Here is a 54664-nt window from a genome sequence, read left to right on the forward strand (position 1 = left end):
TAGGGCACATCGAACACATCGTGCAGCAGGAACGCCGCCCGCTCGGCCGGCGCCAACCGCTCGAGCGCCAGCATCAGCGCCATCGACAAGTCCAGCGCGTACGGCCCGGCGCCCATGCCGGCATACTGCTCGGCATCGGGCAGCGGCTCGGGCAGCCACTGGCCCACATACTGCTCGCGCCGCACGCGCGCCGATTTCAGGTGGTCCAGGCACAGGCGTGTGACCACCCGCGACAAGAAGGCGCGCGGCTCGCGCACCTGGCCGCGATCGGCCTCGCGCCAGCGCAGCCAGGCGTCCTGCACGATGTCCTCCGCTTCCGACCACGAGCCCAGCATGCGATAAGCCAGGCCCAGCAGGTGGCGGCGATGCGGCGCGAAATCGTCCGGGGCGACGGGCGCGGGGCCGGCGGCGGGCGGCTGGGTCTGCATGGCGGCGCGTCAGTCCCGCGGATGCTGCGAACGGAAGCCGACCGCAATGCGGTTCCAGGTATTGATGGTGCAGATCGCCACCGTCAGGCGGGTCTGCTCGGCCGGCGAAAAATGCGCGTTCAGCAAGGCGTAGTCGGCGTCGGGCGCCTGCGTGTCGGGCAGCCGCGTCAGGGCCTCCGTCCAGGCCAGCGCCGCGCGTTCACGCTCGCTGTACAGCGACGATTCGCGCCAGGCCGCCAGCAGGTGCAGGCGCACTTCGGTTTCGCCGTGCTTGCGCGCGTCGGCGGTGTGCATGTGCAGGCAATAGGCGCAGCCGTTGATCTGCGAGGCGCGGATCTTCACCAGTTCGATCAGGCTGTGCTCCAGGCCGCAGTCGTCGACGTAGGCCTGCAGCGCCAACACGGCGCGCATGGCCTGCGGATCGGCCTGGTGGGGATTGAGGCGGGGGGTCATGCGGAACTCTCCTTGGACAGACGGCGCCCGACGGGCGCCCTTGCATACATGACGAGCCAGCATGATGCGTTGTGACAACGCGTCCCGCCGATTATGTAACAACACGCGGCAAAGGAACGCGGCTCCCGGTACGCCCGGTAACAACCATGGCGCGGCAGGCGGGCTATCTTCGGATAGCCGCCATGTTGCAAAGGATTCCGCATGAAAGCCACTGCGCCGCTCTTACTCCTGGTTGCCGCCACGCTGGCGGCCTGCACCGGCCCGCAGGACGCCGCGCCGCCCCAGCCCGGGCAGGGCCCCGCCCTGGGCGCCGGCCAGGCCGACGGCCACAACGCGCGCAACGCGCTGGACTGGGCCGGCGCGTACGAAGGCACGCTGCCCTGCGCCGACTGCCCCGGCATCCAGACCCGCCTGGTGCTGATGGACCATGGCGCCTACGAGCTGCAGACCCGCTACCTGGACCGCCAGCCCCACCCCACCGTGGTCCGCGGCACCTTCACCTGGCAGCCCGACGGCAGCACCATCCAGCTCGACAGGGCCGGCGACGGGCAGCGCTATTTCGTGGCCGAGGGACGCCTGATCCAGCTGTACCAGGACGGCACCCGCCCGAGCGGCCCGCTGGCGCCGCATTACGTGCTGACGCAGCAGCGCTAGGGCCACCGCACGCCCAAAGGCCCGGCGCGAGCCGGCCCTAGGCCTGCACGCCATGGCGCGCCCGCCAGGCGCGCAATTGCTCGCGGTACTGTTCCATGGCGTCGTCGTACAGGTCGTAGACACAGGGGATGCAGCCGCTCTGGCAGCAGTCGCCCGGCTCCGGCGGGGTGGGCGGCACGGGCGGCGGGTCCTCCGTGGGGGCCGGCGCGCCGCTGGCAGGCTGGTTCTCGGTCATCCCCTTATTATCGCGCGCGGCCGCCGGTGGTAATCTGGCCGGCGTTGCCGTCGTTGCGAGCATCATGTCCGATACCCAGTTCTGGCGCGACCCGCGCCTGCCCTATGTCGAGAGCCGGCGCGCCGTCCACAGCCGCGCCTGCTACGCCGCCCATACCCACGACACCGTCTCGATCGGCGCGGTCGACAGCGGCGGCAGCGTCTTCACCAGCGGCGCCCTGCGGCGGCGCCTGCGGCCCGGCAGCCTGGTCATGGTGCCGGCCCATTGCGCCCACGCCTGCAACCCGGACGCCGATGCCGCCTGGAGCTACCAGATGCTGCACCTGGATGCCGGCTGGGTCGCGGCCCTGTTGCGCGAGACCGCGCCCGAGGCGCCGCTGCCCGCGCAGCCCTGCGTCAGCGATGCGCGCACCGCCTACCAGCGCTTCTGCGAGCTGAACGCGCTGCTGTTTTCCGCCGCGGCGCCGGCCGACAAGGAAGCCGCCCTGGTGCTGTACGTGGGCGGCCGCTCATGGCTGGGGCGGCCGCCGCGCCAGGCCGCCCCGAGGCTGGCGCCGGCCGGCCTGCGGCGGGTCGAGGCCCTGCTGCGCGAGGCGCGCGGCCAGGCGCTGCCGCTGGTCGAGCTGGCCGCGCTGGCCGGCATGAACCGCTACCGCTTCATCCGCGCCTTCCGGGCCGCCACCGGCATGACGCCGCATGCCTACCAGCTCGACCTGCGCATCGTGCAGGCGCGCCGCCTGTTGCGCGACGGCCAGAGCCTGAGCCGCATCGCGCAGGACCTGGGCTTCGCCGACCAGAGCCATTTCCAGCGGGCGTTCAAGCAGCGCGTGGCCGCCACGCCGGGCGCGTATCGCCGGGCCGGCGCCTGACGCTGCGGCGGCGCCGCGCATTTTTCTTCAATACACGCGCCGCGTCCGCGGCGAGAATCGCCTCCCATCACCGAGGGGCGACATGGCATTTTCGTGGCAACAGTTCATCGTGGTGGCGGGCGCGCATTTCCTGGCGCTGCTCAGCCCCGGACCCGACTTTTTCCTGATCGTGCGCGGCGCGCTGCTGCATGGCTGGCGCAAGACGGCCGCCACCTGCCTGGGCATCGCGGCGGCCAACGGGGTGTTCATCGCGCTGGCCATCGGCGGCTTCGCCGCGCTGCGCCCGCACAGCCCGCTGTTCCATGCGCTGCAGGCCGCCGGCTGCCTGTACCTGGGCTACCTGGGCATCCTGTTCATCCGGCACGCCCGCGCCGCCGATGCCGCGCTGCGGGCCGCCGGCGCCGGCGGCGGCGGGGCCCCGCCCTCCTGGGCGCGGCGCTTCGCCGCCGGCTTCGGCTCGGGCATCCTGAACCCCAAGAACGCCCTGTTCTATGCCAGCCTGTTCGCCCTGCTGGCGGGCGAACGCACCTCTGCCGGCGTGCAACTCGCCTACGGCGTGTGGATGTTCGCCGCGGTGCTGGGCTGGGACCTGCTGGTGGCCGTCGGCATCGGCCATCCGGCCGTCATGGCGCGCTGCGCCCGCTACAGCGTGGCCGTCGAGCGCGGCACCGGCGCTGTGCTGCTGGCGATAGCGGCGGGCGGACTGTGGCTGCTGGCCGGATCCGCCATGCCGGCGTGGCTGGCGCCGGCGGCCCAGTAGCCGCTGACCAGCGCGGCGGGGCGCGCGCTGGCGCTGACGCGCGCCGAGACGTCCCAGGCGTCCATGCGCACCCGCAGGCCGGCATACACCCCATGGCCGGGGCCGGCCAGGATGCGGCCGCCCGCCTCGATGCCCTCGCCCACGCGGATCGCGCCATCGGCGATCACATCGCCGCCGGCCTTGATGCCCCATTCGGCCTGCAGGTGGTCGCCGCACACCACCGAGCCGGCGGCCAGGATGCCGCGGCCCGCCTGCACTTCCTGCTGGACGCGCACATCGCCGTCGGTCTTGATGCCCTGCGCGCAATACAGCGCCGCGCCGATGTCCAGGCCCTGCGCCGCCAGCACCGGGCCGCCGGCGCGCAGCTCCTGCCCGGTGCGGACGTCCCAGGCCGCGCGCAGCCCGCCGCCGCAATGCAGGCGCGTGCCGGCGCTCACGCCCCAGCCGGCATGGATGTCGCCGCCCGCCCGGATCTCGCCGTCGCAGACGATGCTGCCGCGCGCGTCGATGTCCTCGCCGGCCACGATGGCCGCGCCGGCGCGCACGCCCCCGCCGGTCACGATGCGCCGTCCGGCCCGCACCACCGTGTCGACGCTGATGCCCTGGCGCGCCACCACGGTGCCGGCGAACACGATGGCGGCCGCATCGATGGCCTCGACCTGCAGCACGCCGTCGGTGGGGCCGAACTGGTCGAGCAGCCAGCAGGCGTCATCGACGCGGCCGTCGGCCACCAGGGCGTCCAGGACGGCCTGGTAGTCGCCCTGGCCGTGGTGATCGCGCAGGAACCATTTGTAGCCGCTGGCGCAGGGGTTCTTGGCTTTGACGAAGTTCTTGGTAAGTTGCATGACGCTACACGCTCTGAATGAGTTGCCGGCCCCCGTCCGGTCGCCGCGTGGCAGTGGCAGCGGCCCCGGGCCCGCGCGCGGCATGGCGTGCGGGCCCCGGGGACAACCGGAATGCGGGGAAAAGAGGGGAACGGCCCGCGCGGGCCGCGCCGATTAGCCGGGCTTGGCGCGCGCGTAGGCCGAGCGCACTGCCACGTCGTGCGAACCGATCAGGGTCGGACGATGCGTGGCCAGGTGGGCGCGCAGGGCGAAATAGGCGGAAGACGCTGGATGGGTCATGACGGCGGCATGCTACCACTCCCAGCCGGTCCGTCAAGCGCGGCCGCCGGACGCGCCGGCCCCGCTACGCGCGCAGCCAGCGGAACGCGCGCCGCAGCTCGGCCGCGCCGTCGCGCGGGTACCAGCGGCCGTGCGCCAGGATCACGCGCTCGGGCTCCCAGGCGATCATCTGGTCCACGGCGGCGCGCAGCGCGGCGCGCCGCCGCGCGAAGGTCAACCGCATGTCGCGCGGCATCTGGCCGTCCGGGTCCTGCACGCCGCCCAGGCGCGTCAGCCAGCGGGCCAGCGGCGAGCCCAGCTTGCCGGGCTCGAAATTCTCGATCAGGTCGGTGAGGATCAGCGTGCGGCTGGCATGGTGGAAGAACTCCACTTCGGTCAGGTAGCTGCCGGCGATCGGCAGCGTGGCGAGCTCGGCGTCCCACGGATAGCCCGCCGGCCCGGCCAGCGGCCGCGCGGGGAAATCGATGCGGCGGCCGGCTTGTTCGCGCACGCGCGGCGCCAGGTATACGGCCGCATCGGGAAAGGCCGCGTGCCACTGCGGCACCCACCAGTAATGAATGCGGCTGGGCGCGACGATCCAGCGCGGCCGGCCCAGGTCCTGGACCGCGTCCCGCAGGGCGGGCGCGAGCTCGGTGGGCGAATGGATGAACAGGTCGCCACGGCCCAGCCGCAGCACCGTCATGCGCGTGGGAAAGCGCATGCGGGGCCACGGCAGGCCGTAGCGGATCGCCGGGCCGTCGACGATCCAGACCGAATCGGCCACCGGCTTGAGCGTGTTGATGGGCGCATACAGCAGGCGCCCATCGTCGCGCGGGTCGCCGCTCATGGCGGCTGGCGCGGCGGCGCGTTACACCACCGTCAGCGTCACGTCGATGTTGTTGCGCGTGGCGTTGGAGTACGGGCACACGATGTGGGCCCGCTGCACCAGGTCTTCGGCCTGGTCGCGCGCCATGCCGGGCAGCGAGATCTTCAGTTCGACCTCGATGCCGAAACCGTTGGGGATGGGGCCGATGCCGACCGCGCCCTCGACCGAGACATCGGACGGGATGGCGATCTTGTCGCGGTTGGCCACGAATTTCATGGCGCCCAGGAAGCAGGCCGAGTAGCCGGCGGCGAACAGCTGTTCGGGGTTGGTGCCGTCGCCGCCGGCGCCGCCCATTTCGCGCGGCGTGGTCAGTTTCACGTCCAGCACCTTGTCGGACGACACGGCGCGGCCGTCGCGGCCGCCGGTAGCCTTGGCATGGGCACGGTATACGACTTTTTCGAGAGACATGGCAGTTTCCTTTCAGAGGGGTTCAGGGACAACGGCGATTCCACCAAAGTACGGCTCGCCGGGGCCGGATACAAGTTGCTCACAATTAAATAGCGCACTACTTTTTTGGCAAGCGGATGACCTCACACTGTTCAGGCATTGGCTCCCAGGCGGTCGCGCAGGTGCTCGAGCTGGACCTTGAGGGCGGCCAGGTCGGCCGGCGCGCATTCCGTGGCGCACAGCACCCCCACCGGCACCTGAGCCGCCTTCTGCCGCAATTCGCGCCCGGTGCGGGTCAGGCCGACGATGACCTGGCGCTCGTCCTGCTCGGCGCGCAAGCGCGTGACCAGCCCGGCCGCTTCCATGCGCTTGAGCAGCGGCGTCAGCGTGGCCGAATCCAGGTACAAGCGGCGGCCGATGTCGGACAGCGTGAGCTGGTCCTGTTCCCACAGCACCATCATCACCAGGTACTGCGGGTAGGTCAGCCCGAGCGGGCGCAGCAGCTTGCGATACACCTTGTTCATGGCCAGCACCGTGGAGTGCAGGGCGAAGCAGAGCTGTTCGTCGAGCAACAGCGACGGGGCGGCGGGGGCAGGAGCGCGGCGGCGGGTCATGATGAGCCCATAATACATAGCGCGCTATTTAATCGCAAGTTATTTTTCTGTGGCGCGCGGACGCGCTTGCGGACCCTCGCTGCGCTCAGCCCGGCGCGGCGTCGAATGCCGTGTGGTATTGCACCGTGCCGCGCGCCCCGGCACGCCAGGCCAGCGCCATGAAATACTCGGGCGGCACATCGGGCAGCACCAGGGCCGGATCGGCGCGAAAGCCGAAGCGCCGGTAGAAATGCGGCTCGCCCAGCACCACGCAGCCGGCCGCGCCGCGCCCCTGCAGGCGCGCCAGGCCTTCCTGCACCAGCATCGAGCCGATGCCCCGGCCCTGCCAGGCCGGCGCCACGCTCACCGGCCCCAGGCCATACCAGCCCACGGCCTGCCCGGCCGGCCCCGCGATGCTGACCGGCGAGAACGCGGCGTGGCCCACCACCCGGCCGTCGTGCTCGGCCACCAGCGACAGCGCCAGCGCGCCCGCGGCGCGCAGCGCATCCACGATGGGGCCCTCGGTATGCTCGCTGAACGGCTGGTCGCGGAAAGCGTCCTGCGTGGCGGCGAAGATGGCGGCGATGTCGGCGTCGGTCTCGGAACGGATCAGCATGGCAACAGGTGGAAACTGCGCGGTAGGCGGCAGTACGTAGAATAGGTGGATACCGACCCGATATTACAGGCCCTCCATGGAAACCGAACTCGACGGCCGCCTGCTCGCGCTGCGGCAGACAGTGGCGCTGGCCCTGGCGCTGTCCACCCGCAGCAATCCCCAGGCGACCGAGCTGGCGCTCGACATTCTGCAAGACCTGAAAGCCAGCGTGGACCGCGCGCCGGCCGACACCCCGTTTACCGCACCGCCCTGGGCGGGCGGCGCGCAAGACGAGCTGGACAACATCGCGCGCCTGGTGCGCGCCTTCACCGAGCAGCCCGGATCCGACGCCGACACCTGAGCGCGAGGTTGCCGGTCTGTTTGCCGCGAGGTGTTGCGGTGAGGTGTCAGACGTCCTGCGCGGTGAGGTGTCAGACACCCCGCGAGAAAGCGCGACAAATCTCGGGCCATCTCCCCGGGGTGTCTGACACCTGGGTAGCGCGATGCTTGCCATGAGGTGTCTGACACCTGGGTAACGACTGTCCTTCAGGCGCCAGGTATTCCCGTAACTTGCAGGCGCTCTTCCCGGATGCCCGGCGCCTAGGTCAGCGCTTCGCGCGCTGCGCGCCGCAGCGCTTGTGGCGGCTGCCCGTAGCGGCGGACGAAGGCGCGGCGCATGCGTTCGGCATCGGCGAAGCCGGTCAGGCGGGCCACCGCGTCGATGGTCATGCTGCCCGCCTCGACCCGCGCGCGCGCCGCCTCGGCGCGGATGCGCTCGACCGCCTTGGCCGGCGTCTGCCCGGTTTCGGCCTTGAACAGGCGGATGAACTGGCGCGGGCTCAGGCATGCGGCCGCCGCCAGTTCCTCGATGGTCAGCGGCGCGGTCAGGTGCTGGCCGATGTAGCCCAGCACGCGCCGGATGCGCTCGCTTTGCGGCGCCAGGTCCTGTAGCGCGGAAAACTGCGACTGGCCGCCGGCGCGCCGGTGGTACACCACCATGTCGCGCGCGGCCTGGCGCGCCACTTCGGCGCCCAGGTCGTCTTCCACCATGGCCAGCGCCAGGTCGATGCCGGCGGTAATGCCGGCCGATGTCCAGACCGTCCCGTCGCGCAGGTAGATCTTGTCGCTGTCGACCTTGATGGCCGGGTAGCGGCGCTGCAGCTCGGCGGCGTGGCGCCAGTGCGTGGTGGCGCGGCGGCCGTCCAGCAGGCCGGCGTGCGCCAGCACGAACGCGCCCGTGCACACGCTGGCCAGCCGCGCGCCCTGCGCCTGCGCGTCCAGCAGGAAGGCCCGCGGCCCCGGCGCGGCGCCGGCCAGCCGCGGGCCTTCGCCGCCCGGCACCAGCACGATGTCCGGCCGCGCATCGCGCCATGGTCGCGTGATCACCTCCACCCCGGACGAACTGGCGACCCGTCCGCCGCGCGCCGACACCAGTTGCGGCGCGTAGGCGGGGCCGCGGCGCCCGCCGGCGAGTTCGCCGGCGGTCTGGAACACCGACAACGGGCCGGCCATGTCCAGCAGCTGGAAGCCGGGAATCATCAGGAAAGCGACCGAGATGCTCATGGCAATTTTCAAGGGAAATATGTCATTCGTGACATAGCATCGATCGCTACAGTGAGGGCTGTCAACCCCCTTCGCCACTCGCTGCCCATGTCTCCGTCTTCCCGCTTGCACGCCGGGCGCCGCAACGCCCGCATCCTGGCCGTCTGCCAGGGCCTGTACATCGCCGCCATTTCCATTGACCTGACCCTGACCGCGCTGACCGGCCACATGCTGGCGCCCGACAAGGCGCTCGCCACCCTGCCCTTCGCGCTGATCACCGTGGCCGGCGCTGTCGTGACCTGGTTCGCCTCGCTGCTGATGCAGCGCATCGGCCGGCGCGCCGGGTTCGCGCTGGGCGCCCTGGCCGGCACGCTGGGCGGGCTGATATCCGTCTGGGCGGTATTCCGCGCCGATTTCTGGCTGTTCTGCGCCGGCACCGCGCTGGTCGGCGTGTTCCAGGCCTTTGCCCAGTACTACCGCCTGGCGGCGGCCGACGCGGTCGATGCCGACGCCAAGGCGCGCGCCATCGCCGTGGTGATGGCGGGCGGCGTGATCGCCGCCCTGGCCGGCCCGGCCCTGGCGGCCTGGAGCCGCGACCTGTTCCCGCTGGCCACCTTTGCCGGCGCGTACCTGATGGTGGCGCTGCTGGGAGCGGCCAGCGTGGCGCTGCTGCTGGCCGGCTACCGCGACCTGGACGATGTCCCGGCCGGGGCCGGCCCGCGCGAACCGGCCGCGCCGCCGCGGCCCTTGCGCGTGGTGGCGCGCCAGCCCATCTTCGTGGCGGCGCTGGCCAACAACGTGGTCGGCTCGGTCTCCATGATGTTCGTGATGACCGCCGCGCCCCTGGCCGCCGTGGCCTGCCACCACACCATCGACGACGGCGCCAACATCATGCAATGGCACCTGGTCGGCATGTACGGTCCGTCCTTCTTCGCCGGCGCGCTGATCAAGCGTTGGGGCCTGCCGGCCATGCTGGGCCTGGGCATGGGCATCAACCTGGTCTCGGCCGCCGTCGCGATCGCCTCCACCAGCCTGCCGGCGTTCTACGTGGCGCTGTTCTGCCTGGGCGTGGGCTGGAATTTCATGTTCGTGGGCGGCACCACCCTGCTGGCGCAATCGTATCGGCCCGCCGAACGCGGCCGCGCGCAAGGCGCCGCCGAGGTGCTGCGCTACGCCGCCACCGCGCTGGCGACGCTGGCCGCCGGCCCGGCGCTGGACCGCTACGGCTGGCAGGCGGTCAACGCCGCCATGCTGCCGGTGGTGGGCCTGGCGGCCGTGATGACCGCCTGGTGGGTGATCGACACGCGGCGCCGCCCGCAGGCCGGCATCGCGCGCGCCTAGCGCGGGTCCCGGCAGCGCGCCGGGACACGGCGCTGGCGCCTCGCGCGGGAGCGTTCGACTGCAATCTGTAGTTTAGAATTGCAACATGATGCGCCTTTCCGCCCGCGCCCTCGTCACGAACCGACACCGCGCCGTCATCTGGCTGGCGCTGTGCCTGTTCGCGCTGAAGGCGCTGGTGCCGCAGGGCTTCATGCCCAGCAGCCAGCCCGGCGCCACGCTGATCCAGCTGTGCTCGGCGGCCGGCCCGGTATGGGTGGAAGGCCCCCACAAGGCCGACCATCACCAGGACGCGCAGCACGCCGAGCAATCGGCGGTCTGCCCGGTCGGCGCGGCGCTGGCGGCCTTGCCCCTGGCCGCCACGCCGGCCGCGCTGGCGCCGCCGCCCTCCGTGGTGGCGCTGCGCATCGCCGCGCGCGCGCCGCCGCCGGCCGCCGCACTCGCTCCGCCAGGCGCCCCGCTCGGGGCGCGCGCCCCGCCTTCCATTCTCGGTTAGTGCTGCCCGAACCGTCGCCAACGCGACGGCCTCGTCCTTTTTACTACCGAGAGATCCCATGCCTGTTCCCTCCGCCAGGACATCCGTCCTGCCGCGGCGCACGGCCGTTTCCGCCGCGCTCGCGCTCGTGCTGGCGCAGCCGCCGGCGCGCGCGCAGGACGCCGACGCCGCGTCGGTGGCCACCCTGCCCGCCATTTCCGTATCCGGCGATACGCCGCTGCCCACGCTGCGCGAAAGCGCCGCCACCGGCTCGTTCCTGCAGCTCACGCCGTTCGAGACGCCGGCCAGCATCGACATCATCACCAATGAACAACTGCGCCAGCGCGGCGACGTGACGGTGATGGACGCGGTCACCCAGGCCGCCGGCATCAGCGCGTTCCGCCATCCCGGTAACGGCGGCTCGTCGCTGTCCTCGCGCGGCTTCACCGACTCGAACTCGGTGGCCATCCTGTATGACGGCCTGCGGCAGTACGGCGGCCTGGGCCAGACCTTTGTCTACGACCCCTGGTCGGTCGACCGCATCGAAGTACTGCGCGGCCCCGCCTCGGTGCTGTACGGCGAAGGCGCCATCGGCGGGGTGGTCAACGTGATCCCCAAGAAGCCCACCCGCGGCCCGATCGAGAACGAGATCCAGGCCGCCGTGGGCACGCACGACACGCAACGCCTGGCGTTCGGCAGCGGCGGCGCGCTCGACGAGCGCTGGTCGTACCGGCTGGACATCAGCGGCAACCGCAGCGACGCCGACATGAGTCTGGGCGAATCGAAGAACGCCGCCGTCACCGCCGCGCTGCGGCTGGACGTCTCGCCCGAGCTCAACTTCACCCTGACGCAGGCCTATGCGTGGCAGGAACCGACCCGCTATTTCGGCACGCCGCTGATCGACGGCGAGATCGATTATTCGCTGCGCCACAAGAACTACAACGTGGCCGACAGCAAGATCATCTACCGCGACAGCCGCACCGAACTGCAGGCCGAATGGATGCCGAACGCCGCCACCACGGTGCGCGGCCGCGTCTACTACCTGGGCAGCAACCGCGACTACCGCGACGCCGAGAACTACACCTGGGTGCCGGCCAGCGGCCTGATCGAGCGCAGCGCCTATACCGACATCCGCCACGACCAGTCGCAGGTGGGCGCGCGCGCCGACGTCGCCTTCGACGGCCACCTGTTCGGCCTGCGCAACCAGGTCTCGGTGGGCGCCGAGCTGAACCGCAGCAAGCTCAAGCACACCAACAATTCGCCCTACGGCGGCACCTCGCTGGTGGACCCGTACGACTTCGAGCACGGCGACTTCATCAACGAGGCCGGCACCACGCCACGCTACCGCAACACCGCCACGCAGTACGCGCTGTTCGCCGAAGACCGCCTGATGCTGACGGACCGCTGGTCGGTGCTGGGCGGCGTGCGCTACGACCACATCGACCTGGAGCGCGAAGACCTGGTCGCCGGCACCACCGCCTACCGCACCACCTTCACCAACGTGGGCTGGCGCATCGGCACGGTATACGACTTGCTGCCGGACCTGGCGGTCTACGGGCAGTACTCAGAAGCCGCCGACCCGGTCGGCGGGCTGCTGCTGCTGTCCCCCGCCAACAAGGACTTCGACCTGGCGCAAGGCCGCCAGGTCGAGATCGGGCTGAAGCAGACATTCTGGGACAACAAGGGAGAATGGACCCTGGCCGCCTATCACATCCGCAAGAAGGACCTGGTCACGCGCGACCCCGACGACCCGTCGCTACGCGTGCAGGTGGGCAGCCAGTCCAGCCGCGGCCTGGAGCTGACCGTGGGCGTGGAGCTGGCGCGCGACTGGCGCATCGATTTCAACGGCGCCATCCTGGACGCCCGCTACGACGACTTCACCGACACCTCGGGCGGCGCGGCGGTGTCGCGGCGCGGCAATGTGCCGCCCGACGTGCCCGAGCGCCTGGCCAACTTGTGGGTCAGCTGGAAGTTCATGCCGCGCTGGACCGCCAGCGCGGGCCTGCGCTACGTCGGCAAGCGCTACGCCGACAGCGCCAATGAGCTGGAAATGGCCGCCTACACCACCACCAACCTGGCGCTGCAATGGGAGCCGCGCAGCGACCTGAGCCTGGCGCTGCGCGCCTACAACGTCTTCGACAAGCAATACGCCGAGACCGCCTACTACAACCAGACCCAATGGCTGCTGGGCGCCGGCCGGCGCGTGGAGCTGTCGGCCAACTACCGGTTCTGAACGACATGACGACAACCACCCCGAACACTCCCGCCCAGGACAGCGCGCGCCGCGCCGACGTCTACCGCGCGGTATGGCGCTGGCATTTCTACGCCGGCCTGCTGGTGCTGCCCTTTCTCATCCTGCTGGCGGCCACCGGCGCGCTGTACCTGTTCCACAACGAGATCGAGGACGCCTGGTACCACGACCTGCGGCACGTCGAGGCGCGCGACGCGCCGGCCCTGCCGCCCTCGGCGCTGGCGCGGGCCGCCCTGCGCGCCCACCCCGGCACCCTGGTCAAGTACCTGCCGCCCGCCGCGCCGGACGCCGCCGCCCAGGTGGTGGTCAAGCCGGCCGGCGGCGCCAGCCTCGGCGTGTACGTCGACCCCTACGACGGCCGGGTGCTGGGCGCGCTGGGCGAACGCGACACCCTGATGTGGACCGTCCGGCGCTTGCACAGCCTGGACTACTTCGGCCCCATCGCCAACGGCGCGATCGAGATCGCCGCCGGCTGGTCGATCCTGCTGGTGCTGACCGGCGCCTACCTGTGGTGGCCGCGCGGGCGCCGGCAGGGCGTGGTGAGCGTGCGCGGCGGCCCGCGCCAGCGCGTGTTCTGGCGCGACCTGCATGCGGTCACGGGCGCGGCGGTGGCGCTGTTCATCCTGTTCCTGGCGCTGACCGGCATGCCGTGGTCGCTGGTGTGGGGCGGCAAGGTCAACCAATGGGCCAATGGCAACAACTTCGGCTATCCGGCCGGCGTGCGCGTGGCCGTGCCGATGTCCGACGAGCACCTGGCGCACATGGGCCACACCACCTGGTCGCTGGAGCAGGCGCGCGTGCCGGAGTCGGCCGCGCCGCACCACGCCGGCCAGCCGATCGGCCTGGACGCCGCGGTGCGCGCCGTCGAACGCCTGGGCCTGGCGCCAGGCTACGCCATCAATGTGCCGCAATCCGCCACCGGGGTCTACACCGCGTCGGTGTATCCCGACGACCTGGCGCGCCAGCGGGTGGTGCACCTGGACCAATACACCGGCCAGCCGCTGCTGGACATGAGCTACCGCGACTACGGCCCGCTGGGCAAGGCGCTGGAATGGGGCATCAACGTGCACATGGGGCAGGAGTTCGGGCTGGCCAACCAGTTGATCCTGCTGGCCGCCTGCCTGGGCATCGTGTTGCTGTGCGTGGCCGGCGCGGTCATGTGGTGGAAGCGCCGCCCGGCCGGCGGCCTGGGCATTCCGCCGCTGCCGGCCTCGCGCGGCGCGCTGCGCGGCGTCCTGGCCCTGCTGGTGGCCGGCGGGATCGTGTTCCCGCTGGTGGGCGCCTCGCTGCTGGTCATGCTGGCGCTCGACCTGGCGGTGCAGCGCCGCGCCCGCGTTGACACCCGCTCGTACGGCGTGTAGCTTAAGCACCTATCATGAACCGACGCGCGCCCCATACTCACCTGCATCCCGCACCGGCCCTTGCCGACGCGGCGCGCGCGTCGCGTCTTTTCCTCGTCGTAGCCCCCGTCGCCCCGCCGCCGCCCGCCGCCGTCCTGGGCTGATCCCAGCCCGCCTGGCCGCTCCCGCAGCTTCCCCTTGAATTCGCCGTCCGGCGCTTACGCCGGCCGCGTGCGGGAGCCCGTTCGTTTCCTTGACGGGACACTACGATGATCGATGCAAAAACGGCCTGCAAGGCCTATGGCGCCACCACCCTGTTCGTGCTGCTGTGGGGCAGCGGCGCCATCTTCTCGAAATGGGGCCTGGCGCACGCCACGCCCTTTGCCTTCCTGGCGCTGCGCTTCGCGCTGGCGCTGGCGGCCCTGCTGGCGCTGGGCGGCCTGGCCCGCCAGCCCTGGCTGCCCCCGGCCGGGACGCGCGGCCGCGTGGCCGCCACCGGCCTGACCATGATCGGCGGCTATTCCATCTGCTACTTCCTGGCCCTGGACCACGGCATCACGCCGGGCGTGCTGGCCACCACCCTGGGCGCGCAGCCGCTGCTGACGCTGGCGCTGCTGGAGCGCCGCTTCCCGCTGCCGCGCCTGCTCGGGCTGGCGCTGGCCATGGCCGGGCTGGCGCTGGTAGTATGGGACAGCATCGGGCTGGCCCGCTACTCGGCCGCCGGCATGCTGTACGCGCTGGGCGCGCTGCTGTGCATGACGGGCGGCGCGATGCTGCAGAAAAGCCTGCGCCAGCCGCCCCTGCGCGTCCTGCCGCTGCAATATGCGGCCGGCCTGCTGCTGTGCCTGGCGTTCGTGCCGTTCCAGCCCTGGCGGGTGGACGGCGGCCCGCAGTTGCTGGTGCCGCTGCTATGGCTGGGGCTGGTGATTTCGGTGGGCGCCACGCTGCTGCTGTACCGCTTGATCCAGGCCGGCAACCTGGTCAACGTCACCAGCCTGTTCTACCTGGTGCCAGGCGTCACGGCCCTGCTGGACTACCTGCTGCTGGGCAACCGCCTGTCGTTGCCGAGCCTGGCCGGCATGGCCGCCATCCTGGGCGGCCTGGCGCTGGTGCTGCGCACGGCGCCCGGGCCGGCGGCCGGCAAGCAGCCGGCGTGAGGCCGCCGGGCCGGCCATGGGCGCGGGGATCAGGCCGCCGGCCCCCGCGCGCCGGCGGCCGCCCCGCGCAGCAGGCCCAGGAAGATCTCCGCCAGTTGCGCCGCCAGCGCCCGGCCATCGTGCTCGCCGCGCGCGATCGCGTCGTCCACCGCGCCGTGCATGGCGTGGAACAGCACGATGGCGGTCAGGCGCGGCGCGGCCAGCGTCCAGTTGCCGGCGCGCTGGCCGTCCGCCAGGATCCGCTCCAGCTGGTCCAGCACATCGTGCTTCTCGCGCGTGCCGCGGTCGCCGTGGCGCGCGTCGTGGAACACCACGTCGTGCAGCCGGTAGTCGGCCAAGTAAGCGGCCACGCCGGCGTGGGTCCAGGCCCGCACCCGCGCCGCGCCGTCTTCGGGCGCGCAGGCCCGCACCGCCTCGTCCACGCGCGCCAGGAAACCCTGCGAGAACTTGGCCCGCAGCGCCAGCAGAATGTCGTGCTTGGAGGCGAAATAATGATAGAAGGTGCCCTTGGCGACCCCCGCGGCTTCGACGATGTCGTTCACCGTGGCCGCCTCGACCCCCTTGGCGATGAACAATTGCTCGGCCGCCGCCATCAGCTCGTCCAGCCGCACCTCCGGCGGCTTGGTGCGGGGCGGCCGGGCGGGGCCGGTAGGCGGCGGGGCGGATGGACGACGAGCCGGGCGCATGGGCAGGGGGTGGATGAGCTGGCAAAACCCCGAGTGTAGAAGATGCGCCGCGCGGCCAGCGTGGTCCATATGGGAATGATTCTTTTTTCAATTGACCGACGGTCGGTCGATAAATAAAATGAACCCTCCCCGAATCAACCATGCGCCCCCCATGCTGCCCGCCCGCCAACTCGCCCTGGTCGCCGCCGTATGCCTCGGCACTTTCATCACGGTGCTGGACATCAGCATCGTCAACGTCGCCCTGCCCACCTTGCAAGCCGCGCTGGACACCGACATCGCCGGGCTGCAATGGGTGGTGGACGCCTACGCGCTGTGCCTGTCGGCCTTCATGCTGTCGGCCGGCCCGCTGGGCGACCGCTACGGCCGGCGGCGCGCCTGGCTGGGCGGCGTGGCGCTGTTCATGCTGGGGTCGGCGCTGTGCGCCGCCGCCACCGGCCTGCCCTTGCTGCTGGCCGGCCGCGCCGTGCAGGGCGTGGCCGGCGCGCTGCTGATCCCGGGCGCGCTGTCGATCCTGACCCAGGCCTTCACCGAACCGGCCCGGCGCGCCCACGTGATCGGCGCATGGTCCTCGTTTACCGCCATTTCGCTGATTGTCGGCCCCATGCTGGGCGGCGTGCTGGTCGATCATGCCGGCTGGCAGAGCATCTTCCTGATCAACCTGCCGGTGGGCGCGCTGGCGGTCGGCCTGGGCCTGTGGGCCATTCCCGAAAGCGCCCACCCCGACCATGCCGCCTTCGACCCGGCCGGCCAGGCGCTCAGCATCGGCTGGCTGGGCGCGCTGACCTACGGGCTGATCGCCGCCGGCGAACACGGCTGGCGCCACGCCGGCACCCAATGGGCGCTGGCCCTGGCGGCCGTCGGCCTGGCCGCGTTCATCGCGGTGGAACGGCGCGCCGCCCGGCCGGTGCTGCCGCTGGCCCTGTTCCGCCACAGCGGCTTCGCGGTCAACAATTGCGCCTCGTTCGTGCTGGGCTTTTCAGGCTACAGCAGCCTGTTCTTTTTCTCGCTGTTCCTGCAGCAGGTGCAGGGGCTGTCGCCCATAGCCACGGGCTGGCAACTGGCGCCGCAATTCGTCGCCATGGGCGCCATGGCGGTGCTGTTCGGCCGGCTGAGCGCGCGCATCGCGCTGGCGCGGCTGATGATCGCCGGCTATGCGCTGATGGGGGCGGCCATGCTGGCCATGGCCTCCTTCACCGCCGCCACCGGCGCGGGCCTGGTCAGCACCCTGATGACGCTGCTGGGCATCGGCATGGGCCTGGCCGTGCCGGCCACCAGCATGGCGGTCATGGGCTCGGTGGCGCGCGAGCGCTCGGGCATGGCCTCGGCCACCATGAACGCGCTGCGCCAGACCGGCATGGCGGTGGGCATCGCGCTGCTGGGCACGTTGATGAGCGCCCAGGCCGTCGAGGCCCTGGCCCGGCGGCTGGCCGGCGCCGGAGCCGCCGACGCGCTCGCCGTGGCGCGCGCCGCCATCACCCAGCACACCGTGCCCGCCGCGCTGCGCGGCGCCTACGCGGAAGCCATGGCCAGCGGCTTCCAGGCGGCCATGATCGCGGCCGGCGGCGCGGCCTTGCTGGCCGCCGCCCTGCTGGCCGCCGAGCGCTTCCGGCGCCCGGTTGCGCACCGGGAATTAGCGTGAAATAGCAGCTTTTGGCCACAAAAACGACCGGTTCAGCAGCCTGTACGGCGCAATGCTTTACCATTGCCCCCTAGGAATGACCCGCCTGCGCTTGCAATGCTGGCGGGTCATGCCTTTTTCCCCCCTCAATCAAGGAGATCTCACTGATGACGAAAAGACGCTGCTCGCCGCCGCATTGCTGGCTGGTTTCGCAGGTGCGGCCCAGGCTGAGACGTCGGTCACTCTCTATGGTGTCATCGACACCGGCATCGGCTACAACAAAATCAAGGGCGACGGATACGACGGCAGCCGCATCGGCATGATCAACGGCATCCAGGCCGGCTCGCGCTGGGGCCTGCGCGGCACCGAAGACCTGGGCGACGGCCTGCGCGCCGTGTTCACCCTGGAAAGCGGCTTCGATTCCGGCAACGGCTCGCGCGCCCAGGGCGACCGCCTGTTCGGCCGCCAGGCCACCATCGGCCTGGCCAGCGACAGCTGGGGCATCCTGGAATTCGGCCGCCAGACCAACATGGCCTCGAAATACCTGGCCGACATCGATCCGTTCTACACCAGCTACACGCAGGCCAACCTGGGCCTGGGCTTCAGCTCGGCCAACACCACCCGCTGGGACAACATGGTGATGTACCGCTCGCCTTCGTGGGGCGGCTTCGAGTTCGGCGCCGGCTACTCGTTCAACGTCGATGACGGCAACGACGACCAGACCGGCTTCCGCACTGCCGACAACACGCGCGGCATCACCGCCGGCCTGCGCTACGTCAACGGCCCGCTGAACGCCGCGCTGACCTACGACCAGCTCAACGGCAGCAACAGCAGCAGCCAGATCGACAACAGCGCCACTCCGCGCCAGTACGCGGTCGGCCTGTCGTACGACTTCGAAGTGCTGAAGCTGGCGGCCGCCTACGCCCGCACCACCGACGGCTGGTTCACCGGCCAGGACGTGCCGGCCGGCACGCCGTTCAGCAACGAGTTCGGCTCGAACCGCTTCGTCGACGGCTTCAAGGCCAATTCGTACATGGTGGGCGCGACCCTGCCGATCGGCGGCGCCAGCAACGTGTTCGCCTCGTGGCAGCGCGTCGACCCGTCCAACGACCGCCTGACCGGCGGCGACTCCACCATGAACGTGTGGAGCCTGGGCTACACCTACGACCTGTCCAAGCGCACCAACCTGTACGCCTACGGTTCGTACGGCAAGGACTACGCCTTCATCGACGGCCTCAAGAGCACGGCCGCCGGCGTCGGCATCCGCCACCAGTTCTAAGGCGGTTCGCGGCGGCGGGCCGGCCCGCCGCCGCTTTGCGCTGCCAGGCCCCGTCCGCGCGCACCGGGGCCCGGCCCTCAGGTCTTATCAATAATCCTATTGACGATAACGACATCACGGGCGTAGCCTGCCTGCACCCCTAACCAGGCCCTGCATGATGTCTTCTTCCCACGATACCCCGCCGGTCGACCACACCCTTTGCCTGGGTCCGCGGCCCGACGTCGCCCCGGCCAGCTTCGACATTCCGTCCGGCGCCTGCGACACGCACGCCCACGTCATCGGCGACGGCGTGCGCCACCCTTACGTGGCCAACCGCAGCTACACGCCGCCGCCCGCCCCCGAGGAAAAGTACCTGGCCATGCTGGCCGCCTGCGGGATGGCGCGCGGCGTGCTGGTGCAGGTCAGCGTCCACGGCACCGACAACCGCTACATGCTGGACGTGCTGCGCCGCCATCCCGGCCAGCTGCGCGGCGTGGCCGTGGTGAACCCGGACGTGCCCGACCGCGAACTGGCGGCCATGCACGCGGCCGGCGTGCGCGGCGTGCGCTTCAACGTGCTGTTCGGCGGCGGCGTCGGCGTGGACGCGGTGGACCGCCTCGCCCCCCGCCTGGCGGAACTGGGCTGGCATGCCCAGTTCCTGATGGACGTGCGGCGCCTGCCCGAGCTGGCGCCGCGCCTGGCCCGGCTGCCGGTGCCGTGCGTGTTCGACCACATGGGCCACATGCCGGTCGCCGAGGACATGCAGCACCCCGGCTTCCAGGCGCTGCTGCGCGGCGTGCGGGACCACGGCTGGTGGGCCAAGCTGTCCGGCGCCTATCGCATCAGCGAGCAGTTCGACCATTACGACGACGTCACGCCATGGGCGCAGGCGCTGATCGAGGCCGCGCCCGACCGCATGGTGTGGGGCAGCGACTGGCCGCACGTAGCCATCCCGCGCATGCCGGACACCGGCGTGCTGCGCAACCTGCTGCCCAAGTGGGCACCCGATCCGGCGCAGCGCCGGCGCATCCTGGTGGACAACCCGCAGGCCCTGTACGACTTTCCCGCCGCCTGAGCGCGGCCGCCACAACAACCACGCGGAGACGCCGCCATGAGCTGGTTCAGCGAACTCGACCAAAACGGCAAGCGCACGTTCTACGCCTCGTTCCTGGGCTGGACCATCGATGCGCTGGACTACATGGTGTTCACCTTCGTGATCTCCACGCTGGTGGCGCTGTGGGGCATCGACCGCGGCCAGGCGGGCATGCTGGGCACCGTGACGCTGCTGTTCTCGGCCATCGGCGGCTGGGGCGCCGGCATCCTGGCCGACCGCTACGGCCGCGTGCGCGTGCTGCAGATCACCATCCTGTGGTTCTCGGCCTGCACGGTCGGCATCGGTTTCACCCAGAACTTCGAGCAGATCTTCGTGCTGCGCGCCCTGCAGGGCCTGGGCTTCGGCGGCGAGTGGGCGGTGGGCTCGGTGCTGATGGGCGAAATCATCAAGGCGCGGCACCGCGCCCGCGCGGTCGGCACGGGGCAAAGCGGCTGGGCGGTGGGCTGGGGCATCGCCGCCCTGCTCTACACCATCGCGTTCTCGGTGCTGCCCGAGCAATGGGCCTGGCGCAGCCTGTTCTGGGTGGGCGTGCTGCCCGCGCTGCTGGTGCTGTATATCCGCAAGCACGTGCCCGAACCGGAAATCTTCGAACAGGCGCGCAGCCGCCGCGCCGCCGGCGAACCGAAGGTCTCGCCGTGGCTGATCTTCTCGCCGGCGCTGCTGAAGACCACGCTGCTGTCGGCGCTGCTGTGCACCGGCATCCAGGGCGGCTACTACGCCGTCACCACCTGGCTGCCCACCTACCTGAAAGTGGAGCGCCACCTGTCGGTGCTGAACACCGGCGGCTACCTGCTGGTGATCATCCTGGGCTCGTTCTGCGGCTACATCGCCGGCGCGCACATGGCCGACCGCCTGGGCCGGCGCGTGAATTTCATCATCTATTCGGTGCTGTCGGGCGTGTGCGTGTACTTCTACACGCAAGTGCCGCTCACCGACGGCCAGATGCTGTTCCTGGGCTTTCCGCTGGGCTTCGCCGCGTCGGGCATTTTCGGCGGGCTGGGGGCCTACCTGACCGAACTGTTCCCGTCGGAGATCCGCGCCAACGGCCAGGGCTTCGCCTACAACTTCGGGCGCGGCATCGGCGCGCTATTTCCCAGCCTGGTGGGCTACCTGAGCAATAGCATGGGGCTGGCCATGGCCATCGGCATCTTCGCCGGCGGCGCCTACACCGTGGTGCTGCTCGCCACCCTGCTGCTGCCCGAGACCCGCGGCCGCGCCCTGGCCAGCCTGGGCAGCCTGGGCGAGGCGGACTGACCGCGCCGCCTCAGCCGCGCGCCTGCAGGTGGCGGTTCAGCGCCAGGTAGGCATCGCGCGACGGCGCCAGGTGGCCGCGGCACAGGCGGATCAGGTCGTCGCGCCGGCCTTCCTGCAGCGCGGCGATCATGGCCCAGTGTTCCTGGCGCGCGCGCTCGCGGTATGAGGCGTCCACCAGCGAGCCGAAGCGGATGGCGTGCGTCTGGCGCGCGTATTCCTGGATGGCCTTCTGCAGCACGCCGTTCTGGCAAAAGCCGAACAGCGTGCGATGAAACCGCTGGTTGGTATGGAACACCGCGCGCGGGTCGCCCTCGGCCACCGCGCGGTCGTGTTCGCGCTGGATCTCGGTCAGCTGGCGCAGGGCCTCGGCCGGCAGCGGACACGGCAGCGCGCGGGCAGCCTCGGCCTCGAGCAGTTCGCGCATCTGGTAGAGCTCGGCCACTTCCTGCGCGGTGAACGCGCGCACCTCGCAGCCCACATGCTTGCGGCGCTCGACCAGCCCGCGCCGGGCCAGCTCGGCCAGCACCTCGCGCGCGGCATGGCGCTTCAGGCCGAAGCGGCGGATCAGGTCGTCCTCGATCAGGCGTTCGCGCGGATGCAGGCCGCCCAGCACGATGTCTTCTTCGAGCACGCGCACCGCGTCGGCGATGGAGGCATCGGCGGGCGCGGCGGACGGCGTGTCGGACAGGACCTGGGACATCGATGGCGACATAGGGGCTGGCCCGGCTGGGCGGGGCAACCACTATATCAACAATCGATTCAGCGTTGGACCAGGCCGGCGGCGGCCGGCACCGGCGCGGCGGCCCGGTCGTCGATCGGGAAATGCAGCAGCGCCGCCACCAGGCCCGCCAGCGCGGTGGCCGCCCAGATCGGCGTGTACGAACCGGTCAGGTCGAACACCAGCCCGCCCAGCCAGGCCCCCAGGAACGAGCCGACCTGGTGGCTGAGGAAGCACACGCCGAACAGCGTGCCCAGGTGGCGGGTGCCGAACACCTTGGCCACCAGCCCGCTGGTCAGCGGCACGGTGCCCAGCCAGGTCAGCCCCATCACCGCCGCGAACAGCACCACCGACAGCGTGCTCTTGGGCAGCAGGAAAAACGCCGCGATGGCCGCGCCGCGGATCAGGTACAGCCAGCCCAGCACATGCTGCTGGCGGAAGTGCCCGCCGAGCCAGCCGCAGGCCCAGCTGCCCGCCATGTTGAACAGGCCGATCAGCGCCAGCGCGGTGGCGCCCAGCCCCGCCGGCATGTGGCACAGCACCAGGTAGCCCGGCAGGTGCGTGGCGATGAAGGCCAGCTGGAAACCGCAAGTGAAAAAACCGAGGGTCAGCAGGCAATAGCCGCGATGCCGGCAGGCGTGCAGCACGGCCTGCCGCAGCGGCACCGGCGGCTCCTGGGCGGCCGCCGCGCTGCCCGCGCCGGGCCGGTCCAGCAGCAGGCCCAGCGGCGCCACCAGCAGCATCAACACCGCCAGCCCCCACAGCGAAGCCGACACCCCCGACATGTCGCGCAGGACTTGCGCGAACGGCACCAGCGCGACCTGCCCCAGCGAGCCGCCGGCGCTGGCAATGCCCAGCGCCATGCTGCGCCGCTCGGGCGCGGCGGCCCGCCCGACCGAGGCCAGCACCACGCCGAATCCCGTGCAACTGATGCCGACCCCCACCAGCACGCCCATGCCCAGCACCAGCAACACCGGCGAATCCGCCACCGAGGTCAGCGCCAGCCCGGCCGCGAACGCCGCCGCGCCGAACGCCACCACCGGCGCCGAGCCGTAGCGGTCGGCCGCCGCGCCGGCGAACGGCTGCGCCACGCCCCACACCAGGTTGTGCACGGCAATGGCGAAGGCGATCTGCGTGACCGGCAGGCCGCGATCGAACGAGAAAGGGCTGATGAACAACCCGAAGGTCTGCCGTACCCCCATGGCCGCGCTGAGTATCAGCGCCGCCGCCACCACGACGGCCAGGGCCGTATTGCCGGACGCCAGGCGTCCGCTGTTGTTTGCGGTCTGCATGATGCGTTCTCCTTGCCCGCATGGTGGCAGCGCGCGGCCGCGCCGGCAAAGGAAAAGATTTTGATGGCGAGTGAAGGTTCTTCATCCGCCCGGGCGGCCTTGCAAGCGGCCGCGCCACGGCGCCGTACCGGTTTTGCTCAACCGCCCGGCGCGCCGCCGAACGCGCGCGCCTCGTCCAGCACCCACTGGCGGAACGCCAGCGCCTCGCTGCGGCGCTCGACCGCGTCGGCGCTCACCAGCCAGTACGCCGTCTGGGCCTGCAGCGCCGGCAATGGCAGCTCCACCAGCGTGCCGGCGGCCAGGTCCTGGTCCACCAGCGGGCGCCGGCCCAGCACCACGCCCAGGCCCGCCGCGGCCGCCTCGAACGCCAGTTGGATGGTGTCGAAGCGCAACCCGCCCGCCAGGCCGATGGCCTCGCCGGCCGCATCGCCCGCGCCTTCCAGCCAGGCCTGCCAGTCCTCGCTGGCCAGCGTGACGTGGATGAGCGTGGCGCGCCGCCAGTCCACCCGCCCGCGCGCGTCCAGCAGCGTGTCGCGATACGCCGGGCTGCACACCGGCGCCAGCCGCTCGCCGAACAGCCGCGCCCATGACGCCGCGGCGATCGGGCCGCGGCTCATGCGGATGGCGAAATCGAAGCCGTCGACCGGAAAGCCCACGTGCCGCTGCGCCGTGTCGATGCTCAGGTGCACGCCCGGCCACTGCGCGCGAAACGCCTGCAGGCGCGGCAGCAGCCAGCGCGAGGCCAGCGTGGGCGCGCAGCTCACGGCGATGGCGCGCCCGCCCGGCCCGGCCGGCAGGCGCTGCGTGCCGGCGGCGATCAGCGACAACGCCTCCGACACGTACAGCAGGTAGTCGGCGCCCTCCGGCGTCAGCGTCAGCCCGCGCGGCCCGCGCGCGAACAAATCGACGCCCAGCGCCTGCTCCAGCCCGACGATGCCATGGCTGACCGCGCTGGGCGTCACGTTCAGTTCGGCCGCCGCCAGCTTGAAACTGCAATGCCGGCCGGCCGCCTCGAAAAAGCGCAATGCGGAAAGCGGGGGCAGGCGGCGCGGCATGGGCGGAAAGTCCTTCGCTGGCGAAGCCGGCGGCACTGGCCGGCGATGGCGCCAACTGTAGCGGACAGGCGCGCGGCGTGGCTAGGGGTGTCGGCCGCCGTCAGTAGCTGACGCCGGCGGCGCGCAGCTGCGAGGCGGTGTGCCGCAGTTCGGGCAGGAACTCGCGCAGCGCGGTGGCCTCGTCGAAGCTGCCGGCCGGCAGGCTGACGTTGATGGCCGCCACGATGGCGCCGTCCTTGTCGCGCACCGGCACGCCCAGGCCGGCGATGGATTCGTCGAGCTCGCCGTCTACCCAGGCATAGCCCTGTTCGCGCGCCCGCACGATGGCGGCCTGCAACTGGGCGCGGTCCACCACCGTAGCGGCGGTCAGTTTCTTGAGCGTGGCCGTGGCCAGGTAGGCGTCCAGCGCGGCGTCGTCCAGGCCCGACAGCAGCACCCGGCCCATCGACACCGCGTGCGCCGGCAGGCGGCTGCCCAGCGACGGGCTCATCGGCAGGATGCGCCGCGTATGCAGGCGCTGCACGTAGACGATGTCTTCCTCGTCCAGCACCGACACCGCGCACGACTGGCCGATGCGCGCGCACAGCTCTTCCAGCGCCAGTTGCGCCTGCCGCCAGTACGGCAGCGAATATAGGTACGACAGCCCCAGCCGCAGCACCTTGGGCGTCAGCCAGTAGTACTTGCCGTCGGTCTTGACGAACGACAGGTCGATCAGCGTCAGCAGAAAACGCCGCACCGCCGTGCGCGGCAGGTCCACGGCCTCGGCCACGTCGCCGAGGGTCTGGCGGGCCGCGCCCTGCCCCATTGCTTCGATGATTTTCAGCCCGCGCGCGAAGGTGCGGACGAACGATTCGCTTTCCGGTGTTGCCATGCGACCCCCTGCCATGTGCTTGACACGGCAAAAAACGCCTTCCACAATGACCATAAAGCGGATATCAATATCCGCTAAGCGGTCATTGTAGCAGAATGATCCCGTTGTTCAACCCCCAGCCCACCCTAGCCCGCGACCATGACAGAACCCACCTTCGAAACCGATTTCTGGAAAGACGCCCAGTCCCGCAAGATCTGGGACGACATCGTGCCCGGCCAGCCGCGCAAGACCATCCCCTACACCCTGACCCTGGAAGCCATCCAGAAATACTGCCGCGTGGTGGGCGACCTGCACCCGCTGTATTTCGACGAGGAATACGCGCGCAACTCCCCCTACAAGGGCCTGATCGCCCCGCCCGCCATCCACATCCTGCTGATGTTCGCCTGCACGCCGGCCGACGACTGGATGCGCAGCCCCGGCACCGTCAACGCCGGCCAGTCCTGGAGCTACCACACACCCGCCCGGCCCGGCGACGTGATCCGCCTGCAGGCCCGCGCGCTGGACAAGTTCATCAAGAAAGGCCGCCTGTTCGCCGTGCACGACAACGTGTTCTTCAACCAGCGCGACGAAGTCATCTGCGCCGGCCGCGGCTGGACCATCCGCCCCATGTGACCGCACGGCCCGTATCCAAGGAATCTTCCATGACCACCACCGCATTCGAAACCCTCAAGGCCGGCCAGCAGATCGACGGCACGCCGTTCTCGCCCACCCGCGAATCCATCCGCGACTTCTGCGAGGCCTCGCTGGACTACAACCCTCTGCACCTGGACGACGACTACATGCAGGGCAGCTTCGGCAAGACCCAGTTCGGCGGCATCATCATGCACGGCATGAACAACTTCGGCGTCATCACCAAGATGCTGACCGACTGGCTCTACCCGCAGGGCGGCGTGCAGCGCCGCCTGGAAACCCGCTGGAAGATCCCGGTCAAGCCGGGCGACACCATCACCCCGCGCGCCACCATCACCGCCACGCGCAAGACCGAAAAAAGCCAGTGGGCCACGCTGGACGTGCAAGTCACCAACCAGCGCGGCGAAACCGTGGCGGTCGGCGAAGCCATGGTCGAATTCCCGCCCGCCGCCTGAGCGCCGCGCGGGCCGGCCAAGGATCAGACACGCCCGCCACGTCTGCCAGGTGTCAGACACCCGCAGGGTGTCTGACCTTCCCCCCACACACCAGAACACAACACAGGAGACAAACATGAAAACCTCGACGCAAGCCGCCGCCGCCGCGCTGGCCCTGGCCGCCGCCCTGGCCGCCCCCGCCAGCCAGGCCGAGCCGCGCCAACCCTTCCCGACCCGCAGCGTCACCCTGGTCGTGCCTTTCCCGCCGGGCGGCACCACCGACATCCTGGCGCGCCAGCTGGCCCACGAGCTGAGCCAGCAATGGCGCCAGACCGTCGTGGTGGAAAACAAACCCGGCGCCAGCGGCACCATCTATTCCGAACAACTGGCGCGCGCCGAGCCGGACGGCTACACGCTGATGCTGACCGCCACGCACCACGTCATCAACCCCAGCCTGTACAAGAACCTGCGCTACGACACCCGCAAGGACTTCACCCCCATCGCCGAAGTGGCCGCCGTGCCCAACGTGCTGGTGGTCAACCCGTCCTTTCCGCCCAAGACCGCGCAGGAACTGGTCGCCTACGCCAAGGCCAACCCCGGCAAGGTCAACTTCGGCTCGGCCGGCACCGGCGGCGCCAACCATTTGTCGGGCGAGCTGTTCAAATCCATGACCGGCACCGAGATGGTCCACATCCCCTACAAGGGCGCCGCGCCGGCGCTGAACGATCTGCTGGGCGGGCAGATCCCCATGATGTTCGACTCCGTGCCCGGCGTGCTGCAGCACATCCAGGCCGGCAAGCTGCGCGCGCTGGGCGTCACCTCGCCGAAGCGCTCGGCCGCCCTGCCCGACGTGCCCACCCTGGATGAGGCCGGCATCAAGGGCTTCGAGGCCATGGCCTGGTTCGGCCTGTACGCGCCCGGCAACATGCCGCCCGCGCTGACCCGGCAGATCTCCGCCGACGTGCTGGCCGCCCTGCAAAGCCCCCGCATCAAAGAACAGTTCGCCAAGCAGGGCGCCGAACCCGGCACCATGAGCCAGCCCGAATTCGCCCGCTACGTCGACGCCGAGATCGACAAATGGGGCAAGGTCATCGCCGACGCCCACATCAGCATCCAATAAGCCAGCAAGGAAGCCTCGCCATGCCCGACCCCGCCGTCCCCGCCGCCACGCCAGGCGCCCTGTCGCACCTGCGCGTGCTCGACCTGAGCCGCATCCTGGCCGGGCCCTGGTGCACCCAGAACCTGGCCGACCTGGGCGCCGAAGTCATCAAGGTCGAGCGCCCCGGCAGCGGCGACGACACGCGCGCCTGGGGCCCGCCCTGGACCCGCGACGCGCATGGCAACGACGCCGCCGACTCGACCTACTACGCCGCCGCCAACCGCGGCAAGAAGTCCATCACCATCGACATCGCCAGCGCGGCCGGGCAACAACTGGTGCGCGAACTGGCCGCGCGCAGCGACGTCCTGGTAGAGAACTACAAAATCGGCGACCTGCGGCGCTACGGCCTGGACTACGACAGCCTGCGCGCCGTCAACCCGGGCCTGGTGTACTGCTCCATCACCGGCTACGGCCAGGACGGCCCCAGCGCCCGCAAGCCCGGCTACGACTTCGTGTTCCAGGCCATCGGCGGGCTGATGAGCATCACCGGCGAACGCGACGACCTGCCCGGCGGCGGCCCGCAGAAAACCGGCATCGCCATCGCCGACGTCATCACCGGCATGTACGCCACCATCGCCATCCTCGCCGCGCTGAACCATCGCACGGTATCCGGCCAGGGGCAGTACATCGACATGGCCTTGCTGGACTGCATCGTCGCCCTGGGCGGCAACCAGATCACCGGCTACTTCGCCAACGGCAAGATCCCGCACCGCTACGGCAACGCCCACGCCAGCCTGGTGCCCTACCAGGTCTTCGCGGTGGCCGACGGCGAGATCGTCGTCGCGGTCGGCAACGACGTGCAATGGCAGCGCTACTGCGCCGCCATCGAGCGCCCCGACCTGGCCGCCGATCCGCGCTGGGCCAAGGTCAAGGGCCGCATCGTCGGCCGCGACACCCTGGTGCCCGAACTGGCCCGCGCCATGCTGACGCGCCGCGCGGCCGACTGGGTCGCGCGCCTGGAAGCCGCCGACGTGCCCTGCGGCCGCATCAACAACTACCAGCAAGTCTTCCAGGACCCGCAAGTGCGGCACCGCGGCCTGCGCGTCGACATCCCGCGGCCCGGCGGCGGCACGGTCGGCACCATCGCCAGCCCGCTGCGCCTGCGCGGCACCCCGGTCAAATACGACGTGCCCCCGCCCACCCTGGGCGACAGCACCGACTACGTACTGGGCGAAGTCCTGGGCTACAGCGCGCGGCAGATCGCCGACCTGAAAAACGCCGGCGCCGTCTAGCCACGCGCGGTACCCAGGCACCTAGCCAGGTGCGGCACCGAGGTGCTTGCCAGGTGTCTGACACCCCTACGAGACGCCCCATGCCAGCCACCATCGAGCATGGGGTGTCAGACACCTTCCGCCACCAACCCCAGCCCCCACCCCAGGGCGATATCATTAGGAGCCCCATCCCCCACCCCCGCCTCATGCCCCGCATCCTGCGATCCATCCTCTGCACCTGCGCACTACTGCTCGCCAGCCCCGCCCCGCACGCGCAGGCCGAGCCGCAACTGTTGCACACCGAACCCTCCCAATTCGGCAAAATCCTCGTCTTCGAAGAAAACGGCGAACGCTGCCTGAACTTCAACAGCATGGTCGACTTCGGCCGCCAGACCTGCATGAGCCTGGCCGAGCCCGACACCCTGGTGTTCCGCTACACCCGCATGATGGTCAGCGCCCTGTTCGTGCAGCCCGCGCCGCGGCGCATCCTGATCGTCGGCCTGGGCGGCGCCACCCTGCAGAAGACCCTGGCCCGGCTGCTGCCCCAGGCCACCATTGACACCGTCGAGATCGACCCCGCCATCGCCAAAGTCGCCGAAGCCTACTTCGGCTACCAGCCGGGCCCGCGCCAGCGCCTGTTCCTGGAAGACGGCCGCGCCTACATCGAACGCGCCCACCGCGAGGGCCGGCAATACGACATGGTCATGCTGGACGCTTTCGACGTGGACTACATCCCCGCGCACCTGATGACCCGCGAATTCCTCGAGCACGTGCGCGGCATCCTGGCCGAGGGCGGCATCGTGGTGGCCAACACCTTCACCAACAGCGAGCTGTACGAGCGCGAATCGGCCACCTACGCGGCGGTGTTCGGGGACTTCTTCAACCTGCGGCAAGGCAACCGGGTCATCATCGCGGCGCGCGGGGCATTGCCGGGGGATGAGGTGCTGGCGCGCAATGCGGCGGCGCTGCAGGACCGGATGCAGCGGATCGGGGTAGATGCCGAGGAAGCCGTGGGAAGATTTTTTCGACAGACGACGGGCTGCCATGTTGATAGTGAAATTCTCCTCGACAATCTTTCCTATACACGGTTACCGAGGCTGTCTTCTCCAATTATGAGATCCGCCGCAACCGATCATTGACCACGTAACTGAAATGATATTTTTTCAATTTTATGTTACAAAACTAAGCTCTATGTCCTGACTATCGGCAATGCCGAAATGCGCGCATGACCATATATTCCGGTTCAACAGTGCACAAGCGAATGCGGCGAGCGTTTACCCATGTCACGGCTTTTGTAGACTGGCAGTCTCAACTGCTGATAACCGGTGTTAATGCTCAGGCTGAGCCGCTACTAGCAGCTCGAGCAGCGCTCAAACAAGTAACCCGGCGGATTACACTTTGCCTGTCAAAAATCGAAAAAAAAGCAAAATTCCGAGTGGCGTTACGCCTATATCACGGATGGCGAAAGGGATATGAACCGACTACGAATTTCAAAGCGATTCGTCAGGTTATCTCCGAAACGGATTTTTCATCCCTATCGGACTTTCCAAACATAAGTTACTCCGGCATCATCGGTTTCGGTGACTGTCTAATTTCCGCTTCGCCTAAACGCCTTCATCCAAAAATTTCTATACACTTACCAAACACCTATCGTGACCGTGGCGATCGTGGAAGCGAAGAAAAGATGGTCGACACTGCAATAGCCACCGACTCTATTGTCTGCGCTTATCAATACCCCGAAGATTGGATTATTCTAGTGGGGGAAGACGATGACCTGGTGCCCCCGCTATTTTCCATTGAAACCATCGTATGTGCACGGGGAGCTAAAGCCCTGCTACTGAGCAAGCGCAAGCGGAGCAATAACTTTCTCTTACTTGACGGGCTGAATATTCAATAGGGACAAAATGAACAGAGAAGAACTAATTAATGATTTTTCCCCTTTTGTGGACATTGGCACTGGCGCTCCGAGAGTCTCCGAACAGCAATCGAGAGTTACGGTACGGATTTCGAGAGACGGGCGAGATCTGAAGATTGCAATTGATCCAGCTTCTGGAGTAGTGCAAGCGACTTGGGGGAAATCGCCTGCACGCAATTTTCCCTCAATAGCATCGTTGCTAGCTTCAGAGATCTTCGCGAATCTTAAAAGATGGGCTGACATTCAAACTGAAATATTTAGAGGAGAACTCTCCGACCGAAAAAGAGTCATACCGATCAATGCCGTAGCTCAGACTGGAGGTATGCTGCGAGGCGCAGGCGAAATTAATGCACTGATCAATAGCGTTGAGCGGAAACCTAACTCCACTGAGATCTTAATTATTGATGGGCCCGCTGGTATTGGCAAGACCACTCTTATATCTGAAATCGCTTTTCTCCGTGCTTCAAACTACAGACAATGCCCCTCACCGCTAGTCCTTCATGTAAAAAGCCGAGGGCGCGTGCTTTCCAATTTAGATGATCTAATGGCATTTAGCCTCCAGACCATACGTTCAAACATTACATATGATCAGGTTCCTGTTCTAGTCAGGCACGGGCTAGTCATTTGCGCCATCGACGGATTCGATGAATTGGGAGACCCCAACGGATATGATATGGCTTGGGCACAGGTCAGTGAGCTGATCGCCTCTGTCCGTGGACAAGGGACGCTCATCCTAGCAGGCCGTGATACCTTTATCAGCCGCGAACGGCTAATGAGAGATGTGAGTTCACTGCGTGACGGAACAGATACGGTTAGCGGCGTCACATTGCGCCTGCCGTCCCCTGAAGAAGCAAGAAATTGGCTACTCACCCATAAAGGATGGGGTGAGGCGAGTTTTGAGATCCCAGCGATATCTGTTTTGTTGGAAGAAGGCTCTTTCGCTCTCAGACCCGTATTCCTGAAATTGTTGGCAGAACAAATTAAGCCCAAAGATATTAAAGAAGTCCACGAAAGGTATCTAACCTCTTTTCTATTACAGAGCATTCTTAGCCGTGAAGCTGGGCTCTTTGGAAACCCGGTTGAAGCGGTTCTTGAAAAATCAGAGATAGAGAGATTCCTTCAAGATTTCCTGCATGAAGCCGCTCGCGAAATGGCTGATATGCAAAGCGAATCTCTAGATAACAGTACACTCGCATGGATCGCAGAAGCAGCGCTTGGCGATGGACATCCTGCAGATATTGTCGGGTTGGTCAAGAATAGGGCAGCAGTAATCGCATTGTTGATAAATGACGATCGCCCCGGATATAAAACGTTCCTCCACACTTACATACAGAATTATTATCTAGCAAAAGTAGCGATCGAGGCGTTAGCAAATGGGGAGCTACCAAAGTTTATTCGTCGAAATATCTTGGGCCCCGAATTCCTGCTTACCTTTGTAGAGGTTGCTGCGGAATATAGCTCACACTCTCCGCAGACAGTCCGAAATTTTTTCACCCGAACTCAATCTCTAACTCAGCAATACGCCAATTTGGATCGAGGTTCTAGAAATCTGGGAGCGTTGCTCTTCGCAGCATTTCAGAGCCTTATCGGCGAAGATGCGGCATATCTCAGCAACATTCAACTAGATGACGCCGTGGCTCGGGGGACGGCAGGCCCAGCGAAGATATCGTCTGTGGCGATAAACCAACTCGATTGCAGGCAGGCAGATTTACGCTGCATAGAATTCATCGACTGCAACATTACCAGCTTAATCGCAGATGATGGCTCTAGATTCCCAACGTCCTTTCCCTTTCCGAGTATATTAATTGACGGAACGGGAGAACATATGACGGAACCAAGCAGGATAATGGAGTGGATAAACGTACGTGGTCGCTCACATGACGCAGCCAATGATTCAATTGTTCCGCAAAAAGTGAGGGAGCATGACATATACTCGCTGCTTGGCCGAGCGTGCCGGATCCGGCAGTACTGGCTCCGTGAAAGCGATGACATATATGCTGAACGCATTCTGCGGGACCCTAACTGGCCACTCCTTAGTAAGGTATTGACCGAACACGGCTTTTTAAGAGTAGAAAAGCGAGATGCATCCGGAAGGTCTTCAATTTTTTATCATTTGCGACAGCCAGAACGGCTACTAGCAGAGGATAAAATGGATCATGAAGTTGCACATTTTTTTCATGATCTGGCCCTCTCAATTTGAGCGCTTTGCCAAAAGTCGGTCAGGAAAACGGGCCTGAACGGAAACTGACAAATAATGCAATAAAGACCGTCTTGTGCGATTTAAATCTACGGTGCTTCTAATGGTCGAATAGCGCGACGCTGCGCATATCCTAAGCTGCGAGGCCCCCATGCGCCCCACTCCCGCCATCGTGCTCGCCACGCTCCTGGGCACGCTCTTCTACCTGGCCCTGGCCGTCTTCGGCTACGGCGGCGTGGCGGCGTTCTTCTCTCATCCGGCGCGCATCGCGCTGGCCGTGGTGTTGTTCGCCCTGTCGACCGCCGCGCTGTTCAGCGGCGGCAACCTGAACCCGGGCGAATACGAGGACCGCGACAACCGCTGGGTGCTGACCGCTTTCGCGCTGCTGGGCCTGTTGAGCGGGTTCGTGCCGGCCTATACCGACCGCATCGATTTCTGGACCATGGACGGCGACACGCTGCGCTGGACCGGCGTGGCGGTGTTCGCCATCGGCGGCGCGCTGCGGCTGTGGCCCGTGTTCGTGCTGGGGCGGCGCTTCAGCGGGCTGGTGGCGATCCAGCCGGGACACGAGCTGGTGACCACCGGCATCTATGGCAAGGTGCGCAACCCCAGCTACCTGGGGCTGCTGATCAGCATGCTGGGCTGGGCGCTGACGTTCCGCTCGGCGGTCGGCGTGCTGCTGGCGCTGTGCATGCTGCCGCCCCTGATCGCCCGCATGCGCAGCGAGGAGCGGCTGCTGCGCGCGCATTTCGGGGTGCAGTACGAGAACTACCGCAAGCGCACCTGGCGCCTGATTCCCTGGTTGTACTGAAGGCCTGGCGCCTACTCCGGCTGGTCCAGCGTGTGCAGGAAGGCGGCCATGTCGCGCGCGTCCTGTTCGCTGACGCCCAGGTCCGGCATGGCGGAATCGGGGTCGATGGCGCTGGGGTCGCGCAGCCAGCGCGCCATGTTGGCGGGGGTGTTGGGCAGCACGCCGGCGATGTAGCGCTGGCGGGCGATGCCGCCCAGCGGCGGCCCGACGTGGCGGTTGGCGCCGACCACGCCGGGGATGGCGTGGCAGGTCACGCACAGGTGTTGCTGCATGGCCAGTCGGCCGGCTTCGGGATCACCCGGCCGCAGCTCCGCCGGCGTCTCCAGCGGGCGCGGCGCGGGCGCGCCGGGGTGCTTGCGGTCCCACTCGCGGTACTGGGCCGGCGACAGGCGCGGCAGCACTTTCATGAAGGCCACCACGTCCCAGATGTCGTCGTCGTGCAGACGGTATTGCCAGGCGGGCATGCCGGTCATTTTGATGCCCTGGCGGATCACCAGGTAGACCTCGGACGCGGGCCACTGGCGGGCGGTTTCCACCAGGGCGGCGGGGGCCGGCATCATGCCGCGCGCGTAGGGGTCCGGCGCGATGCCGGGCGCGCCGTGGCATTGCACGCAGTGGGCGCGGAACAGCTTGAAGCCGTTGAGGGCGCGCCGCGGGTCGTCCAGCGCCGGCACGGCGATGTCGCCGGCGCGCACGCTGATGGAGCGCCGCAGGGCGATGTCGAGCACATGGTTGACGGGCGCGGTGTGCGGGTGGGTGGCGGCGCTGTCGTACCAGCCGCTGTAGACCAGGGCCAGCGCGCCGGCCGCGCCGGCGGCCGCGACGCCTGCCAGGGTCAGGCCGATGATGCGCGTGCGCTTTCTCATGATGGCGGCGTCCTTCAGCGCAGGGTGAGCAGGTAGGCGGCGATGTCGCGCGCCTCGGCCTCGCTCAGCCGCAGGTTGGGCATGGCGGTGTGCGGCGCGATGGCGGGCGGGTCGCGCAGCCAGCGCACCAGGTTGGCGGAGGTGTTGGCCAGCACGCCGCCCAGGTAGGCGCGCTTGGCCAGGTGTCCCAGGGGCGGCCCGACCCGCGCGCCGGCGCCCTTGATGCCGGGAATGCTATGGCAGCTGACGCAGCCCTGCGCGACGATGCGCTCGCGGCCGCGCGCGCTGTCGGCGCCCGCCAGCGCGCCGGCCTGCGGCGTGGCGGCGAGCGGCGCGGGCGGTTCGCCGCAGCCGGCCAGCGCGGCCAATAAGGCGACGGCCGGCACGGCGGCCGCCAGCCGCGCCGCCAGGCGCCGGGGCCGTGCGGGCGAAGCGCCCGGCGCGCGGCGCGGCGGCCGTGTCGGCGGGCCGGGCCGGGCCCGTGGTACCGCGAAGGTCAAGCGGTGCATGGTGGATCCCCGTTTTTGCAGCGATATAGCAAGTGCTTTGCCAGCGCAGCCGCCCTCTGCCGGCGCGCCCGGGCGGGCACGCGGCTTGCAGCAAAAAAACCGGCGGTTTGTAAATCTTCCCTTCGGTGCGCGGCGGCGCTTTTGTTCGGTGGGTATGCCAGGGCAGGCTCGCGCGGCGCGGCCGAGGCCCGCCGGGCATGGCACTTGCACATGGCCGCGCTCCGCGGCTGCATGCGCGCCCTTGCCGGCGCCAGGCGGCCATGCCGACGCTTTGGCCGCCATGCCCGATTCCAGCGCTTCCACCGTCCTAGTCCTGTTGTTGTCGTCGCTGTGGGCCGACAAGCAGTCGGCCCTGCATCCGCGCGGCGACCACGCCGCGCTCAGCGCGGAGATCGGCTGGGTGATGCTGCTGGCGGGGACGGCGATTTTCGTGGCGGTGATGGTGCTGCTGGCGCTGGCCTTGTATGGCCCGGCGCGGCTGCGCCAGCGCCTGTCGGGCCGGGCGCTGGTGCTGGGCGCCGGCCTGGCGTTCCCGGTGGTGGCGCTGTCGGCGCTGTTGATATACAGCCTGGGGATCGCGGCGGCCATGCTGCGCGGCGACGCGCCGGCGGCGGCGCGCATCGAGGTGCAGGGCGAGATGTGGTGGTGGCGCGTGCGCTACCTGGACGAGCAAGGCCGCACGCTGTTCGAGACGGCCAACGAGCTGCGCATTCCGGTGGACCAGCCGGTGGACCTGGTGCTGAAGTCGCGCAACGTGGTGCACAGTTTCTGGGTGCCGAACCTGGCCGGCAAGCTGGACATGGTGCCCGGCCACCACAACCACTTGCGCCTGCATGCCCGGCAGACCGGCACTTACCGCGGCCAGTGCGCGGAGTATTGCGGCGCGCAGCACGCCAACATGATGTTCGACGTGCAGGTGCTGGCCGCGCAGGATTTCCAGGCCTGGCTGCAGGCCCAGCAGCGCCCCGCCGCGCCGGTGCCGGAGACGGCGCGCCAGTTGCAGGCGGGCCAGCGGCTGTTCATGCAGGCGTGCGCGCAGTGCCACGCCGTTCGCGGCACCGCGGCCGCCGGCACACTGGGCCCGGACCTCACCCACGTGGGCAGCCGCCTGTCGCTGGCGGCGGGCATGCTGCCCAACAACGTCGGCACGCTGGCGGGCTGGATCGCCGGCAGCCAGCACATCAAGCCGGACAATGCCATGCCCTCGTTCAACACGCTGACCGGCGAGCAGTTGCGCGCCGTGGCGCGCTACCTGGAAGGCCTGCGATGACGCCGGACCCGCTGCCCAACCCGCTGCCGCGCCCGCCCGGCGAACGCGAAGAACTGCTGCGCATCTGGCGGCGCCCGCGCGGCTGGCGCGCCATCACGGTGGTCAACAACAATTATGTGGGGCTGCTGTACATCGGCACCGCGCTGCTGTTCTTCCTGCTGGCCGGCATCCTGGCGCTGCTGATGCGCACGCAGCTGGCGGTGCCGGACAACACGCTGATCGGCCACGCGCTGTACAACCAGCTCTTCACCATGCACGGCACGGTGATGATGTTCCTGTTCGCGGTGCCGGCGGTGGAGGCGATGGCGGTGCTGCTGCTGCCCAATATGCTGGGTGCGCGCGACCTGCCGTTTCCGCGCTTGTCGTCCTATGCGTACTGGGCCTACGCGATCGGCGGCCTGGTGTTCTTCAGCAGCATTTTCGCGGGGTTGGCGCCGGACGGCGGCTGGTTCATGTACCCGCCGCTGACCAGCTCGACCTACTCGCCGGCGGTCAATGCCGACTTGTGGCTGCTGGGCATCGGCTTCATCGAGATCTCGGCCATCGCCGGGGCCATCGAGCTGGCGGTGGGCATCCTGCGCACGCGCGCGCCGGGCATGACGCTGGACAAGATGCCGATTTTCGCGTGGATCATGCTGGCGTTCTCGGGCATGGTGATCATCGCGTTTCCGGCGGTCATCGTCGCCACGGCCCTGCTGGAGCTGGAACGGGCCTTCGGGCTGCCGTTCTTCGTGGCCGAGCGCGGCGGCGACCCGCTGCTGTGGCAGCACCTGTTCTGGCTGTTCGGCCACCCGGAGGTCTACATCATCTTCCTGCCGGCGGCCGGCATGGTGTCGATGATCATTCCCGCCATGACCGGCCGCCCGCTGGTGGGCTACCGGGCGGTGGTGATGGCGGTGGTGGCCACCACGTTCCTCAGCTTCGGGCTGTGGGTGCACCACATGTTCGCCACCGGCATCCCGCAGTTGTCGCTCAGCTTCGCCTCCGCCGCCAGCATGGCGGTGGCCATTCCCACCGGCGTGCAGGTGTTCGCCTGGATCGCCACCATCGCCGCGGCGCCGCGCCTGCGCCCGATCCGCACGCCGATGCTGTTCCTGCTGGGCTTCTTTTTCATTTTCGTGCTGGGCGGGCTGACCGGCGTGATGGTGGCGGTGATCCCGTTCGACTGGCAGGCGCACGACACGTACTTCGTGGTGGCCCACCTGCACTACGTGCTGGTGGGAGGCATGGTGTTCCCGCTGTTCGCGGCCTTCTATTACTGGATGCCGTGTGTCAGCGCGCGCCCGCTGTCCGAGCGCCTGGGGCGCTGGGCCTTCTGGCTGATGTTCGTGGGCTTCAATGTCGGGTTCTTTCCCATGCACCTGACCGGGCTGGCGGGCATGCCGCGCCGCGTCTACACCTATGCCGACCAGTATGGCTGGGGCGCGCTGAACCTGGTGTCGACGGTGGGCGCGTACATGATCGCGGCGGGCGTGCTGGTGTTCCTGGTCGACCTGGCGCGCAATTTCCGGCCCTCGGTGGAGCACAACGCCGGCAATGTATGGCGGGCCGGCACGCTGGAATGGCTGCCGGCCGGCGTGGCCGGCCCGCGCAGCGTGCCGTGGGTGACCAGCCGCGAGCCGCTGTGGGACCAGCCCGGCCTGGCCGAGGAAGTGGAGGCCGGCCGCCACTACCTGCCCGGCGCGCCGACCGGCCGGCGCTCCACCCTGGTCACCAGCGCCATCGACGCGCGGCCGCAGTACGTGCTGCAGTTGCCCGGCCCGGGCTGGGCGCCGGTGCTGGCGGCGCTCGGCACCGCCGGCTTCTTCCTGCTGCTGACCGCCAAGCTGACGCTGCCGGCGGCGGCTTTCGGGGTGCTGGCGGTGGCCATGATCCTGCGCTGGCTGTGGGACGCCGATCCCGGCCCCGACCATCCGCCGGTGGACGTGGGCGGCGGGCTGCGGCTGCCGGTGTCGTGCACCGGCCCGGGCTCGCATTCGTGGTGGGCCATGGTGATGCTGGTGATGGTGTGCGCCAGCATCTTCTGCGCGCTGCTGTTCTCGTACCTGTTCCTGTGGACCACCTCGCCCGAGGTCTGGCCCGCGCGCGAAGCGCTGGCCGGCCCGGCGTGGCCGGCGGCCGGGGCCGCCCTGCTGGCGGCGAGCAGCATCGTGACGTGGCTCGCCGGCCGCCGCCTGCGCGCCGGCCGGCTCGGCTGGACGCGCTTCGGCCTGCCGCTGGGCGCCGCGCTGCTGCTGGCGGCCACCGGCCTCGAACTGGCCGGGCAGTGGCGCACCGGCCTGCGTCCGCAGGACAGCGCCTACGCCGCCGCCGTCTATGCCCTGGCCGGCCTGCAAGGCGTGCTGGCGGTGGCGGTGGGCTTCATGAGCCTGTTCACGGCGGCGCGCGCCTGGGCCGGCCGGCTAGCGCCGGACCGGCGCGCCACTTTCGACAACACCGCGCTGCTGTGGCACTACACGGTGGCGCAGGGCTTGGTCGCCATCCTGGCGGCCCACGGCTTTCCGCGCCTGGTGGGCTAGATGGGTTCCTTTTAACGTGCACAGGCCCTGGATGAACGAGGACACGCCCATGCGCTTCACCCCGCTGCTGCTGTCGTTGCTGGCCGGCCCGCTGGTATGGGCCGCGCATTTCGTGTTCGTCTACGCGCTCAACGGCGTGTTCTGCGCGCGCCCGGCGCTGCACGGGCTGTGGGTCGAGGCCGGCCTGGCGGCCTGGGTCATCATGGCCGCGGCGCTGGCGGCGGCCGGCCTCATCGCCTGGGTCAACTGGCGCCAGCGGCGCCGCTGGCCGCGCACGGACGACGCCGGCTTCTTTCCGTGGCTGGCGGGCGCGCTGGGCCTGCTGTCTGTATTGGCGATTTTCTGGCAGAGCATGCCGGTACTGTGGGTGCCGGCCTGCTCGGCCAGTTGATGGCCGCGCGGGCGCGGCGACGCCGATGCCGCCGCGCCGCGGGGTCACGGCAGGATGGCGGTCACGCGGATCTCGATGCGCATGGTGGGCAGGCCCAGCGCCTCGACCCCCAGCTGGGTCCAGATCGGCGCATGGTCGGGCATGTACTGGCGGTACAGGCGCGCCATGGTGGCGTTGACTTCCGGCGGGAAGCCGCCGACGTGATAGGAGTTGACGTGCACCACGTGCTGCCAGCCGGCGCCGGCCGCCGCCAGGGTGCGCTCGACATTGCGGAACGCCTGCTCGATCTCCTCTTCCAGCGATTCGGGAATCTGCAGCTCGTCGTTCCAGCCGCCCTGCCCCGAGATCTCCACCCGGTTGCCGATCTTCACGGCTTGCGAGTAGTGCAGCAGGTCGTACAGGCGCTGGCCGTAGCCGGGGGTCAGAAAGAATTCGGGCTTGTCCATGAATTTCCTTGGTTCGTGGGGTGTGCGTCCGCCGGCGCAACGGCGCGAGCGGCAGGGATGCCCATCCTAATGGACGACACACCAGAACAATAGGGGTTTGATCCGACATGTCTGTTCACCTACATGAACAATAGCGGCCGCGCACGGCGCGCTCGAACCGATGACAAGCCGTGAAACGCTGTGCCATACTGCGCGACGAGCATACGCATCGGGAAACCACTCGGCATGGCAAGTCCCCTGTTTCGTTTTGCGTTATCGCTGCTCTTCTGGGCGGCGCTCTATATGGCCAGCGGCTTCGTGTCGCTGGAACTCGATGACCCCAGCACCCGCGTCGCCTTCGTCTGGCTGCCCGCCGGCGTGGCGGTATCGGCGTTCCTGCTGACCGGCGGCCTGCGCCGCTGGGCCGTGCTGTTCGCGGCGCTGCTGGCGTCCCGGCTGGTGCTGGATGCCTGGGCCCATCACGACGTCCTGCGTTCGGTGGTCATCGGCTGCATCTCGCTGGCGGGCGACGCGGCCATCGCCTGGCTGCTGCGCCGCTACGCGCGCCTGGGCGACGACCTGTACGCGGTGCTGGTGCTGATCGGCGCCACGGTGGTGGTCAGCGCCATCGCGGCGGCGCTGGGGGTCGGCTGGCTCAGCTACCTGCGCACCGTGTCGTTCCTGGACACGGTGTGGGTCTGGTGGGCGGCCAATGTCACCGGCGTGCTGGTGCCCGCCATCGTGATCATGAGCTGGACCGACGTAGCCGGCGTGCCGCAGCGCCTGGGCGCGCGCGCGGCCGCGGCCGGCCTGGTCGCCTGGCTGCTGCTGGGCCTGTGCGCCTGGTATGTGTTCGCCGAAATGACGCCATACACCGGCAAGGCGGCGCTGGTGTTCCCGCTGGCCTGCGCGCCGATCCTGCTGGCGGCGGTGATGTCGGTGGCCTGGGGCAGCCGCGGCGGCGCGCTGGCCCTGTTGAGCCTGGCGGCCATCGCCCTGTACTACGCGGCCGACAACCGCGGCGCGTTCTTCCCGCACGGGCTGCGGCCGGGCGAGCCGCTGCTGCTGGCGCAATGCTATCTGTCGGCCACGGCGCTGCTGCTGGCTTTCCTGTGGGTCTACACCAACGGCCGGCGCCCCGGCGGCGCGGCCGCCAATACGCCCGCCGCCATCATGTACCAATACGACCCGGCCTCCGGCGGGCTGGCCTGGGACGGCGACCCGCAGGCGGCGCTGGGCCTGGATGCCGCGCCGCTGGCCACGCTGGACGAATTGCTGGCGCGCGTCCATCCGGACGACCGCGCCGCGCTTCGCGCGCATTGGGCGGCCGTCGCGCAAGGGCAGCCGGGCGCGCCGCTGACGCTGCGCGTGGCGGCGGCCCGGGGCTGGGTGCAGGTGCTGGACCGCGGCCCCACCGCCATCGGCGGCGCGGCCGGCGCCACGGTGGTCGGCACCTGGCAGGTAAAACGGCAAGGGACCTGGCGGTGAGGACGGCAAGAACATTGCCGGCGGGCCGCAACGAAGCGAGCGGGAGACGGGCATGATACAGATCGCGCTGCTGTTGTTCGGCGCTGATTTCGTGCGGCGACAGGCGGGCGTGCTGGCCTGGCTGGGCGCGGCGTGGGCGCTGCTGGGCGTGTTCATCGCCATCGACGGCATGGACGGGGTGCGCTATTTCCCCGTGCACGTGTTCGGCGCGGCGCTGCTGCTGGAAAGCCTGGTCACGCTCAGCGTGGCCTCGGGCGGCGTGGGCGCGCAGAAGGCGGTGCTGTATTTCAAGGGCGGGCTGTTCTTGTTCATCGCGGTGCTGATCCTGTCCGGCCGCTCCACCAGCAACCTGTTGCTGGCCATCGTGTTCGGGCTCTCGTACTTCGTGACGGGCACGCTGCAGATGGCCTCGTCCTGGGTAGTGCGCTTTCCGCACTGGAAACAGGCCTTCGTGGGCGGCCTGGCGCAGTTGGCCTTCGCGGTGTTCCTGTTCCAGCCCTACCCCACGCATTACCACGGCACGCTGTCGATGTTCGTCGGCGTGACCCTGCTGGTGGGCGGCCTGAACACGCTGCGCATCGCGCTGCGCGCGCGCCACCTGCGCGAAGGCCGCTCCGTGTTCGACCTGCTGGCGCCGGGCGACCTGCTGCCGCGCCAGCGGCGGGCGGCGGCGGAAGCCGCCAAGGCCGACGCGGCGGCCGAGGCGGCGGCGCGCGACGAAGCGGCCGCGGCAGCGCAGGCCGGAACGCCGGCGCAGGCGCAGGCCGGGACGCACGACCCGGTGCAATCGCCCCTGGTGGTGCACGTCTGGACGCCCGAGGGTTCGTCCAAGAACGCCCCGGTGCCACGTCCGATCGTCAACCGCTATATCGCGGCGGTGGACATCAAGGGCGTGATCTCCACCGGCCACGCGGCCATGGAGATGCCGCCTTCCACCTACATCAGCCTGTACCCGGCGGTGGACATCGACCGCTCGCCGTCGGAATTCTTCCGCCTGCTCAAGGCCACCCGCGACAACGACGTGCCGGGCGAATTCCAGCCCGACTACCCGACCGAGTCGGCCGCCTGGTGCCCGTCGACGCGGCAGATCCTGTTCCACAACTACAACCGCGCCGGCCTGCTGCGCTTCTGGGAAGCCTACCGGCAGGAAGAGATCTACAACCTCACCTACCGCAATTGCTCCAGCAGCGTGTCGTTCGCGCTGGAGGCGGCGCTGGACGGCGTGCTGCGCGACGACTCGCGGCGCGTGGGCCGCGTGCTGCGCACGCTGCTGATGCCGGAACTGTGGATCGCCGCCCAGGTGCGCAAGCGCGCCACCACCATGGCCTGGACGCCCGGGCTGGTGCTGGACTACGCCCGCGCGCTGCGCGCCATCGTGCATCCATCCCACGTATCGTGGCTGACCAGCTTCCGCTGGGCGGCCCGCCAGTCGCGCGCGTCGGCATCCAATTTGGTAGATTGACGGCGTCGGCGCCCCGTCGGGCGCCGGCGCGCCATGCGCGCGCCCATTCCAGAAAGGACTCTCTCATGCGTAGCCTCTGCCTCGCCCTGGCCGCGGCCGGCCTCCTGACCGCCGCCGCCGCCAGCGCGCAAACCACTATGCGCATCGGCCTGCAAGACGACCCCGATGTGCTCGACCCCGCGCGCGCCCGCACTTTTGTCGGCCGCATCGTGTTCGCCTCGCTGTGCGACAAGCTGGTCGACATTTCCCCCGACCTGAAGTTCGTGCCGCAATTGGCCGAATCCTGGAAGACCGCCGACGACGGCCTCAGCCTGACCCTCACGCTGCGCCAGGGCGCGTTCTACCATGACGGCACGCCCATCGACGCGGCCTCGGTCAAGGCCAACCTGGACCGCGCCATGACGCTGCCCGACAGCAACCGCAAGAGCGAGCTGGCCTCGGTCGCCAGCGTCGAGGCGCCGGACCCGCGCACCGTGGTGCTGCGCCTGAAGGCGCCCGACGCCTCGCTGCTGTCGCAGTTGTCCGACCGGGCCGGCATGATGCTGTCGCCCGCCACCTTCGAGCAGGACCCGGGCCGCAAGCCGGTATGCTCGGGCCCCTACAAGTTCAAGGAACGGGTGCAGAACGACCGCATCGTGCTGGAGCGCTTCGACCAGTACTGGGACAAGCAGAACTACCACTTCGACGAGGTCGTCTTCACCCCCATGCCGGACACCACGGTGCGCCTGAACAACCTGCGCGCCGGCGGCCTGGACATCATCGAGCGCGTCGCGCCCAGCGACGTCAAGACCGTCAAGGAAGACCCCAACCTGCGGCTGGCGCCGGTCACCGGGCTGGGCTACCAGGCCATCTCCATCAACATCGCCAACGGCGCGCGCGCCGACACGCCGCTGGCCAAGGACAAGCGGGTGCGCCAGGCGCTCGACCTGGCCATCGACCGCGACGTGATCAACCAGGTGGTGGGCGAAGGCATGTTCCAGCCGGCCTACCAGCCCTTCCCGCCCGCCAGCTTCGCCTACGACAAGAGCGTCGAGCGCAGCGGACGCGACCCCAAGAAGGCGCAGGAGCTGCTCAAGCAGGCCGGGCACGACCGCGTCAAGTTCGAGCTGACCTACGGCAACAACACCACCATGCAGCAGGTGTTCGAGCTGGTGCAGGCCATGGGCGCGGAAGCCGGCTTCGACATTTCCCTGCGGCCGCTCGAGTTCGCCTCGCTGCAATCGGCGCTGCCGCGCGGCGACTTCCAGGTCGGGCAGACCGGCTGGTCCGGGCGCGTCGACCCCAGCGGCAACATCTACCAGTACATCACCTGCAAGGGCAGCCTGAACGACGGCAAGTACTGCGACGCCGGCATGGACAAGCTCATGGAAGAAGCGCGCAGCGTGGCCGACGAGGGCAAGCGCCGCGAGCTGTACGCGCAGGCCATGCGGAAAATGCAGGAAGACGACCCGCGCATCTACCTGTTCTACCTGCCGTGGATCTTCGGCACGCAGGCCAAGGTGCAGGGCTTCGTGCCCTACCCCGACGGCCTGATCCGCCTCAAGGGCGTGACGGTGGCCGGCAAATGAGCATCGATTCCGGCTACCGCATGTTCACCACCCGGCCCGAGATCCTCGGCACCTTCGGCGTGGTGACCTCGACCCACTGGCTGGCCAGCGGCGCCGGCATGGCGCTGCTCGAACGCGGCGGCAACGCCTTCGACGCCGCCGTGGCGGCGGGCTTCGTGCTGCAGGTGGTGGAGCCGCACCTGGTGGGGCCGGCCGGCGAAGTGCCGGTGGTGTTCCACTCGGCGCGCACCGGGCGCACCGAAGTGCTGTGCGGGCAAGGCCCCACGCCGGCGGGCGCCACGCTGGAGCACTACCGCTCGCTGGGCCTGGACCTGATCCCCGGCAACGGCCTGCTGCCGGCCGTGATCCCGGGCGCCTTCGACGCCTGGATGATGCTGCTGCGCGACCACGGCACGCTGCGCGTGCGCGACGTGCTGGAGCCGGCCATCTATTACGCCGAGCACGGCCACGCGCTGATGCCGCGCATCGCCAACACCATCGCCGGGCTGCGCGACTTCTTCGCGACCCACTGGCCCACCACCGCGCAGGTGTACCTGCCGGACGGCGCCGCGCCGCAGGCCCGCAAGCTGTTCCGCAACCCCTGGCTGGCCGAGACCTGGCGCCGCGTGCTGCGCGAGGCCGAAGCCGCCGGCGGCGACCGCGAACGCCAGATCGACGCGGCGCGCGACGCCTTCTATCGCGGCTTCGTGGCCGAGGCCATCGACCGCTACGCCAGCCGCACCGAAGTCATGGACGAGAGCGGCGCGCCGCACCGCGGCGTGCTGACCGCGCACGACATGGCCGGCTGGTCGGCCAGCTACGACGCGCCGGCCACCTACGACTACCACGGCTACACCGTGGCCAAGGCCGGCGCCTGGAGCCAGGGGCCGGCCTTCCTGCAGACCCTGGCGCTGCTCAAGGGCCTGGACCTGCAGCAGCCCGGCCCCAACGGCGCCGAATTCATCCACCGCGTCACCGAGGCGATGAAGCTGGCCTTCGCCGACCGCGAAGCCTATTACGGCGACCCGGCTTTTACCTCGGTGCCGCTCGAGCACCTGCTGTCGGACGCCTACAACGACCAGCGCCGCGCCCTGATCGGGCAGCTCGCCTCGCATGAATTGCGGCCCGGCCGCGTGCCCGGCTACGAGGCCCAGGTGGATCGGGTCATGGCCGTGCTGGCGCGCCTGTCCAGGGTCACGCCGGTGGGCGCGCCCGGCAGCGAACCCACGCTGGCCGACATGCGCGCCTCCGCCAAGCGCGGCGACACCACGCACGTCGACGTGATCGACCGCTGGGGCAACATGGTGTCGGCCACGCCGTCGGGCGGCTGGCTGCAGTCCTCGCCGGTCATTCCGGGGCTGGGGTTCCCGCTGAACACGCGGGCCCAGATGTTCTGGCTCGAGCCCGGCCTGCCCTGCACCCTGGCGCCCGGCAAGCGCCCGCGCACCACGCTGACGCCGTCGCTGGCGCTGCGCGACGGCCAGCCCTACATGGTGTTCGGCACGCCCGGCGGCGACCAGCAGGAACAATGGCAGCTGCTGCTGTTCCTGCGCCACGTGCACCATGGCCTGAACCTGCAGGAAGCCATCGACCAGCCCATGTCGCACACCATGCACTTCCCCTCGTCGTTCTACCCGCGCGACCGCAAGCCGGGCCACCTGGCGGTGGAGGCATCGTTCGGCGCGGAAACGATCGCGGACCTGCGCGCGCGCGGCCACGTCATCGAGGAAGAACCGCAGTGGTCCATCGGCCGCCTGACCGCCGCCGCCCGCGACCCCGACGGCCTGCTGCACGCGGCCGCCACGCCGCGCCTGATGCAGGCGTACGCAGTAGGCCGCTGAGCCTCGCAGCAAGTGCCCGGGGTCCGCAGGGGCAGGTGTCAGACACCCTTGCAGGGTGTCTGACACCTTCAAGTTGGGACCGTCGCCGCCACCTCGGGTCAGACACCTGCCGATATCGGAAGCGCTTTCCAGGTGTCAGACACCCTGCGGGTGTCTGACACCTTCCTTCCGGACGACTCACCCCCGCTTGACGTAATCCGGATACCGCTCGCAGATCTCGTCCACCTGGCTCAGTGTGCCGGACAGGTGCTCGCGCAGGGCTTCCTGCGCGCCGGCGACGTCGCGGCGGGCGATGGCGTCGACGATGCGCTGGTGGTCGCCCAGGATGCGTTCGGCCTTGCCGGCCTCGGGCAGGTGCAGGCGGCGCAGGCGGTCGACGTGGCCGCTGTAGCGCTGCTCCAATTCCCATAGCCCCGCCACCCCGGCGGCCTGGTGCATTTCGCGGTGGAAGGCGCGGTCGGCGTCGAGGAAACCCTGGTAGCGGTCGGCGCCCCGGTTGGCGCGCTGCATGTCGATATGGGCGCGCAAGCGCTCGACCAGCGCGGGGTCGTCGCGCTCGGCCAGCACCCGCACGATCTCCAGTTCCAGCGAGCGGCGCAGGAAATGCGCCTGCCGCGCCGCGGCGATATCGATGCGGCTGACCGCGGTGGTGTGCTGCGGATAGATATCCACCAGCCCTTCGTCGCGCAGTTGGCTCAGCGCGTCGCGGATCGGCGTCTGGCTCAGGCCGAAGGCTTCGGCCAGTTCGCCGCGCGCCAGGGCGGCGCCGGGCTTGAGGTCCAGCGACACGATCAGCGCGCGCAGCTTCTCGAAGACCTGCGGCGCGGCGTGGCGCGAGCGGTCCAGGCTCAGGTCGGCGGGCAAGGCGGACAACGAGGACATGGGCATTCTGGCGACGTGAAGAACCGGCATTGTAACGGCGGGCTGGCGCATTGACGTACTAATATATTAGTGTTTTAATCCGTCGACCCTCAACCGAGCCGCTTTCCATGACCCGCTCTTACGACGACCTGCGCAGCGCCCGCTGGATGGCGCACGACGACCTGCGTTCCTTCGGCCACCGCTCGCGCATGATGCAAATGGGCTATGGCCCGCAAGACTGGGCCGGCCGCCCGGTGATCGCCATCATCAACACCTGGTCCGACCTGAACCCCTGCCACAGCCATTTCAAGCAGCGGGTCGAGGACGTCAAGCGCGGCGTATTACAGGCCGGCGGCTTCCCGGTGGAACTGCCGGCCATCTCGGTGTCGGAATCGTTCGTCAAGCCCACCACCATGCTGTACCGCAACTTCCTGGCCATGGAAACCGAGGAACTGCTGCGCAGCCACCCGGTCGACGGCGCGGTGCTGATGGGTGGCTGCGACAAGACCACGCCGGGCCTGATCATGGGCGCCATCAGCGCCAACCTGCCCTGCGTCTACTTGCCGGCTGGCCCCATGCTGCGCGGCAACTGGAAGGGCAAGGTGCTGGGCTCGGGCTCGGACGCCTGGAAACTCTGGGACGAGCGCCGCGCCGGCAATATCACCAAGCAGGACTGGACCGAGGTCGAAGGCGGCATCGCGCGCAGCCACGGCACCTGCATGACCATGGGCACGGCCAGCACCATGACCGCCATCGCCGAGGCCATCGGCCTGACGCTGCCGGGCGCCTCGTCGATTCCGGCGGCCGACGTGAACCACATGCGCATGTCGGCCGAATGCGGCCGCCGCGTGGTCGGGATGGTGTGGGAAGACCTCACCCCGCAGCGCATCCTGACGCGCGCCTCGTTCGAGAACGCCATCAACGTGGCCATGGCCATGGGCTGTTCCACCAATGCCATCGTGCACCTGGTGGCCATGTCGCGCCGCGCCGGCTGCGCGGTGGACCTGGCCGACTTCGACGCCGCCAGCCGCAAGGTGCCGGTCATCGCCAACATCCGGCCCAGCGGCGACACCTACCTGATGGAAGACTTCTACTACGCCGGCGGCCTGCCCGGCCTGATGTCGCGCCTGGCCGATGCGCACCTGGACCTGTCGGCCCGCACCGTGACCGGCCGCACGCTGGGCGAGAACATCGCCGGCGCGGCGGTCTACAACGACGACGTGATCCGCCCGCTGGACCGCGCCATCTACCAGGAAGGCGCGCTGGCCGTGCTCAAGGGCAACCTGGCGCCGGACGGCTGCGTGATCAAGCCCAGCGCCTGCGCGCCGCGCTACCTGCGGCACACCGGCCCGGCCCTGGTGTTCGACGACTATCCCAGCATGAAAGCCGCGGTCGAGGACGAGAACCTCGACGTCAGCGCCGACCACATCCTGATCCTGCGCAACGCCGGCCCGCAAGGGGGGCCTGGCATGCCCGAATGGGGCATGCTGCCGATCCCGGTGAAGCTGGTGAAACAGGGTGTGCGCGACATGCTGCGCCTGTCCGATGCCCGCATGAGCGGCACCAGCTACGGCGCCTGCATCCTGCACGCCGCGCCGGAAGCCTATGTGGGCGGCCCGCTGGCCCTGGTGCGCACCGGCGACCTGGTCACGGTGGACGTGCCGGCGCGCCGCATCCACCTGAACGTCAGCGACGCCGAACTGGCCGCGCGCCGCGCCGCCTGGACGCCGCCGCCCAAGCGCTATGAGCGCGGCTACGGCTGGATGTACGCGCAACACATCCTGCAAGCCAACGACGGCTGCGACTTCGACTTCCTGGAAACCGGCTTCGGCGCGCCCGTGGCCGAGCCCGACATTTTCTGACCCTGCCCGACCCGCTTCCGAGACCGCCATGACCGCCCTGTCCGACACCACTCGCGCCCGCCTGGCCGCCGTCAGCACCGCCACGCTGTGCACCGCGCTGTTCAAGCGCGGCCTGCGCAACCAGTTCATCCAGGACGTGCGTCCGCTGCATGCGGGGCTGCCCAACATGGTCGGGCCGGCCTACACGCTGCGCTACATTCCGGCGCGCGAGGACCTGAACCCGATCCAGGTGTTCGAAGACCCCCGCCATCCGCAGCGCGTCGCCATCGAAGCCTGCCCGGCCGGCGCCGTGCTGGTGATGGACAGCCGCAAGGACGCGCGCGCCGCCTCGGCCGGCTCCATCCTGGTTACCCGCCTGATGAAGCGCGGCGTGGCGGGCGTGGTCACCGACGGCGGTTTTCGCGATTCCCCGGAAATCGCCCGGGTCGGCATCCCGGCCTATCACCAGCGGCCTGCGGCGCCCACCAACCTGACCCTGCACCAGGCGCTCGACCTGAACGTGCCGATCGGCTGCGGCGACGTGGCGGTGTTCCCGGGCGACATCGTGGTGGGCGACGCCGAGGGCGTGGTGGTGATCCCCGCCGGCATCGCCGACGAGATCGCGCGCGAGGCCGAGGAAATGACCGCCTTCGAAGACTTCGTCACCAGCGAAGTACTGGCCGGCCGCAGCATCGTCGGCCTGTACCCGCCCACCGACCCAGCCACGCGCGAGCGCTACGCCGCTTGGCGCGCGCAGCACGGGCGCTGACGGCGACGCCGCGCCCGCCCCCATAACCCAGAGAGGAGACACCCCATGAACCCGATCCGACGGCGCCACCTGGCGCTGACCCTGGCCGCGGCCGCCCTGGCCGCCTGCGGCCTGCCGGCCCAGGCGGCCGACTGGCCCGGCGACAAGCCCATTTCCTACGTGGTGCCGTTCACCGTGGGCGGCTCCACCGACGTGGTCGGCCGCATGCTGGCCCAGAAGCTCGGCGAACGGCTGCACCAGAGCGTGGTGGTCGAGAACAAGCCGGGCGCCGCCGGCGCCATCGGCGCGGCCTACGTGGCCAAGGCGCCGGCCGACGGCTACACGCTGTTCGGCGGCACCATCAGCACCCACGCCATCAATGCCAGCCTGTACAAGAACCTGCGCTACGACCCGGTCAAGGATTTCGAGCCCGTCTCGCTGGTGGCGACGCTGCCCAACGTGCTGCTGGTCGATCCCAACCTAGGCGTGGACTCGGTGGCCGACCTGATCGCCCTGCTCAAGCGCGAGCCGTCCAAGCGCACCTTCGCGTCGTCCGGGCCGGGCACCTCCACCCACCTGGCCGGCGAACTGTTCGCCGACACCATCGGCGTGCCGCTCACGCACGTGCCCTACAAGGGCACGCCGCCCGCCATGGTGGACGTGTCCTCCGGCGCGGTGACCTTCATGTTCGACCAGATGACCGCGGCCCTGCCGCTGTTGCAGAACGGCAAGCTCAAGCTGCTGGCGGTCACCACGCCGCAGCGCATCGCGCTGGCGCCCGACACGCCCACCATGGAAGAGGCCGGCGTGCAAGGCTTCCAGATGGCGTCGTGGCAGGCCGTGTACGCGCCCAAGGGCACGCCCAAGCCCATCGTCGACCGGCTCTCGCAAGAGATCGCCGCCATCCTCAAGGAGCCCGACGTGCAGGAGAAGCTGGGCAAGACCATGGGCATGCAACTGGTCGGCAGCAGCCCCGAAGCGCTGCGCGACCTGATGGCCAGCGAAATCCCGCGCTGGGCCGAAGTCGTGCAGAAGTCCGGCGCGCAGGTGGATTGACGCACCGGGCGGCAGACAGAACATCAGGTGTCAGACACCCGTGGGGTGTCTGACACCTACGGCCGTAGGGGCACGGCGGGAGTGTCGGACACCTGCGGCCGCAGGGGCATGGCGGGTGGTGTCAGACACCCCTGGGTGTCTGACACCTGACAATCCCTGTTCCGCGCGGCCCGTCTTCTTTAGAGTTGCGGCGCGGGCATCGTCGGGAACGGCTCGGTCGCCGCGTGCGCGGCGCGCCAGGCCTCGGCCAGCCGGTCGGCCCGATAGAAGGCCACGCCGGGACGGCGCCCCAGGTCGCGCAGGAAGTCGGCCACCATGCGCGCGCGCGGCAGCCGGCTGGACCCGACGTCGCCGCGGGTGTGCAGGGTCAGGTTGACGTAGCCGCCGGCGCAGTACTGCGCGTCGGCCTCCTCGGCCCAGGCCTTGGCGACGCGGGCGTGTGTGTGGCGCTGGCTGTAGAACTTGGCGTCGCTCAGGTAATCGAACACCGGCAGTTCCACCAGCGCCGCGCCGTCTTGCGCCATCACATACGGCGTGTCGTCGTCCTGCGCGCTGCTGTCGTAGCCATAGCCCGCCTGCGCCAGGGCCGGCAAGGCGGCTTGCGTGACCAGCCCGTTGGCGGCCCGCCAGCCCCGCGGCGCGGCGCCGGTCAGGCGCGCCAGCGCTTCGCGGTCGCGCGCCAGCTGGTCCAGCGTCTCCGGCGCGCCGGCCTGGGCGCGCACATAGCCGCGCACCGCCACTTCGTGGCCGCCGTCCAGCATGGCCTGCAACAGGTGCGGATGCTGGGCAATGTCGGCCGGCATCACGAAGAAGGTGGCGGGGGCGCCGTTCTCCGCCAGCGCGTCGAGCAGGCGCCACAGGCCTTCGCGCGCGCCATAGCGGCCATAGGAATAACGGCCGAACAGGCCGGCGTTGCCGGCCTCCTGCGCATCGATGGCCGCCACGTCGACGTTGACGCCCACCACCACCGGACACGCGGCCAGTCGTTCGGTCTTGCTCATACGCGCACCTCTTCATAGCTGTGGGGATCGGCGGCGACCCATTGCTGGATCTCGGACAGCGTGGCGAAATGCACGCCCGCGTGGCGCTGGATGTGGCGCAGCGTTTCCTCCGCCGCGCGCACGCGGCTGGGCGTGCCCGAGCCCCAGCCGGCGCGCGGATGCACGGTCAGCATGAAGAAGCCGCCCTGCGCATAGCGCGCGTCGAATTCCGCCTTCCATTGCTCGACCACCTCGGACACCGGCGTCATCGAGAAATTGAAGAACGGGAAATCGTCCAGGCTGTACGTGTTGTTGGGAATCTCGACCATGGTCCGCCCGGCGCCCAGGTCCAGCATGTACGGCGTGTCGGCGTCCTTGTCGCTGCTGTCGTACTGGTAGCCCAGCTCGTGCAGCACCGGCAGCGTCACGCTGGTCTTCTGCCCCGACGGCGATCGCCAGCCGCGCGGCGCCTGGCCCAGCAAGTCGCCCAGGATGCCGTGCGTCAGTTTCAGGCGCCGCGTTTCCTCGGCCGGCTCGAACAGCGTGCCCTCGTGCACATAGCCGTGCGCGCCGATCTCGTGGCCGGCGCGCTGGATGTCGCGGATCGATCCGGGCGAGCACTGCGCGTCGTAGCCCGGCACGAAAAAGGTCGCCGGGATGCCCAGGCGCTGGAGCATGTCCAGGTGGCGCGGCACGCCGCGCCGCGCCGAATAGCGGCCGGCCGAATGCATGCCGAAGGGCTCCAGGCCCTTGCCGACCTCATTGCCGGTGCCGTCGAAATCGACGGTGTAGGCGACCAGGCAGCGGGCCTGGCGCGGCCAGGCGGGCTCGGCCGTGCGCGGCGCCTGTCCGGGCAGGCGCAGGCCGCGCGTCAACAGGGGTTGGGACATGGCGGTTCCTCTCAGTCTGCAAACCCGTAGGTGGTGAAGGTGGGATCGACGGCCGGCAACGCGGCCACTTCCATTTCCGCGGCGGCCGGACGCAGCACCACGGTGGCGACCGTGGCGCTCAGGTTGCTGGCCAGGTTCATGCGCGGCGGCCGGCATACCGACCAGGGCGACGCGTAGTCGTCCAGCAGCGCGGCCTTGACTTCGGCCACGCCGATCCGCCCCAGGTGCGGCCGCAACAGCGCCTTGACGCGCATGTCGCGGTACAGGGTGTCCGGCGTGGAGGCGATGCCGGCGTCCTTCAGCTTGCCCAGCGCGACCGGGCTGAGCCAATGATTGGCGTGCACCAGCAGGCCGTCCTCGTCGCGCACCAGGAAGGTCTCGTCGGGCGCGCACTCGAAATTCAGCGCCACGCCGCCGCGATGGCTGATCATCATGTTGTTCGAGCCCGACTTCGGCGTCACGTAGGCGGCGCGCATGGCCAGCGCCAGGTGTTCCTGTTCGAGTATCTTGCGGCGGATCAGCGGCAGCGGCACGCCCACGCGCTGGTAGTCCAGGCTGGACTCCAGGAAATTGGCGGTCAGGCCGATGCCGGCCGCGTTCAGGCCCGAGCGGCCCAGCGCGCCGGCCTCGGTGAAAGTCAGGATGTCCGGGCCGTCGTCGCGGCGGATGCGCAGCACCACGGCGGTTTCGGCGCATTCGTATTTCCAGTCCCAGTTCTGCGCATGCACCAGCACGCCGCCGGCGGCGGCCTGCGGCAGCACGATCACGCCGGTGCAGCCGTCCAGCTCGCCGGCCCCGATCAGCCGCTCGCGCAGCGCGGGGCTGGCCGCCAGCTTGAGGATCTCGGTGCGCGCATTGAGCAGCACCACGTCGTCGAAGGGCACGTCGGCGCCCGCCGCGATGCCGCGCATTTCGGCCACATGGGCGGCGTCGAATTTTTCCATGACGGGCAGGTAATCGCGCACCACCGCCGCCAGCGACGCGCGGTCCAGTTCCAGCGCCTGCAGTTGCGCGGTGTAGTGGCCGATGCCCTTGTGGATGCGCTCGGCGGCCTGCCGGCCGTATTGCCGGCCGCGCGCCTCGGGCGGCCCCGCGACTTCGATAAGAGGAAATGCTGCAGTCATGTTGCTCCTTGGTTGGCCGCGTCCGCGCCCATGCGGGCCGGGATGCGATTCAGATCAGCTTGGCGCGGCGCAGCAGCTCGCCGGACGCCTCATAGGTCTGCCGCGCATAGGCGGCGAAATCCTGCGGGTTGCGGTACCACTCGGGCTGGTTCAGCGTCGCCAGCACCCGCTCGATGGCGGGCTCGGCCATGGCGCGGCGGAACGCCTGGTGCAGCGCCTGCACGATGGCGGGCGGGATGCCCTTGGGCCCGAGCGGCCCCATGGGCGCCGACAGCACCAGGTCGTAGCCCTGCTCGGTGGCGGTGGGCACCTCCGGCCAGGCCTTGAAGCGGGCCGCGCCCAGCGCCCCCAGCAGCCGCAGCCTGCCGCTCTGGATATACGGCACGTAGGTGCCCACCGAATCCATCACCACGTCCACATAGCCGCCCATCAGCGCGGTCGCCATGTCGGCGCCGCTCTTGAAGGGGATATGCTGGAAGCGTACGCCGTACTGCTCCTGGAAGGGCACCATGGTGACCGGCACGAGCGTGGTGGGGTCGCCCGCGGCATACTGGACCTGGCCCGGCCGCTCCTTGCCCGCCCGCATGAAGTCGGCGAACGACTGCAGCGGCGAATCGGCGCGCACCACGGCGCAGAACTCCAGGCTGGTCATGCCGATCACATAGGTGAAGTCGTCCAGCGGCGAGAAGCCGATCTTCGGCTCCAGCCATGGCGCGCGGAAAGTAGAGCCGGTCGACATGGCCAGCGTGTAGCCGTCCGGACGCGCCCGCGCCACCAGGCTGGCCGACAGGTTGCCGCCGGCGCCCGGCTTGTTCTCGATGATGACCGGCTGCCCCAGGTGCGGCGCGGCCGCCTGGCTCAGCACCCGCATGTACTGGTCGACCGAGCCGCCCGCGCCGAACGGGCAGAACAAGGTCACCGGCCGCGCCGGAAACCCCTGGGCGCGGGCCGCGCGGCCCGCCAGGCCGAGCGCGGCGCCCGCGCCCAGCGCCTGCAGCGCGCGGCGGCGCCCGGATGAAACTGGACTTTGCATGACGAATCTTCCTGTCGAAAGAGAATGCTGGCGCGGCCGGCGGCGAGGCGCGCGGCCTGCGCGTCCCGCGCAGGGCGGCGCGCTACGACGGCTTGATGTTGCCGGCCTTGACCAGCCGGCCCCATTTGGCCGACTCCTGGGCGATGAAGGCGGCCATTTCGTCGGGCGTCGTGTACTGGGTTTCCAGGCCGCCGAGCTTCAGGCTGTCGAAGGCCGGCGAGGCCAGCGTCTGCCGGACCGCCTGGTTCAGCGCCTGCACGGCCGCCGGCGAAGTGCCGGCCGGCGCCATGATGCCGCCCCAGCCGATCGCCACGATGCCCGGGAAGCCGCTTTCGGCAATGGTGGGCACATCGGGCAGCACGGGCGAGCGCTCCGCTCCGGTGGTGGCCAGCGCGACGACCTTGCCGGCGCGGATATGCGGCAACTGGTTGATCACCGTGTCCATCAGCACCGGGAACTGGCCGCCCAGGAAATCGCCCACCGCCGCCGAGGCGCTGCGGTACGGCACGCCGGGCATAGTCAGCT

At 69.4% G+C, this 54664-nt stretch carries 55 protein-coding genes (2 of these 55 cut by a window edge); 31 read left to right on the forward strand and 24 right to left on the reverse strand.

The genetic code is table 11. From position 1 onward, the window contains the following. Both CAL24_RS14675 and CAL24_RS14680 read right to left on the reverse strand, forming a co-directional pair. Positions 1-428, reverse strand: partial view of a sigma-70 family RNA polymerase sigma factor gene (locus CAL24_RS14675; RefSeq protein ID WP_094807052.1) — the 5' end (the start) only. Its footprint begins 478 nt before the window's first position; 428 of the gene's 906 nt are visible here — the first part of the coding sequence; it begins with the start codon at positions 426-428; its stop codon lies beyond the left edge, outside the window. A gap of 9 nt (positions 429-437) precedes the next feature. Beyond that, positions 438-881, reverse strand: a complete 444-nt coding sequence (locus tag CAL24_RS14680; RefSeq protein ID WP_028354002.1) for a carboxymuconolactone decarboxylase family protein — start codon at positions 879-881, stop codon at positions 438-440. Between the two features lie 201 nt (positions 882-1082). On the opposite strand from CAL24_RS14680, the gene CAL24_RS14685 reads away from it, so the two are divergent. Next, entirely contained in the window at positions 1083-1535 is a 453-nt protein-coding gene (locus tag CAL24_RS14685; RefSeq protein WP_028354003.1) for a copper resistance protein NlpE, read from the forward strand. Positions 1536-1572: 37 nt separating this feature from the next. Here CAL24_RS14685 and CAL24_RS14690 read toward each other — a convergent pair whose 3' ends face one another. Beyond that, a complete protein-coding gene (locus CAL24_RS14690; protein ID WP_094807053.1) occupies positions 1573-1770 on the reverse strand; it encodes an oxidoreductase-like domain-containing protein in 198 nt (65 codons plus the stop codon). A 64-nt stretch (positions 1771-1834) separates the two neighbouring features. Between CAL24_RS14690 and CAL24_RS14695 the strand changes: the two genes are divergently transcribed. Both CAL24_RS14695 and CAL24_RS14700 read left to right on the forward strand, forming a co-directional pair. Then, positions 1835-2638, forward strand: coding sequence for an AraC family transcriptional regulator (locus CAL24_RS14695; RefSeq protein ID WP_094807054.1), 804 nt, complete (start codon positions 1835-1837; stop codon positions 2636-2638). An 82-nt stretch (positions 2639-2720) separates the two neighbouring features. Beyond that, a complete protein-coding gene (locus CAL24_RS14700; RefSeq protein WP_094807055.1) occupies positions 2721-3398 on the forward strand; it encodes a LysE family translocator in 678 nt (225 codons plus the stop codon). Here the strand turns inward: CAL24_RS14700 and CAL24_RS14705 are convergent. From CAL24_RS14705 to CAL24_RS14725, 6 genes are all read right to left on the reverse strand, one after another. Beyond that, positions 3281-4243 (reverse strand): DUF342 domain-containing protein, encoded by a 963-nt coding sequence (locus CAL24_RS14705; protein WP_141218089.1) that lies wholly within the window; start codon positions 4241-4243, stop codon positions 3281-3283. The genes CAL24_RS14700 and CAL24_RS14705 overlap by 118 nt on opposite strands. A gap of 153 nt (positions 4244-4396) precedes the next feature. Then, on the reverse strand, positions 4397-4522 hold the full coding sequence (locus CAL24_RS24435; RefSeq protein ID WP_269321379.1) for a hypothetical protein: 126 nt from the start codon (positions 4520-4522) through the stop codon (positions 4397-4399). Between the two features lie 64 nt (positions 4523-4586). After that, positions 4587-5348, reverse strand: a complete 762-nt coding sequence (locus CAL24_RS14710) for a DUF4336 domain-containing protein (protein WP_094807056.1) — start codon at positions 5346-5348, stop codon at positions 4587-4589. Positions 5349-5369: 21 nt separating this feature from the next. Then, entirely contained in the window at positions 5370-5795 is a 426-nt protein-coding gene (locus tag CAL24_RS14715; RefSeq protein ID WP_028354008.1) for an organic hydroperoxide resistance protein, read from the reverse strand. Positions 5796-5926: 131 nt separating this feature from the next. After that, a complete protein-coding gene (locus tag CAL24_RS14720; protein ID WP_094807281.1) occupies positions 5927-6388 on the reverse strand; it encodes a MarR family winged helix-turn-helix transcriptional regulator in 462 nt (153 codons plus the stop codon). Between the two features lie 85 nt (positions 6389-6473). Continuing rightward, complete coding sequence (locus CAL24_RS14725; RefSeq protein ID WP_028354010.1) at positions 6474-6983, reverse strand: GNAT family N-acetyltransferase; 510 nt, start codon at positions 6981-6983, stop codon at positions 6474-6476. Positions 6984-7059: 76 nt separating this feature from the next. Here CAL24_RS14725 and CAL24_RS14730 point away from each other — a divergent pair, with 76 nt between their 5' ends. Further along, positions 7060-7323: a hypothetical protein gene (locus CAL24_RS14730; protein ID WP_028354011.1), complete on the forward strand. Its 264-nt coding sequence runs from the start codon at positions 7060-7062 to the stop codon at positions 7321-7323. 239 nt (positions 7324-7562) lie between these two features. Here the strand turns inward: CAL24_RS14730 and CAL24_RS14735 are convergent, their stop codons facing one another. Beyond that, a complete protein-coding gene (locus tag CAL24_RS14735) occupies positions 7563-8525 on the reverse strand; it encodes a GlxA family transcriptional regulator (RefSeq protein ID WP_094807057.1) in 963 nt (320 codons plus the stop codon). 87 nt (positions 8526-8612) lie between these two features. Between CAL24_RS14735 and CAL24_RS14740 the strand changes: the two genes are divergently transcribed. The 5 genes from CAL24_RS14740 to CAL24_RS14760 all read left to right on the forward strand — a co-directional run bounded on the left by CAL24_RS14740 (position 8613) and on the right by CAL24_RS14760 (position 15065). After that, positions 8613-9845, forward strand: a complete 1233-nt coding sequence (locus tag CAL24_RS14740; protein ID WP_094807058.1) for an MFS transporter — start codon at positions 8613-8615, stop codon at positions 9843-9845. A gap of 85 nt (positions 9846-9930) precedes the next feature. Continuing rightward, a complete protein-coding gene (locus tag CAL24_RS14745) occupies positions 9931-10338 on the forward strand; it encodes a DUF2946 family protein (RefSeq protein WP_249278542.1) in 408 nt (135 codons plus the stop codon). 58 nt (positions 10339-10396) lie between these two features. Beyond that, positions 10397-12550: a TonB-dependent receptor gene (locus tag CAL24_RS14750; RefSeq protein WP_094807060.1), complete on the forward strand. Its 2154-nt coding sequence runs from the start codon at positions 10397-10399 to the stop codon at positions 12548-12550. 5 nt (positions 12551-12555) lie between these two features. Next, entirely contained in the window at positions 12556-13929 is a 1374-nt protein-coding gene (locus CAL24_RS14755) for a PepSY-associated TM helix domain-containing protein (RefSeq protein ID WP_038853355.1), read from the forward strand. Between the two features lie 248 nt (positions 13930-14177). Continuing rightward, complete coding sequence (locus CAL24_RS14760; protein WP_028354017.1) at positions 14178-15065, forward strand: DMT family transporter; 888 nt, start codon at positions 14178-14180, stop codon at positions 15063-15065. 29 nt (positions 15066-15094) lie between these two features. On the opposite strand, the gene CAL24_RS14765 is transcribed toward CAL24_RS14760, so the two are convergent. After that, positions 15095-15820 (reverse strand): TetR/AcrR family transcriptional regulator, encoded by a 726-nt coding sequence (locus CAL24_RS14765; RefSeq protein WP_249278543.1) that lies wholly within the window; start codon positions 15818-15820, stop codon positions 15095-15097. A gap of 82 nt (positions 15821-15902) precedes the next feature. On the opposite strand from CAL24_RS14765, the gene CAL24_RS14770 reads away from it, so the two are divergent. From CAL24_RS14770 to CAL24_RS14785, 4 genes are all read left to right on the forward strand, one after another. Next, positions 15903-17390, forward strand: coding sequence for an MFS transporter (locus CAL24_RS14770; RefSeq protein WP_094807062.1), 1488 nt, complete (start codon positions 15903-15905; stop codon positions 17388-17390). A 109-nt stretch (positions 17391-17499) separates the two neighbouring features. Continuing rightward, on the forward strand, positions 17500-18648 hold the full coding sequence (locus CAL24_RS14775; RefSeq protein ID WP_094807063.1) for a porin: 1149 nt from the start codon (positions 17500-17502) through the stop codon (positions 18646-18648). A 154-nt stretch (positions 18649-18802) separates the two neighbouring features. Beyond that, positions 18803-19702 (forward strand): amidohydrolase family protein, encoded by a 900-nt coding sequence (locus tag CAL24_RS14780; RefSeq protein ID WP_432759290.1) that lies wholly within the window; start codon positions 18803-18805, stop codon positions 19700-19702. Between the two features lie 36 nt (positions 19703-19738). Next, positions 19739-20995 (forward strand): MFS transporter, encoded by a 1257-nt coding sequence (locus CAL24_RS14785; protein WP_094807064.1) that lies wholly within the window; start codon positions 19739-19741, stop codon positions 20993-20995. A gap of 10 nt (positions 20996-21005) precedes the next feature. On the opposite strand, the gene CAL24_RS14790 is transcribed toward CAL24_RS14785, so the two are convergent. The 4 genes from CAL24_RS14790 to CAL24_RS14805 all read right to left on the reverse strand — a co-directional run bounded on the left by CAL24_RS14790 (position 21006) and on the right by CAL24_RS14805 (position 24931). Continuing rightward, complete coding sequence (locus tag CAL24_RS14790; RefSeq protein ID WP_028354021.1) at positions 21006-21695, reverse strand: GntR family transcriptional regulator; 690 nt, start codon at positions 21693-21695, stop codon at positions 21006-21008. Between the two features lie 59 nt (positions 21696-21754). After that, a complete protein-coding gene (locus tag CAL24_RS14795) occupies positions 21755-23005 on the reverse strand; it encodes an MFS transporter (protein WP_028354022.1) in 1251 nt (416 codons plus the stop codon). A gap of 137 nt (positions 23006-23142) precedes the next feature. Next, complete coding sequence (locus CAL24_RS14800; RefSeq protein WP_094807065.1) at positions 23143-24060, reverse strand: LysR substrate-binding domain-containing protein; 918 nt, start codon at positions 24058-24060, stop codon at positions 23143-23145. A gap of 100 nt (positions 24061-24160) precedes the next feature. After that, positions 24161-24931 (reverse strand): IclR family transcriptional regulator domain-containing protein, encoded by a 771-nt coding sequence (locus CAL24_RS14805; protein ID WP_170947087.1) that lies wholly within the window; start codon positions 24929-24931, stop codon positions 24161-24163. A 138-nt stretch (positions 24932-25069) separates the two neighbouring features. On the opposite strand from CAL24_RS14805, the gene CAL24_RS14810 reads away from it, so the two are divergent. From CAL24_RS14810 to CAL24_RS14835, 8 genes are all read left to right on the forward strand, one after another. Then, the gene (locus CAL24_RS14810; protein ID WP_094807066.1) at positions 25070-25543 is read left to right on the forward strand and encodes a MaoC family dehydratase; all 474 of its coding nucleotides are present in this window, start codon (positions 25070-25072) and stop codon (positions 25541-25543) included. A 29-nt stretch (positions 25544-25572) separates the two neighbouring features. Next, positions 25573-26016, forward strand: a complete 444-nt coding sequence (locus CAL24_RS14815) for a MaoC family dehydratase (RefSeq protein WP_094807067.1) — start codon at positions 25573-25575, stop codon at positions 26014-26016. Positions 26017-26131: 115 nt separating this feature from the next. Next, positions 26132-27115 (forward strand): tripartite tricarboxylate transporter substrate binding protein, encoded by a 984-nt coding sequence (locus CAL24_RS14820; protein ID WP_028354027.1) that lies wholly within the window; start codon positions 26132-26134, stop codon positions 27113-27115. A 20-nt stretch (positions 27116-27135) separates the two neighbouring features. After that, complete coding sequence (locus CAL24_RS14825) at positions 27136-28386, forward strand: CaiB/BaiF CoA transferase family protein (protein ID WP_094807068.1); 1251 nt, start codon at positions 27136-27138, stop codon at positions 28384-28386. A gap of 185 nt (positions 28387-28571) precedes the next feature. After that, positions 28572-29504, forward strand: a complete 933-nt coding sequence (locus tag CAL24_RS14830; protein WP_094807069.1) for a spermidine synthase — start codon at positions 28572-28574, stop codon at positions 29502-29504. Positions 29505-29590: 86 nt separating this feature from the next. After that, on the forward strand, positions 29591-30262 hold the full coding sequence (locus tag CAL24_RS24045; RefSeq protein ID WP_141218090.1) for an NYN domain-containing protein: 672 nt from the start codon (positions 29591-29593) through the stop codon (positions 30260-30262). 7 nt (positions 30263-30269) lie between these two features. Next, positions 30270-32480 carry an NACHT domain-containing protein gene (locus CAL24_RS24050; protein ID WP_141218091.1) on the forward strand — a complete coding sequence of 737 codons (2211 nt, stop codon included), beginning with the start codon at positions 30270-30272 and terminating at the stop codon, positions 32478-32480. Between the two features lie 148 nt (positions 32481-32628). Next, complete coding sequence (locus CAL24_RS14835; protein WP_094807070.1) at positions 32629-33288, forward strand: methyltransferase family protein; 660 nt, start codon at positions 32629-32631, stop codon at positions 33286-33288. Between the two features lie 11 nt (positions 33289-33299). On the opposite strand, the gene CAL24_RS14840 is transcribed toward CAL24_RS14835, so the two are convergent. Both CAL24_RS14840 and CAL24_RS14845 read right to left on the reverse strand, forming a co-directional pair. Further along, positions 33300-34154, reverse strand: coding sequence for a c-type cytochrome (locus CAL24_RS14840; RefSeq protein WP_094807071.1), 855 nt, complete (start codon positions 34152-34154; stop codon positions 33300-33302). A gap of 14 nt (positions 34155-34168) precedes the next feature. Beyond that, the gene (locus tag CAL24_RS14845; RefSeq protein ID WP_094807072.1) at positions 34169-34663 is read right to left on the reverse strand and encodes a c-type cytochrome; all 495 of its coding nucleotides are present in this window, start codon (positions 34661-34663) and stop codon (positions 34169-34171) included. A 280-nt stretch (positions 34664-34943) separates the two neighbouring features. On the opposite strand from CAL24_RS14845, the gene CAL24_RS14850 reads away from it, so the two are divergent. From CAL24_RS14850 to CAL24_RS14860, 3 genes are read left to right on the forward strand one after another with little or no spacing between them, the layout of a single operon-like run. Further along, on the forward strand, positions 34944-35933 hold the full coding sequence (locus tag CAL24_RS14850; RefSeq protein ID WP_094807284.1) for a cytochrome c oxidase subunit II: 990 nt from the start codon (positions 34944-34946) through the stop codon (positions 35931-35933). Next, a complete protein-coding gene (locus CAL24_RS14855; protein ID WP_094807073.1) occupies positions 35930-38452 on the forward strand; it encodes a cbb3-type cytochrome c oxidase subunit I in 2523 nt (840 codons plus the stop codon). The genes CAL24_RS14850 and CAL24_RS14855 overlap by 4 nt, the downstream gene beginning before the upstream one ends. A gap of 49 nt (positions 38453-38501) precedes the next feature. Continuing rightward, positions 38502-38843: a hypothetical protein gene (locus CAL24_RS14860; RefSeq protein WP_094807074.1), complete on the forward strand. Its 342-nt coding sequence runs from the start codon at positions 38502-38504 to the stop codon at positions 38841-38843. 44 nt (positions 38844-38887) lie between these two features. Here the strand turns inward: CAL24_RS14860 and CAL24_RS14865 are convergent, their stop codons facing one another. Further along, complete coding sequence (locus CAL24_RS14865; protein WP_028354038.1) at positions 38888-39289, reverse strand: RidA family protein; 402 nt, start codon at positions 39287-39289, stop codon at positions 38888-38890. 225 nt (positions 39290-39514) lie between these two features. On the opposite strand from CAL24_RS14865, the gene CAL24_RS14870 reads away from it, so the two are divergent. From CAL24_RS14870 to CAL24_RS14885, 4 genes are all read left to right on the forward strand, one after another. Beyond that, the gene (locus CAL24_RS14870) at positions 39515-40756 is read left to right on the forward strand and encodes an MASE1 domain-containing protein (protein WP_094807075.1); all 1242 of its coding nucleotides are present in this window, start codon (positions 39515-39517) and stop codon (positions 40754-40756) included. Between the two features lie 52 nt (positions 40757-40808). Further along, on the forward strand, positions 40809-42218 hold the full coding sequence (locus tag CAL24_RS14875; RefSeq protein ID WP_094807076.1) for an HdeD family acid-resistance protein: 1410 nt from the start codon (positions 40809-40811) through the stop codon (positions 42216-42218). 65 nt (positions 42219-42283) lie between these two features. Continuing rightward, positions 42284-43786 carry an ABC transporter substrate-binding protein gene (locus CAL24_RS14880; RefSeq protein WP_094807077.1) on the forward strand — a complete coding sequence of 501 codons (1503 nt, stop codon included), beginning with the start codon at positions 42284-42286 and terminating at the stop codon, positions 43784-43786. Between the two features lie 20 nt (positions 43787-43806). Beyond that, on the forward strand, positions 43807-45606 hold the full coding sequence (locus tag CAL24_RS14885) for a gamma-glutamyltransferase family protein (protein ID WP_170947108.1): 1800 nt from the start codon (positions 43807-43809) through the stop codon (positions 45604-45606). A gap of 177 nt (positions 45607-45783) precedes the next feature. Here the strand turns inward: CAL24_RS14885 and CAL24_RS14890 are convergent, their stop codons facing one another. Continuing rightward, positions 45784-46488, reverse strand: coding sequence for a GntR family transcriptional regulator (locus CAL24_RS14890; protein WP_028354044.1), 705 nt, complete (start codon positions 46486-46488; stop codon positions 45784-45786). 107 nt (positions 46489-46595) lie between these two features. Between CAL24_RS14890 and araD the strand changes: the two genes are divergently transcribed. Genes araD through CAL24_RS14905 form a run of 3 tightly spaced genes read left to right on the forward strand, consistent with a single transcriptional unit; the run spans position 46596 to position 50112 of the window. Continuing rightward, complete coding sequence (gene araD, locus CAL24_RS14895; protein ID WP_028354045.1) at positions 46596-48329, forward strand: L-arabinonate dehydratase; 1734 nt, start codon at positions 46596-46598, stop codon at positions 48327-48329. 28 nt (positions 48330-48357) lie between these two features. Next, a complete protein-coding gene (locus CAL24_RS14900) occupies positions 48358-49077 on the forward strand; it encodes a ribonuclease activity regulator RraA (protein ID WP_432759291.1) in 720 nt (239 codons plus the stop codon). Positions 49078-49122: 45 nt separating this feature from the next. Then, complete coding sequence (locus tag CAL24_RS14905) at positions 49123-50112, forward strand: Bug family tripartite tricarboxylate transporter substrate binding protein (RefSeq protein WP_094807079.1); 990 nt, start codon at positions 49123-49125, stop codon at positions 50110-50112. Positions 50113-50291: 179 nt separating this feature from the next. Here the strand turns inward: CAL24_RS14905 and CAL24_RS14910 are convergent, their stop codons facing one another. From CAL24_RS14910 to CAL24_RS14930, 5 genes are all read right to left on the reverse strand, one after another. Beyond that, positions 50292-51113 (reverse strand): polysaccharide deacetylase family protein, encoded by an 822-nt coding sequence (locus CAL24_RS14910; RefSeq protein ID WP_094807080.1) that lies wholly within the window; start codon positions 51111-51113, stop codon positions 50292-50294. Next, entirely contained in the window at positions 51110-51982 is an 873-nt protein-coding gene (locus tag CAL24_RS14915; protein ID WP_094807081.1) for a polysaccharide deacetylase family protein, read from the reverse strand. The genes CAL24_RS14910 and CAL24_RS14915 overlap by 4 nt, the downstream gene beginning before the upstream one ends. An 11-nt stretch (positions 51983-51993) precedes the next feature. After that, a complete protein-coding gene (locus CAL24_RS14920; protein ID WP_094807082.1) occupies positions 51994-53106 on the reverse strand; it encodes a C45 family autoproteolytic acyltransferase/hydolase in 1113 nt (370 codons plus the stop codon). A 49-nt stretch (positions 53107-53155) separates the two neighbouring features. Further along, positions 53156-54139 (reverse strand): Bug family tripartite tricarboxylate transporter substrate binding protein, encoded by a 984-nt coding sequence (locus tag CAL24_RS14925; RefSeq protein WP_094807083.1) that lies wholly within the window; start codon positions 54137-54139, stop codon positions 53156-53158. An 82-nt stretch (positions 54140-54221) separates the two neighbouring features. Beyond that, on the reverse strand, positions 54222-54664 hold the end of the coding sequence (locus tag CAL24_RS14930; protein WP_051439378.1) for a Bug family tripartite tricarboxylate transporter substrate binding protein. It continues 598 nt past the right edge of the window; 443 of the gene's 1041 nt are visible here — the last part of the coding sequence; its start codon lies off the right edge, out of view — the gene reads right to left on this strand; the stop codon is at positions 54222-54224.

Source organism: Bordetella genomosp. 2, assembly GCF_002261345.1.
Lineage (GTDB): Bacteria > Pseudomonadota > Gammaproteobacteria > Burkholderiales > Burkholderiaceae_B > Bordetella_A.

Excerpts from the sequence above, each read along its gene's own strand:
- CAL24_RS14870 (WP_094807075.1), top strand. The coding sequence starts at position 39,515 with ATGGCAAGTCCCCTGTTTCGTTTTGCGTTATCGCTGCTCTTCTGGGCG.
- CAL24_RS14770 (WP_094807062.1), top strand. The coding sequence starts at position 15,903 with ATGCTGCCCGCCCGCCAACTCGCCCTGGTCGCCGCCGTATGCCTCGGC.
- CAL24_RS14835 (WP_094807070.1), top strand. The coding sequence starts at position 32,629 with ATGCGCCCCACTCCCGCCATCGTGCTCGCCACGCTCCTGGGCACGCTC.
- CAL24_RS14885 (WP_170947108.1), top strand. The coding sequence starts at position 43,807 with ATGTTCACCACCCGGCCCGAGATCCTCGGCACCTTCGGCGTGGTGACC.
- CAL24_RS14750 (WP_094807060.1), top strand. The coding sequence starts at position 10,397 with ATGCCTGTTCCCTCCGCCAGGACATCCGTCCTGCCGCGGCGCACGGCC.
- CAL24_RS14830 (WP_094807069.1), top strand. The coding sequence starts at position 28,572 with ATGCCCCGCATCCTGCGATCCATCCTCTGCACCTGCGCACTACTGCTC.
- CAL24_RS14720 (WP_094807281.1), bottom strand. The coding sequence starts at position 6,388 with ATGACCCGCCGCCGCGCTCCTGCCCCCGCCGCCCCGTCGCTGTTGCTC.
- CAL24_RS14840 (WP_094807071.1), bottom strand. The coding sequence starts at position 34,154 with ATGAGAAAGCGCACGCGCATCATCGGCCTGACCCTGGCAGGCGTCGCG.
- CAL24_RS14915 (WP_094807081.1), bottom strand. The coding sequence starts at position 51,982 with ATGTCCCAACCCCTGTTGACGCGCGGCCTGCGCCTGCCCGGACAGGCG.
- CAL24_RS14690 (WP_094807053.1), bottom strand. The coding sequence starts at position 1,770 with ATGACCGAGAACCAGCCTGCCAGCGGCGCGCCGGCCCCCACGGAGGAC.
- CAL24_RS14735 (WP_094807057.1), bottom strand. The coding sequence starts at position 8,525 with ATGAGCATCTCGGTCGCTTTCCTGATGATTCCCGGCTTCCAGCTGCTG.
- CAL24_RS14795 (WP_028354022.1), bottom strand. The coding sequence starts at position 23,005 with ATGCAGACCGCAAACAACAGCGGACGCCTGGCGTCCGGCAATACGGCC.
- CAL24_RS14740 (WP_094807058.1), top strand. The coding sequence starts at position 8,613 with ATGTCTCCGTCTTCCCGCTTGCACGCCGGGCGCCGCAACGCCCGCATC.
- CAL24_RS14760 (WP_028354017.1), top strand. The coding sequence starts at position 14,178 with ATGATCGATGCAAAAACGGCCTGCAAGGCCTATGGCGCCACCACCCTG.
- CAL24_RS14925 (WP_094807083.1), bottom strand. The coding sequence starts at position 54,139 with ATGCAAAGTCCAGTTTCATCCGGGCGCCGCCGCGCGCTGCAGGCGCTG.
- CAL24_RS14810 (WP_094807066.1), top strand. The coding sequence starts at position 25,070 with ATGACAGAACCCACCTTCGAAACCGATTTCTGGAAAGACGCCCAGTCC.
- CAL24_RS14845 (WP_094807072.1), bottom strand. The coding sequence starts at position 34,663 with ATGCACCGCTTGACCTTCGCGGTACCACGGGCCCGGCCCGGCCCGCCG.
- CAL24_RS14755 (WP_038853355.1), top strand. The coding sequence starts at position 12,556 with ATGACGACAACCACCCCGAACACTCCCGCCCAGGACAGCGCGCGCCGC.
- araD (WP_028354045.1), top strand. The coding sequence starts at position 46,596 with ATGACCCGCTCTTACGACGACCTGCGCAGCGCCCGCTGGATGGCGCAC.
- CAL24_RS14745 (WP_249278542.1), top strand. The coding sequence starts at position 9,931 with ATGATGCGCCTTTCCGCCCGCGCCCTCGTCACGAACCGACACCGCGCC.
- CAL24_RS24435 (WP_269321379.1), bottom strand. The coding sequence starts at position 4,522 with ATGACCCATCCAGCGTCTTCCGCCTATTTCGCCCTGCGCGCCCACCTG.
- CAL24_RS14920 (WP_094807082.1), bottom strand. The coding sequence starts at position 53,106 with ATGACTGCAGCATTTCCTCTTATCGAAGTCGCGGGGCCGCCCGAGGCG.
- CAL24_RS14785 (WP_094807064.1), top strand. The coding sequence starts at position 19,739 with ATGAGCTGGTTCAGCGAACTCGACCAAAACGGCAAGCGCACGTTCTAC.
- CAL24_RS14705 (WP_141218089.1), bottom strand. The coding sequence starts at position 4,243 with ATGCAACTTACCAAGAACTTCGTCAAAGCCAAGAACCCCTGCGCCAGC.
- CAL24_RS14825 (WP_094807068.1), top strand. The coding sequence starts at position 27,136 with ATGCCCGACCCCGCCGTCCCCGCCGCCACGCCAGGCGCCCTGTCGCAC.
- CAL24_RS14765 (WP_249278543.1), bottom strand. The coding sequence starts at position 15,820 with ATGGACCACGCTGGCCGCGCGGCGCATCTTCTACACTCGGGGTTTTGC.
- CAL24_RS14855 (WP_094807073.1), top strand. The coding sequence starts at position 35,930 with ATGACGCCGGACCCGCTGCCCAACCCGCTGCCGCGCCCGCCCGGCGAA.
- CAL24_RS14695 (WP_094807054.1), top strand. The coding sequence starts at position 1,835 with ATGTCCGATACCCAGTTCTGGCGCGACCCGCGCCTGCCCTATGTCGAG.
- CAL24_RS14775 (WP_094807063.1), top strand. The coding sequence starts at position 17,500 with ATGCCTTTTTCCCCCCTCAATCAAGGAGATCTCACTGATGACGAAAAG.
- CAL24_RS14730 (WP_028354011.1), top strand. The coding sequence starts at position 7,060 with ATGGAAACCGAACTCGACGGCCGCCTGCTCGCGCTGCGGCAGACAGTG.
- CAL24_RS14875 (WP_094807076.1), top strand. The coding sequence starts at position 40,809 with ATGATACAGATCGCGCTGCTGTTGTTCGGCGCTGATTTCGTGCGGCGA.
- CAL24_RS14780 (WP_432759290.1), top strand. The coding sequence starts at position 18,803 with ATGATGTCTTCTTCCCACGATACCCCGCCGGTCGACCACACCCTTTGC.
- CAL24_RS14680 (WP_028354002.1), bottom strand. The coding sequence starts at position 881 with ATGACCCCCCGCCTCAATCCCCACCAGGCCGATCCGCAGGCCATGCGC.
- CAL24_RS14700 (WP_094807055.1), top strand. The coding sequence starts at position 2,721 with ATGGCATTTTCGTGGCAACAGTTCATCGTGGTGGCGGGCGCGCATTTC.
- CAL24_RS14685 (WP_028354003.1), top strand. The coding sequence starts at position 1,083 with ATGAAAGCCACTGCGCCGCTCTTACTCCTGGTTGCCGCCACGCTGGCG.
- CAL24_RS14800 (WP_094807065.1), bottom strand. The coding sequence starts at position 24,060 with ATGCCGCGCCGCCTGCCCCCGCTTTCCGCATTGCGCTTTTTCGAGGCG.
- CAL24_RS14725 (WP_028354010.1), bottom strand. The coding sequence starts at position 6,983 with ATGCTGATCCGTTCCGAGACCGACGCCGACATCGCCGCCATCTTCGCC.
- CAL24_RS24045 (WP_141218090.1), top strand. The coding sequence starts at position 29,591 with ATGACCATATATTCCGGTTCAACAGTGCACAAGCGAATGCGGCGAGCG.
- CAL24_RS14710 (WP_094807056.1), bottom strand. The coding sequence starts at position 5,348 with ATGAGCGGCGACCCGCGCGACGATGGGCGCCTGCTGTATGCGCCCATC.
- CAL24_RS14910 (WP_094807080.1), bottom strand. The coding sequence starts at position 51,113 with ATGAGCAAGACCGAACGACTGGCCGCGTGTCCGGTGGTGGTGGGCGTC.
- CAL24_RS14715 (WP_028354008.1), bottom strand. The coding sequence starts at position 5,795 with ATGTCTCTCGAAAAAGTCGTATACCGTGCCCATGCCAAGGCTACCGGC.
- CAL24_RS14860 (WP_094807074.1), top strand. The coding sequence starts at position 38,502 with ATGCGCTTCACCCCGCTGCTGCTGTCGTTGCTGGCCGGCCCGCTGGTA.
- CAL24_RS24050 (WP_141218091.1), top strand. The coding sequence starts at position 30,270 with ATGAACAGAGAAGAACTAATTAATGATTTTTCCCCTTTTGTGGACATT.
- CAL24_RS14900 (WP_432759291.1), top strand. The coding sequence starts at position 48,358 with ATGACCGCCCTGTCCGACACCACTCGCGCCCGCCTGGCCGCCGTCAGC.
- CAL24_RS14805 (WP_170947087.1), bottom strand. The coding sequence starts at position 24,931 with ATGGCAACACCGGAAAGCGAATCGTTCGTCCGCACCTTCGCGCGCGGG.
- CAL24_RS14820 (WP_028354027.1), top strand. The coding sequence starts at position 26,132 with ATGAAAACCTCGACGCAAGCCGCCGCCGCCGCGCTGGCCCTGGCCGCC.
- CAL24_RS14880 (WP_094807077.1), top strand. The coding sequence starts at position 42,284 with ATGCGTAGCCTCTGCCTCGCCCTGGCCGCGGCCGGCCTCCTGACCGCC.
- CAL24_RS14865 (WP_028354038.1), bottom strand. The coding sequence starts at position 39,289 with ATGGACAAGCCCGAATTCTTTCTGACCCCCGGCTACGGCCAGCGCCTG.
- CAL24_RS14815 (WP_094807067.1), top strand. The coding sequence starts at position 25,573 with ATGACCACCACCGCATTCGAAACCCTCAAGGCCGGCCAGCAGATCGAC.
- CAL24_RS14905 (WP_094807079.1), top strand. The coding sequence starts at position 49,123 with ATGAACCCGATCCGACGGCGCCACCTGGCGCTGACCCTGGCCGCGGCC.
- CAL24_RS14850 (WP_094807284.1), top strand. The coding sequence starts at position 34,944 with ATGCCCGATTCCAGCGCTTCCACCGTCCTAGTCCTGTTGTTGTCGTCG.
- CAL24_RS14890 (WP_028354044.1), bottom strand. The coding sequence starts at position 46,488 with ATGTCCTCGTTGTCCGCCTTGCCCGCCGACCTGAGCCTGGACCGCTCG.
- CAL24_RS14790 (WP_028354021.1), bottom strand. The coding sequence starts at position 21,695 with ATGTCCCAGGTCCTGTCCGACACGCCGTCCGCCGCGCCCGCCGATGCC.